A 56,653-nucleotide genomic window follows, 5' to 3' on the forward strand; every position below is an offset into this window, starting at 1 on the left:
ATCAATAATACCGGTAACTAAGGCGGAGTCATTAATACTGGCAGATTGCTCAACAGTATTGAGGACATCACTTGCATAGGGTTCGAGGGCGGTAATCGCCGATTCCGGCCAAATAACCAAGTCGTGATTAAATTTAGGGCGGGTTAAATCCAGATAGCGTAAAATATTTGGCCATTGTTGTTCCGCCTGCCATTTTAATGATTGCTGAATATTACCCTGAACCAGTAATACTGACATGGATTCGGTTTTTCTCTCTGTCGGTTGTATTTTAGGAAATACTACAGCGCAGGTGAGAAAAATGAGCGGTATTAACAGCGGCGCCGGTTTTTTGAACCGCAAAGCCATAACTATGCTGAGCGCTGCGAACCATAAAGCGACTGTGATACCTGTTTCACCAAGAACCGGGGCCAATCCGCCAAATACGCCGTCAGTTTGACTATACCCCAGGCTTAGCCATGGGAAACCTGTAAATAGCCAGCCCCGTAGCAATTCCGCAATGAGCCAGAAAAACGGCAAACTGAAACGCCAGGCAAACTTACGGTGAGAGAGTTTTTGCCAACACCAAAATGCCAGTGCAGGGAATAGTGACAGGTAAGCAAACAGCAGAACCAATAACAGCAGCGTGACCGGTACCGGCACACCGCCATATTGATCGATGCTGACATATATCCAGCTTAGGCCAGCGGCAAACCAACCCATTCCAAAGATAAAACCAGCTCTGAATGCCCGTTTAGGCGCTAAAGGCCAAATAACACCAACCACAATAGGCAAGACAATAAAAGGCAGCCAATGCCAGTGGAACGGTGAGTAAGCGAGCGTTAGAACTGCACCGCAAAGTAACAAGAGCACGGAGCGTGTGATGCCCCCCGAAAGCTTCATCATTACTGTTCGGACTCCGGTGAGCCATCGTCATCTGAGTTCAGACTAACTTGTAACTGCTGAATACGTCTTTTGTCGGCGTTTGTGACACGAAAGGTCATATTACCTAAAGTGACTTCTTCACCTGCCTGAGGCAGGTGCCCGAAACCATGAGCAACAAGTCCGCCAACAGTGTCGTGCTCTTCATCGCTGAAGTTGGTATTAAAGTACTGATTAAAGTCCTCGATGGTTGTAAGGGCTTTAATGGAATAGCGGCTTTGGCTAAGACGACGGATGTTGTTTTTGTCGTCATCACCCTGAGCGTCCGTTTCGTCTTCAATTTCTCCGACAATCTCTTCCAGAATATCTTCTATAGTGACCAAACCAGACACGCCACCGTATTCATCAACCACAATAGCCATATGATAACGGTTAGAGCGGAATTCTTTGAGGAGTACATCGACCCGTTTACTCTCAGGAACGATTACCGCAGGTCGCATCACTTTCTCAAGTGAAAACACTTCTTCTGTCATGTTAAAGCCGTAGCTCAACAAATCTTTTGCTAACAGGATACCTTCAACGTGGTCTTTGTTGTCGGTGACAACAGGGTAACGACTGTGTTGAGAATCGATAACGATGGGGAGGAATTCGTCCACGCCTTGATGAATATCAATGGTGACCATTTGTGAGCGTGGAATCATGATGTCGCGTACTTTGAGTTCTGCAACGTCAAGCACGCCTTCAATCATTTCTCTGGTATCGTTGTCTATCAGGTCGCGATCTTCAGCGTCCTGAATTAAATCGACGAGTTCTTCTCTGCTTTTCGGCTCACCAGCAAATACTTGCAGCAGTTTTGCTGCCCAGGATTTTCCCGACGAGCCGTTGGCTGAGTGGGGGTTGTCGTCGCTCATTGAGTGTTAAGCTCCATATTGTCTATCGGTTGATACGGGTCTGAGATGTTCAGACTCGCTAAGATGTTACGTTCAATTTGTTCCATTTCTTCTGCTTCGTTATCGTCAATATGATCGTAACCTAATAAATGCAGAGTACCGTGTATGACCATATGCGTCCAGTGAGCAATCGCTGACTTTTGTTGCTCCTGCGCTTCTTTTTCTACAACGCTTTGGCAGATCACTAAATCACCTAAAAGTGTGACAGGTAATTCTACCGGGCTATTGAAAGGGAAGGATAAAACATTGGTTGCATAGTCTTTACCACGAAACTCATTATTCAGTTCCTGGGCTTCCCGTTCAGCGACAATGCGTATTGTTAGTTCAACCGCTTTGCTGTCTTGTTGGAGGTAATCCAATGTTGTTGAAACCCAGGCACGTACGGCGTCTTCATCCGGAGCATGAGTAACGCCATCAGCGAGTTGGTAATCCAGTGTCAAATCAGCCATTAGTTTTTGTCAAAATCCTCGTAGGCTTGCACAATTCGTTGCACCACAGGATGTCGAACAACATCACCTGCCTGGAAGAAAGTAAAGCTAATGTCAGGGACTTTATTGAGAACTTCAATGGCGTGTCTCAAGCCTGAGCGCTGCCCACGGGGTAAATCAACCTGAGTAATGTCTCCGGTAATAACAGCTCGTGAATTAAAGCCGATACGAGTAAGAAACATCTTCATTTGTTCACAAGTCGTATTCTGGCTCTCATCTAAAATGATAAAAGCATCGTTAAGCGTACGCCCTCGCATATAAGCTAAAGGCGCAACCTCAATAACGTTACGCTCAATCAATTTTTCAACTTTTTCAAAGCCGAGCATTTCAAACAAGGCGTCGTACAAAGGGCGTAAGTATGGATCCACTTTTTGGGCTAAGTCACCGGGTAAGAACCCCAGCTTTTCGCCTGCTTCAACCGCTGGGCGAGTCAGAAGGATACGACGCACTTCCTGACGCTCTAAAGCATCCACCGCGCAAGCCACAGCCAGATAAGTTTTACCGGTACCGGCCGGACCAATACCAAAGTTAACGTCATGCGCTAAAATGGCACGAACGTAACCGGCCTGGTTATGGTTACGGGGCTTGATTAGACCCCGCTTTGTTTTAATGTGAGTCATTTTTTCTGCGGCAGGGTCACCTTGTTCATCGTTTTGCTCAAGCACTTTTGCTTGTTGAATAGCAAGGTGGACTTGCTCGGGCTCAATGCGACCTTCTTTTCCTTTTACGGTTGCGGTTTCAATGTACAAATCAAGCAGAAGCTTGTGCACAGCAGAAACGCTGGAGGCATTGCCGATTAATCGAAATTGATGGCCGCGATGCGTGATCTCGACACCCAGGCGGCGCTCAATGTGCTTCAGATTTTCATCTAAAGGGCCGCAGAGATCGGAAAGCCGACGTGAATCCGTCGGCTCTAGCTCAAAATCAAGTGTCTGTGTTTGTGGACTCAATCGTTTCCTCTTTACTTAACTGGCTTGTCGAGGCATTTGAACGACGCCCAGATTATCAGGCTCGCTCGACTTTCCTCGTTGTAAAATAGTTTCCGGCGCTGTATCAATACGCAGCCCCATATCCGCTTCTTCACGAATTAGCTCGCCCCGTAACGAATTAGGAAGCACTTCGGTGATGCGTACATCGACGAACTGTCCAATCATATGGGGTTGACCGACAAAGTTTACAACCCTGTTATTCTCGGTACGCCCGGTAAGTTCCATCGGGTTCTTTTTCGATGGGCCGGTCACCAGAATACGCTGCTCTGTTTCCAGCATACGGCGTGCATGCGCCATAGATTGCTGATTCAGGCGTTGCTGTAACAACTGCAAGCGCTCTTTCTTGGTTTCTTCACTAATATCATCAGGTAAGTCAGCCGCTGGTGTTCCCGGGCGTGCACTGTAAATAAAGCTGAAGCTCATATCGAAGTCAATAGTCTGGATAAGATCCATCGTTGCTTCAAAGTCTGCGTTGCTTTCGCCCGGAAAACCAATAATAAAGTCCGATGACATAGCAATGTCTGGTCGCGCTTTCTTTAAAGCACGAATTTTTGATTTGTATTCCAGTGCGGTGTGTCCACGCTTCATCATGGTTAAAATTCGGTCTGAACCACTTTGAACCGGTAAATGTAAATGACTGACCAGCTCAGGAATGGTTTTATAGGCTTCGATGATGTCATCGGTAAACTCGACCGGATGAGAGGTGGTGTAACGAATGCGATCAATACCATCGATTGCGGCAACGATATGCAGTAATTCAGCAAAGCGGCAAACAGCACCGTCGTAGTGTTCTCCACGGTATGCATTAACGTTTTGGCCTAAGAGATTTACTTCGCGAACGCCTTGTTCAGCCAACTGAGCTATTTCATAAATAACGTCATCAACGGGGCGACTGACTTCTTCGCCACGCGTATAAGGTACGACACAGAAAGAGCAGTACTTACTGCAACCTTCCATAATGGAAACAAAGGCACTGGCGCCATCGGCTTTGGGTTCAGCCAGCCGGTCAAACTTCTCAATTTCCGGAAAAGAGACATCGACCATGGGGGCGTGAGTTTCAGTGACCTGGTTTACCATTTCCGGTAAGCGGTGCAGAGTCTGAGGCCCGAAGATAATATCGACAAAAGGAGCGCGTGCGCGGATTTCATTGCCTTCCTGAGAAGCAACGCAGCCACCAACCCCGATTAATAAATTGGGGTTGTTCTTTTTCAGGTTTTTCCAACGCCCTAACTGATGAAACACCTTTTCCTGAGCCTTCTCGCGGATGGAACAGGTATTCAGCAGAATTAAATCTGCGTCTTCAGCTTCTTCGGCAACATCGTAGCCGTGGGTTGAGTGCAGCAATTCTGCCATTTTAGCAGAATCGTACTCGTTCATTTGGCAACCCCAGGTTTTGATATATAGCTTCTTACTCATGACCACTCGATGGTTGATTGATTTCGTTTAAGGCGCTTATTTTATCGCGTATTGGAGCAGATTGCCAAGTTTGAAATGATTAACTTTTGCGCCGCGTTCGAATAGCAAAATAGCCTGCAACAACAATGATTAACGCACCCCATAACATGTGCCAGGCAAGTTCTTCCCCGAACAGCCAGTAACCCAGCAATGCCGCAAATAGAACTGAGCTGTAGGTAAACACCCCAACTTTAGCCGGTGGGGCTATGGAAAACGCTTTGGTCATTGCTAACTGGCCGTAAACAGCAAGCAGGCCCATAGCAATAACCCCAACCCAGTGTTGTGTGGGTATAGGCTGCCATAGCCATAGTAAAGGAATGCCCGATGCGATTGTGGCCAGAGTAGAAAAATAGAACACGATTTTACTTGTCGACTCGGTGTCAGACATACGCCGAATGACAGTTTTCGTGAATGCAGCTAATGCAGCCGCCAAAAAGGCTAATCCAATAACCGGAGAGAGTTCGCTGTTCATGGGGTCAAGAAATATGAAAACACCAATGAAACCCAGTGCTATAGCCAGCCAGGTCTGTCGGGCTACATAGTCGCGTAGCCAGAGCCAGCCGATAACCGGAATTAAAAAGGGTGATAGCAACAGCACCAATGTGGCCTGCGCTAACGGGATAGTGGCAATGGCATAGAAGAACAAATACATTGCCGCTATGCCTGCGGCGCCACGAACAAGGTGCAGTCTTAAGCGCTGTGTTTTTAGGTTGCCGGCTCCCTTGCGCCATAGCCAGGGGAGCAGTACAAGAAAAGCGGTCAGGTTCCGAAAAAAGACCAGTTGCTCAAAAGGTTGGTCTTTACTGATGTATTTTACCAGGGCACTGACACCAGCGAAGCTGGCCTCAGCACTTAAAATAAGCAATGAGGCAATAATCACAGCTTTTTGTGTACTTTCCCTGGCCTGCATAAAAACTACTCTGAACATCGTCTAATTGGCTATGATAACGGAAATTAACCCTTAGATGTGTTATTTATAAGGGCTAGCGGCAAATACCCCAAGTGAGAGCATAGACATGGAACAGCTATCAGTATTAATTAACGGCGGCGGAATGGTCGGGGCGGCAGCAGCGTTAGCTTTTGCTCAGAAAGGCGCGCAGGTGACTTTGCTGGAGCCAAAACCGCCAAGTGTTGAGGAAAATACTGATCCCGAATGGGACTTACGCATATCTTCGGTGAATAACAGTAATTGGCAGTGGTTGCTGGGGCTGGGCATTGGGGAAGATGTCCGGCATTCACGGGTGTTTGATTATGACCGCTTAACGGTCACATCGATAAGCGGAACGAGCTTATCTTTTCATGCTGACGAAGCCGGTCTTTCAAAATTGGGCGTCATGGTTGAAAACAACGCTTTGCAACAGGCGCTGTGGGCTCAACTACGGGCTTTGAAAAATGTGAGTTTGAGAACCGATGACAAACTTGAAGGGTTTGATACATTATCCCGCACGGCCTTTTTAAACAAAGGCGAACGTCTGAATTATGATTTACTGCTCGGCTGTGACGGCGCTCACTCTAAAGTAGCGCAAGCTGCAGGTATTGATTACAGAGGGTGGGATTATGATCAACGATGCTTACTGGCAAATGTTCGTGTTGAAAAGCCGATAGCGGGTGAAACCTGGGAAGTGTTTCGTTCTCAGGGGCCTTATGCATTGTTACCGCTGACAGAGAATCAGGCTTGCTTAATTGATTACAGTAAACGTGATGACATCACTGCGTTAGAAAAAGATAAGCGAGCACTTGAGTCTCACTTAAAACAGACGTTTGCGCCACATATTGGTAACTTCCAATTATTAAAGAGTGCCAGCTTTGCTCTGCAGAGAAAGCATGCGTGTCATTATGTTAAAGACGGCTCTGTTGTTCTATTAGGTGATGCTGCTCACAGTATTCATCCAATGGCCGGGCAGGGGGTTAACCTGGGTTTTGCCGATGTCCGCTGTCTGATTGAAACCTTAGAGCAATACTCGCAAAGCACCGCACTCGTTGAATATGAGCGAACCCGTCGGCGTGAAAATGCAAAAATGATGCGAATGATGGATGCGATACAGTTTGGCTGGCGCAACAGTAGCCCTATAATGCAGCTGGCAACATCAGTATCATTGAAAGTAGCGGGTTTACCCTGGGTTAAGCGCTGGTTGTTGCAGCAGGCTGTCGGTAAGTAACAGGCACAAAAAAACCACCTTAAGGTGGCCTTTCTGTTTTTCCACTCTTACTTGAGCAGAATAACACTCGAGTAATGTGGTGCGGAGGGGGGGACTTGAACCCCCACGTCCTTGCGGACACTAGCACCTGAAGCTAGCGCGTCTACCAATTCCGCCACCACCGCAACAGTAGTTAGTATGGCTGGGGCACCAGGGATCGAACCTGGGAATCGCGGGATCAAAACCCGCTGCCTTACCGCTTGGCTATGCCCCATCCTACTAGGACTGCAATCACTTTTTGGAAACAACTAATGGCTGGGGCACCAGGGATCGAACCTGGGAATCGCGGGATCAAAACCCGCTGCCTTACCGCTTGGCTATGCCCCAATCTTAGCTGCTCTGAGAGTTGGTGCGGACGGAGAGACTTGAACTCTCACGCCGTGAGGCACTGGAACCTAAATCCAGCGTGTCTACCAATTCCACCACGTCCGCATCATAATCAGTTAAAGGTTGGTGGCTACGGCGAGATTCGAACTTGCGACCCCAGCATTATGAGTGCTGTGCTCTAACCAGCTGAGCTACGTAGCCATACCTTTTTACTTACCGCTCTCTGTGAGTGCGGCGCGTATTATGCAAATCGCTCCGCAGCCCGTCAACCTATTTTTGATAAAAAACGAGATTAACGGGCGCGTTTGAGCAAAAAAACAGTGATTTGTTTAAAAAGACATCAAATCACCAAGGAAGGCCTTCACCGTTGCTATGGAAAAACTGACCTGTGGTATCCAAACTTAGTTCATCAATACGTTGAATTAAGCGCTCTGCTGCGGTTTCAGCCGGAATATCGCCAGCATGATTCACCATATCGGTTTGTACGAAGCCTGGGTGCAGCAAAACAACAGAAATCCCTTGATCTTTTAAGTCCAGTGACAAGGATTTTCCCGCCGCATTCAATGCTGCTTTTGACATACGGTAACCATAGCGACTGCCGGAACCATTATCGGCAATAGACCCCATTCGGCTGGTAATCATTGCTACTTTGCTGCCTTCTTTTAAATTGGGCAGTAGAGCTTCAGTGACACGCAGAGGTGCCAGAGCGTTCACCTCAAATTGGGCGCGAATATTACCAGCGTCAAGTTCTCCTAGTACGTCTTTGTGCAGCAAGCCTGCGTTATTCACCAGTATATCGATCTTTTTATCGCCTAAAGTTTCAGAAAGGCGAAGAAGGTCCGATGCTTTAGTCACATCTATGCCTTCAACAATATCGACATCCAGTTCCGTTAGTTGTTTTGAATTGTTACGACAAACCGCAGCAACTTTATAGCCCTTTTGGGCATATTGGCGTGCAAACTCGTAACCTATACCGCGGTTTGCTCCGGTAATCAGAACTTCTTTTTGACTCATTTTGTACTCCACATATTAACTGCGTTACTCGTTAACGCCGCCTTCGGTTAGTTTTTTAGGGTCCAGTAACTGTTCAAGTTTATCCCGACCTAAGTCTGTCATTTCGTCCGCAACGTCAATAATCGCGCGCCCATCTTTATAAGCCGTTTTGGCTATTTCAGCGGCTTTATTGTAGCCAATAACCGGGTTAAGAGCGGTAACCAGAATGGGGTTTTTAGACAGTGCCTGCTCGAGACGCTTTTCATTAACTTCAAAATCAGCAATGGCTTTACTGGCCAGGGCGTTGCAACTGTTGCTCAGTAAATCAATGGACTGGAGTAAATTGTAACCAATAACCGGCAGCATTACGTTTAACTGAAAGTTTCCTTGCTGAGCCGCTGTTGTCACTGTTGTGTGATTGCCATTAACCTGAGCTGCAACCATTGCCACTGCTTCGGGTATTACCGGGTTCACTTTACCCGGCATAATACTGCTTCCGGGCTGTAATGCGGTGAGCTGAATTTCGCCTAATCCGGCCAGTGGTCCGCTGTTCATCCAGCGCAAGTCGTTACTGATTTTAAGTAGCGTTGTCGCCAGTGTATTCAGTTGGGCCGAAAGCTGTAAATTGACTTCCTGCCCCGCAATACCGGTAAAAGGGTTAGCCGAAGGCTTGAATTGACTGCCACTTACCTGGGTTAGTGCGTCGGCAAATTCGGCGGCAAATTCTTTAGGCGCATTGATACCTGTACCTATGGCTGTTCCACCTTGAGGAAGGATACGACTGCGTTGCAGTAATTGCGGAAGCTGCTCGGTTGTGACTTCCAGTTGGCCCGCCCAGGCTTCTAATTCTTGCGCCATGGTCATAGGCATGGCATCCATCAAATGCGTTCTGCCTGTCTTTACAACATCCCGTAATTCAATGGATTTGCTTCTGATGGTGTCAACTAACTGCTTTAATGCCGGCTCTAACTGTTTTTCGACCGCCAGAACACTAGCAATTTGAATGGCAGTAGGAATAACATCGTTACTCGACTGACTTTGATTGACGTGGTCGTTGGGGTGAATGTCCAGCCCTTGCTGCTTTGCTAAATTTGCAATGACTTCATTGGCATTCATGTTAGAGCTTGTGCCGGAGCCTGTTTGGAATACATCAACCGGAAAGTGTTCGAGATGTTTCCCATCAATGATTTCCTGAGCGGCTTTCTCAATAGCGTCGGCATGTTTTTGGTCTAACTGCCCGATTTTAGCGTTAGCCCTTGCCGCACTGGCTTTTACCATTGCTATGGCTTGTATCATCTTAGCCGGCAGAGTGAGCCCACTAATGGAAAAGTTATCAACTGCGCGCTGAGTTTGCGCGGCGTAAAGTGCATTTTGGGGGACTTTGATTTCGCCCATGCTGTCTTTCTCTGTGCGATAATCCTGGCTCATGAGTATCCCTCCTGTCATCGAGCTTACGAGTAAAAGCGTCTATGCCTAACCTACCAAAAATGAACCATAGTGGATCATTAGTACGTACTCCAATCATAGCGCAGTTTGTTTTTTTCGGTTACGTTACAGTTGAACGTATTAAGTTATTGTCGGGGGTTGGTGTGAAGCATGTAATTGCTGCTTTTTTATTGACGGTTTTAAGTGTCCAGTATGTGTCTGCCGAGACTTTAAAAGTGAAATTGGTTGATGCAAAGGGTCAGCCGTTAGTTAATGCCGCGCTATTAATTGATAGCCAAAAAGATAAGTTTAATGAAAATAATGAAGCGATTGTTGATCAGGTGGATAAACAGTTTACTCCCACCGTCAGTGCTGTAAAAAGGGGCACGGATGTTGTATTCCCTAACAGCGATAATATTCGACACCACGTGTATTCGTTTTCTGAAGCTAAGAATTTTGAGTTAAAACTGTATTCAGACAAAGAGCAGCCAAGCGTTAACTTTGATAAAGAAGGTATTGTGACTCTGGGTTGTAATATCCATGATCAGATGATTGCTTACGTTCTGGTAAGTAATGACTATGACGTCGTTGTGACCGATGAGCAAGGTCTGGCTGAGCTTAACCTCTCTGAAGGTGAGAGTCTGGAAGAGGTGAGGGTATGGCATTACTGGATGGGCGATGATTTATCTCAAGCTCAGAACATTGCATTAGCGGCTAATGGAGAGGAGCTCACCGGACAAGTTCGGGTATCTGCGCCTCAGCAGGAAGAAAAAGAGCCTTCTCGTTTAGAACAGCGATTTAACCGTAAAGGGAACCAATGATCACACGGTTTAGAACTCGCTTAATTATTATTCTTGCCGGTTTGGTAGCCGGCGCTTTATTGGTTGCCTTAGCAGCGGTGTGGGTTGCAACGGAGAACCAGCTGGAACGCTCAATTGAAAGAGAGCTGAGTGTCAGTGAAAAGGTATTCCGCGAACTGCTCGATAGCCGTAGCACTCAGCTACTTCAGGCAGCTGAAGTTCTTACCGATGATTTTGGATTCAAGCGGGCGGTATCCTCTAAAGACCGAGAGACCATTATTTCGGCGTTAGTGAACCACGGTGAACGGATAGAAGCCGAATTAATGGTACTGCAAACACCCGACGGGAAAGAAATTGCTTCTTCACATGCTTTTGATGAATTGCGTATTAATCCTCGTGCGGCCGGTTCAAACCGAGAGCTAGCCGTGGTGGAAGACGAGCTCTTTCAGTTAGTCACCGTACCGGTTAATGCGCCTAATTTAATTGCGTGGGCAACGCTTGGCTTTGAAGTCGATTCTGAATTGGCTGAGGAGTTAAAAAGTCTGGCTAATGCTGATATCAGTTTGTGGCTGGAGAGCTCTAACGATGTTCTCGCCTCAAGCTTATCGGATTCACACGTTTCCTCTTTATCGGAGACCTTGACTCAAAGTAACGGAATTTTGGATACCTGGTTACTAAACAATGATTTTGCCGGTAATGAAGTCATCCTTAATCTTGACTCGGGCGACGCTGTTCATGTTGTGCTGACGACATCTCTGACTGCCGCAACCGAGGAGTTTACACGGCTGCGTTGGCAGATTGTTTTAATTGCCATTGCCGCTTTGGTTGTCGCTATGTTGTTAGCTGTCATTATTGCGCGCGGCGTGTCACGCCCATTGCAGCAGTTGTCAGGAGCCGCGAAGAAACTGCAGCAAGGCAACTACAGTGAAACGAATTTGTCATTAAATGATGATGAGTTCGGTAAGTTGGCTGACACTTTTGGGAGCATGCGAAAGGCTATTTCTGAGCGTGAACAGCGTATTTCTTATCAGGCATCTCATGATCATCTAACCAACTTACCTAACCGACGGTTTTTCCGAAAAGAGTTGGAGAAGTTGCTACATGCGAATAACAGTGGTTGTCTATTATTATTAAATATTCGGCAGTTCCGTGTTTTGAATGACAGTGTTGGCCAGGAAATTGGCGATGATATTTTGCGGCAACTGTCAGACCGTTTACGGCAGTGCTGCGCAAATTCAACCTTGTTAGCGAGAGTCGGTGGTGATGAGTTTGCTATTTTGTACTCTTTCGAACAATTAGCATTTGAACTAAACCGCAGCGTAAATCAATTAGAGGCGTTTCTTAAATCGCCGTTTAAAGTAGGGGACAGTGACTATCGTCTGGCTTTTAATTTAGGCGTTGTTTGTTTCCCCGAACAAGGCGCAGAGGTTGATTTATTGATTCGGCGCGCGCAGGTCAGTGTGCAGCAGGCCAAACTTCAGCAGAGCTTCTACGTAGAGTATCAGCAAGGGCTGGATGAACAGCACATGAGGCGCCTGCAAATTATTGAGTCGTTAAAAGACGCCGTAAAAGATGAAGAGCTGCATCTGGTGTTACAGCCTAAAATTCAGTGTCAGACCGGTGCAGTCATGGGTGCTGAAGTGCTTTTAAGGTGGCAGAGTGCGAAGCTGGGCTTTGTTGGTCCTGATGAGTTTATTCCTTTGGCAGAGCAGTCGGGAGCTATTACCGATTTAACAGACTGGGTCTGCAGGCAGTCTGTTGAGCTGCTCCGTAACTGGGAACAGCAAGGAAAAACTCTCAAGCTGAGTATTAATTTATCGACGGTTGACCTGTTAAGTGACGCCTTACCCTTATTGTTTGAACAACTGATAAAAGGTTTCCCTCAGTTACCGCAGCGCCTGGTTCTGGAAGTGACGGAAAGTGCCGTTATGCAGGACCCTGAAAAAGCGATTGCCCGGCTGGAAACCCTCAAGCGCCTCGGCTTTTCTATTTCTATTGATGATTATGGCACCGGACATTCATCCCTGGCACAGTTACGTAGACTGCCTGTCGAAGAACTTAAAGTTGACAGGGCGTTTGTGCAGTATTTGAGTGAAGAGGCTATGGATGAATCCATTGTCCGTTCAACGATTCAGCTAGCCCATGAATTGGGTCTTCGAGTGGTTGCAGAAGGTGTTGAAGATGAAGCCAGTTGGAAGGTACTGCAATCGCTGCAGTGCGATGAATTGCAAGGCTACTATTTTAGCAAACCCTTAGCTATTTCAGATTTTAAGAATTACTTAACCGACCATGAGTTAAAAGAATGAAAATGAATATAAGAGATTCTTTAGTGTATGGAAGCCACTCTATTTTGGCTGGTGTTTTGCTTTTTAGCTCTGCCACGTTTGCAGATCAGGGAACAAGACTGTTAGCAACGGGCGGTGCCAGTACGTTAGAAGGAGCAGGGGGAGGCGGTATAGTCCCCTGGGCAACGTTAAGCAGTTACGCAGGGAAAGGTCAATTTGGTGCTACGGTCAATTTAAGTGAAGTTGCTGTAGATGATTTTCGCCTAAGCGTACAGGGCGCCAGTGTCAGTTGGAATAACCGAATAGAATTGTCGTACGCGGAACAAACATTTGATCTGTCCACTATTGGTGGTGAGCTTAGTCAAAGTATTCTTGGTGCTAAAGTACGTTTGGCCGGCGACCTCATTTACGGCGATTTACCTCAAATCAGTGTGGGCGCGCAGCACAAAAAGAACAATGACTATGCATTGCCTTCAGCCGTTGGTTCTCAGGATGACAGCAGTGTTGACTGGTATGTCAGTGCCGCAAAAGCCTGGTTGGATGGGCCTTTTCATCGTACCTGGGTCGCAAACTTAACCTTGCGCTCAAGCAAGGCGAATCAGCTGGGTCTGCTGGGCTTTGGCGGAGACAAAGAAAACAGCAGGGACTGGCTGACGGAAGCGTCGGTAGCGGCTTTTTTGAACCGTTATTGGGCTGTAGGTATTGAATACCGCCAGAAGCCCGATAACCTAAACTTCGCTGAAGAGCAGGACTGGAAAGATCTTTTTGTCGCTTACTTCCCAAATAAACATGTGTCCGTTGTTGGCGCTTACACTGACTTAGGTTCAATAGCGGGACTCGATGATCAAACCGGCTGGTATTTGTCTGTTCAGGCAGCCTTTTAAGGAGAAATTATGAGAATAGGTGTGTTACTGGCGGTGCTATTGTTTACTCCGCTATCAATTGCTCAGAACTTGTACCAGCAGCTGGGAGAGAAAGAGGGTATTGAAACCGTTGTCGAAGAAATGCTGTACAGAGTGGGTGGTGATGACCGTATAGCCCATCATTTTACTGATGTGGACATTATGCGGGTGCATAAACTGATTAGTGAACAAATATGTGATGTTAGTGGTGGTCCATGTGACTACAGCGGAGATGATATGAAAACTTCGCATCGCAACATGGGCGTTACTAACGCGGACTTCAATGCACTGGTGGAGCACCTAATAGCGGCGATGGAAAAGCATGATATACCGGTTTCGGCTCAGAATCAGTTATTAGGTTTGCTGGCGCCTATGCATGGCGATATTGTAGAAAACTAAAGGTACCGGGGAAAGGCTGTGGCCCGCTTTGTGCGAGCCACCAATTGCTTATTAAACGTTAAAACGGAAGTGAATAACATCGCCGTCTTTAACGATGTACTCTTTTCCTTCTAAACGCCATTTACCGGCATCTTTTGCACCTTGCTCACCATTGTTAGCAATGTAGTCGTCATACCCAACGATTTCGGCACGAATAAAGCCTTTTTCAAAATCGGTGTGAATGCGTCCGGCTGCCTGAGGTGCCGTTGAGCCTACTTTCACTGTCCAGGCGCGAACTTCTTTTACGCCGGCAGTGAAGTATGTGTGCAGGTTTAATAGCTCGTAGCCACCACGAATAACGCGGTTCAAACCTGGCTCGTCCTGACCCAGTTCACTCAAAAACTCTTCTTTGTCAGCTTCGTCCAGTTCGGCTATTTCTGATTCAATAGCAGCACACACGGGAACAACAACAGCGTTTTCGGTTGCCGCAATTTCACGTACTTTATCCAGGTGTGGGTTGTTTTCAAAACCATCTTCGTTGACGTTGGCAATGTACATTGTTGGCTTTAAAGTCAGCAGGTTGTACGAGCGAATGGTTGCACGCTCATCTTTGCTGAGCTCTACAGAGCGAGCCATTTTACCTTCATCAAGTGCCGGCTTGAGTTTCTCCAGTACCGCAATTTCTGCTTTGGCCTGTGCGTCACCACCTTTCGCTTTTTTACTCAGACGGTACAAAGACTTATCAACAGAGTCTAAGTCGGCGAGTGCCAACTCGGTGTTAATGGTGTCAATGTCATCGGCAGGGTCAATACCGCCACTGACATGCACAATATTGTCGTCTTCAAAGCAGCGCACGACATGACCAATAGCGTCGGTTTCGCGGATGTTTGCTAAAAACTGGTTACCTAAACCTTCACCTTTTGAAGCGCCTTTAACTAACCCGGCGATATCAACAAATTCCATGGTTGTTGGAATCACGCGCTCGGGATTGACGATAGCGGCTAATTTATCCAGGCGAGGATCAGGGACAGGAACGACACCCGTATTCGGTTCGATGGTACAGAATGGAAAGTTTGCAGCTTCAATGCCTGCTTTTGTCAGTGCGTTGAAAAGTGTGGATTTACCCACGTTTGGTAAACCAACGATACCACATCGAAATCCCATGAGAATTCAGCCTTTCTGTTCAGGGCGGTAGCTGTGCAGACGCTGCAGTGCAGGTCCCCAGCCGTCCACCATTAATGTGTCGATACTGCGGCTGGCTTCATCGATACAATCATCGATAAGCCGCTGTTCATTTGCTGAGGCTTTGCCTAAAACAAAGCCTGTTACTTTCGTTTTATCGCCCGGGTGGCCAATACCAATGCGCAGTCGCATAAAGTCCTGGCTACCTGTCTGGGCAATAATATCTTTAATTCCGTTGTGCCCGCCGGCACCTCCACCTTTCTTAAACTTTGCAACGCCAGGGGGTAAGTCGAGCTCATCGTATGCCACTAAAATTTGGCTAGCCGGTATTTTATAAAAGTTAGCCAGCGCCGCTACAGAGAAACCACTGCGGTTCATAAAGTTTTGTGGCAGTACAATGCGAAGATCATGAGCGCCTTGTTGCCAGCGTCCAATCAGGGCTTTGCTTTTTGTATCAGGGGAAAGTGTAATTGCGTGGCGTCTGCAGAAGTCTTCGACTAACCAGAAACCAGCGTTGTGGCGAGTTCGTTCATACTCGGGGCCCGGATTTCCCAGGCCCACAAGCAGTTTTACTTCAGTTCCCATAACAGGAGACTGACTTACTCTTCGTCAGCGTCGTCTTTGCTGTTTTCAGCAGGAACGTCGCCAGGTGCTACTGTATCTTCTTCGGTCTCTTCTTTCTCGACACGAGGAGCAGTAATAGATACAACCGCCTGGTCGTGATCATCACCTTTAGTCAGTTCAACTAACTCAACGCCTTTAGGCAGTTTTAAGTCAGTCAGGTGAATGGTGTCACCAATGCTGAGTTCAGCAATATCAACTTCCAGGTACTCTGGTAAGTCTTTCGGCAATACAGTGATTTCCACATCGTTGACGTGGTGAACAACAACACCGCCTTCTTCTTTAACACCCTTAGCAGTTGTTTCGTTTAAGAAATGCAGAGGTAAGTTAGTGTGAAGTTTGTGGCCTTTCTCAACGCGCTGGAAATCCAGGTGAGTCAATTTTGGCTTGTACGGGTGACGCTGCATGTCTTTAAGGATTGCCTGATGCTTCTTGCCATCAAACTCCAGCGTCAAAATGTGCGAATAAAAGGCTTCGAAGTCAGCCATGTTATTCACTTTGTTGTGGTCCAGTTCTAATGCTACTGGCTCACCTTTACCACCATATAAAATTGCTGGTACTTTGTCCGCGTGACGCAGGCGGCGGCTCGCACCTTTCCCCTTGTCCGTACGGACGGTAGCTTTGATATTAAAATCTAATTCAGCCATGATTTGGCCTCTCAATGTTTAAAGTTTTTTATTTGTCAGCACTCGCGACCAAGAGCTGACCCAGAAACTTAGAAACCGACAACGTGGCCGGTTTCTAAGGGCGCGCAATACTAGCACTGAGCGGGATTAATTACAACAATCAGTACTCGAACATTGCGGAAATTGATTCTTCGTTACTCACTCGGCGCAGTGCTTCCGAGAGCATACCGGATAAGGTTAACTGAGTGACTTTACCGGTGGCTTTCATTTCATCACTTAATGGAACGCTGTCGGTCACAATAACTTCATCAATATCAGAGTCTTTTATATTTTGCACTGCATTACCCGAGAATACCGGGTGAGTTGCATAAGCAAATACGCGTTTAGCGCCATGTGACTTCAGTGCTTCGGCGGCTTTACATAAGGTTCCGCCAGTGTCGATCATGTCATCAACAATGATGCAGTCACGGCCTTTAACATCACCAATAATATGCATAACCTGAGATACGTTAGCAGAAGGGCGGCGCTTATCGATGATGGCTAAGTCAGTGTCATCCATAAGTTTGGCAAAAGCACGAGCACGGACAACGCCACCGATATCGGGAGAAACAACAACTGGGTTGTCAAAGTTTTGCTGACGCATGTGCTCTAATAACACCGGTGTTCCGAAAACGTTATCGACAGGTACATCGAAAAAGCCCTGAATTTGTTCAGCGTGCAAATCTACAGTCAGCACGCGGTCAACACCAACGCTTGATAAGAAGTCTGCAACGACCTTTGCCGTAATTGGAACTCGAGCTGAACGGACCCGGCGATCCTGGCGAGCATAGCCAAAATAAGGCATAACGGCAGTGATACGGCCTGCTGATGCACGACGCAGTGCATCGACCATCACAATGAGTTCCATCAGGTTGTCATTGGTCGGAGCGCAAGTAGATTGAAGAATAAAGACGTCGGAACCGCGGACGTTTTCGTTAATAGCGACGCTAATTTCGCCGTCACTAAAGCGACCAACGGATGCTTCACCAAGTTTGATATAAAGGCGATCGGCAATTTTCTGGGCTAGCTCCGGAGTGGCGTTGCCGGCGAAAAGTTTCATGTCAGGCACAACATACCTCGACTTTTATTGGGTTAATGTCTGGATAAGTGGTGAACGGTTCTGGCCTTGAGCGATAAATGAGCGTAACCCTTTAGGGACATGCTGCTGCGCTTCCTTTGCGGCTTGCCTTGTTTCAAATGAAGAAAAAAGACATGCTCCACTGCCAGTGAGCCGAGTCGGAGCGTATTCTAGCAAGGCACGACGCAACATAGCAACTTCGGTGTGTAGATCGCAGACCACTGGCTCAAATACATTAGTGACGTTTTGAGTGTCCCAGTTTTGGGCACTAACAACCGCGCAGTCTCGTTTTAGCTGTGGGTGAGAAAACAGCTCAGCTGTGCTTATGGAAACTTCGGGTTTTACCACTAAATACCAAAGTTCCGGTGGTAATACGTCGGTAAAAATATCGCCGATACCTTCGGCAAAGCATGCCTGCCCATGAATGAATACGGGAACATCTGCACCGAGCTTTCCACCAATTTTCTGCAACTCAGAAGATGAAAAATGACTGCCCCATAGGCGGTTTAACCCAACTAAAGCAGTCGCAGCATTGGATGAACCTCCGCCCAGACCTGCACCTTGCGGCAGGTGTTTTATCAACTCAATAGTGCAGCCGGGTAGTTGCTCAAAGCCTTTTTCTTTGTATGCCTGCTTGAGTGCTGCCTGAGCCTTCCAAACCAAGTTTTCCTGTTCGGGTATTTGACTACTGTTATCAATTAAACGGAATTGCCCGTCAGTTTTGTCCGTGTGAAATTTAAGGGTGTCGCCATAGTCCAGAAACTGAAATACGGTTTGCAGATTGTGATACCCGTCCGGACGACGACCTGTAATGTGCAAAAACAGATTCAATTTTGCCGGTGCAGGGAGTGTTAATGTCGTTACTGCCATTGATTCACTTGCACCTTGATTAAGAGGTTTGAACTTTCTAAGTGTATTTGTTCGGGCAGGGTGAGCGTTTGGCTCTTACTTTGGTCGTAAAACCAGTTTATCTGCCAGTCTTGCCCCTGGTTAAACACCCGGGACTGAGACAGAGTGCCGTCGTTATGATAGCGGACGGCTTTCAGCGCTACAGTTTTTTTACCTATAACCCAGTTATGCAGCTGCTCAAAAGGAACGCTCGCACCGAGTATTTGGTAAAGCAGAGCATCGGCTGAAGGTGCCCATCGTTCTTCATTATCGGAACCAACTAACAGAGCGCCGCTGTCATCAATGGTTAATTTCGCTAACTGACCTTTTAACGGGTGGGAAAAACGAATGATTTGTTGGTGTGGCAAATAAGCCCAGTTGATATAAAAACTGTCACGCTCTTCTTTCTTTTTCTGGATAATAGCCATGCGGCCACTTAACGACCATTGTTGCAGCTGCTCTAATTGTTGCTGGTGAGCTTTGATAACTTGCTGGTTCACCTGGGTGCTGCTGCGTTGCTCTGGCGGGGTTGGTAGTGCGCACCCACTGAGCAAGGTAACGGTAACGAGATAAACCCAGAAAATTCGACGTTGAATCATATTTCTCTATTGGTGCAATCGGAATGCCAGTAGTTGACCAGAAAGCGCTGTGACTTTCAATGACTAAGGCTTTCACGTACAATCGGACAACTTAGATTTTGGCCGCGTTGGGATAACGAGTTTCACAGTCAGATGACCATTTCAGCTCTTGGAATTAATCACAAAACAGCATCGGTAGATTTGCGTGAGCAAGTCGCGTTTAGTGCCGAACAGCTCGACACTGCGTTGCAGGCCGTGCGTAACCTTCAAGGCGTTGAAGAAGCGGTTATTGTCTCTACTTGTAATCGTACAGAGCTGTATTGTCGCGGTGAAGTATCCGGTGACTTGCTATTGGGCTGGCTGACGGGTTTTCATAGCCTGTCTCCTGATGCTCTGGAAAATCACCACTATTTATTTCAGGGCGAACAAGCCATCACCCACCTTATGTCCGTTGCCAGCGGTTTAGACTCTCTGGTGCTGGGCGAGCCGCAAATTCTGGGGCAGGTAAAGCAAGCGTACCAGGCCGCTAAACGACAAGCTTCTGTCGGTGGCATTCTCGAGCGTTTGTTCCAGCAAACTTTCCGGGTAGCAAAAACCGTAAGAAATGAAACCGCAGTTGGTCAGAATGCGGTTTCGGTAGCCTATGCTGCTGTTTCTATGGCACGCCATATTTTTGCCAATTTACAGAACTCAAAAGTCTTGCTTATTGGTGCCGGCGATACATCCGAGCTCGTTGCTCAGCATTTAAAGCAACAAGGTGTCAGCGAAATTATTGTCGCTAACAGAACCTTACAGCGCGCACGTGAAATGGCTGAAAGAGTCGGGGCGACAGCGCACAGTTTATCGGAGCTTTCTGAGCTTCTGCCACAGGCCGATATTGTTGTCAGTTCAACTGCCAGTACTTTACCTATTGTGGGTAAGGGCAGCATTGAAAAAGCGCTGAAAAAACGCCGTCACAGGCCTATGTTATTGATAGATTTAGCGGTTCCCCGCGATATAGAAGAACAGGTTAACGAACTGGACGATGCCTACCTTTATACCGTGGATGACTTGCAAAGCATTATTAGCGAAAACATTCGTAACCGTGAACAGGCGGCGCGTGAAGCGCAAGTTATTATTCAGCAGCAGACTCAAGAGTTTAATGATTGGCTGAAATCTCTTAACAGCGTCGAGCTTGTGCGAGAGTATCGGACACATACACGAACTCTGGCCGACGAACAGTTAAAAAAGGCACTGGCTCAACTTGAGCAGGGTAAAGACCCGGCGGAGGTTCTGCAAAGGTTCAGTCACCGTCTGGTGCAGCAGTTAACGCACAAACCGACAAACTTATTGAAATCTGCCGGCGAAAATAACGATCAATATACGCTGGCCGTTTTGCAACAACTTTGGTCAGAGCCATCCTCTGACCCATCAGAAGGCAAATAAAAACATGTTGAATCCATCCATTGAACGCAAACTAGAAGGCTTAGTTGAGCGTTATCAGGAAGTGCAGGCTTTATTGGGTGAGCCCGATGTGATCAGCGATCAAAACCGTTTCCGTGCTTTATCTCGCGAATATTCTCAACTGGAAGAAGTAGTCGGGTGCTTTGAGGAGTATCGTCAGAACCAGGATGACCAAGCCGCAGCCAAAGATATGGCTGAGGATGATGACGCAGAGATGCGCGAAATGGCGGCAGAAGAGCTTAAGCAAGCCAAAGAAGCAGAAGAAGATCTGGAAAACCGCCTGCAGCTCTTGCTGTTGCCTAAAGACCCGAACGACGACCGTTCATGCTATTTGGAGATTCGGGCCGGTGCCGGTGGTGATGAAGCTTCAATATTTGCTGGTGACTTATTCCGTATGTACAGCCGTTACGCAGAAAAAAATGGTTGGAAAGTGAATATTGTCAGTGCCAGTGATGGCGAACACGGCGGTTATAAAGAAATTATTGCGCATATGAGTGGTGACGGTGTTTTCGGTCGAATGAAGTTTGAATCGGGCGGCCACCGCGTACAACGTGTTCCCGAAACAGAGTCGCAGGGTCGTATTCATACTTCAGCTTGTACCGTAGCGGTGCTGCCGGAAATTCCGGAAGCCGAAGCTGTTGAAATTAACCCGGCCGACTTACGTGTTGATACTTACCGCGCCTCAGGAGCGGGTGGTCAGCACGTTAACCGTACCGATTCAGCGATTCGCCTTACCCACTTACCGACAGGGGTGGTCGTTGAGTGTCAGGAAGAGCGTTCTCAACATAAAAACCGGGCGAAAGCCATGTCGGTTTTGCAGGCAAGAATACAGCGTCTGGAAGACGAAAAACGTCAGGCTGAAGAAGACAGCACGCGTCGTAACTTAGTGGGCAGTGGTGACCGTTCGGAGCGTATCCGTACATACAACTATCCGCAGAGCCGTGTTACAGACCACCGCATTAACCTTACCTTGTACCGATTAGATGAAGTGCTAACCGGCGATATCGACTTAATACTCGATGCAATCATTACTGAGCATCAAGCCGATCAACTGGCGGCGTTGTCTGAAGGACAGCAATGACACTACAGCAGGCGATAATCTGGGGCAGAGAGCAATTAAGTCAAAGCGAAGACGCGGCTGCTGATGTATCTGCCTTACTTTGTTATGTGTTGAATAAAGAAAAAGCCTATCTTCTGACCTGGCCTGAAAAGGAACTCACGGCTGAGCAGCTTGAGCATTATCGGAGCGTTATTGCAGCTCGCCAGAAGGGGCGTCCGGTGGCTCATATAACCGGTCGCCGCGAGTTTTGGTCACTGATGCTTGAAGTTAACGACAGTACTTTGATTCCCCGGCCCGACACCGAAACCCTGGTTGAAGCCGCCCTTAGCCTGGAGCTTCCTGAAAACGCCCGTGTGCTCGATTTAGGTACAGGAACCGGAGCGGTGGCACTGGCGCTAAAGTCGGAACGACCCGGGTGGCAGGTTATGGCGTGTGACAGCAATGAAGCAGCCGTTGAACTGGCTAAGCGTAATAGTAAAAAATTAGGCTTAGATGTTGATATTTTGTACAGCGACTGGTTTCAATCTGTGCCAAAGTCGCTTAACTTTGACTTGGTGCTATCCAACCCACCTTATATTGATGCTGGCGATCCACATTTAGGCGCAGGGGATGTTAGATTTGAACCCCATACGGCATTAGTTGCAGAAAATAATGGTTTAGCCGATATTGAGACTATTATAAAACAGGCTAATGAACGTTTAGTTGAACAGGGCTGGTTACTACTTGAGCAAGGATGGCAACAGGCAGATAGTGTCGTTGAGCTGTTGTTGAAAAATGGTTATAAAATGATTAACCGTTGGCAGGATTATGCTAGGGTAGAACGAGTTACCGGTGGGAAGAAAGCCAGGGCGGAGAGAGAATAATAATGAGCAATCAGTTTATGTTTGCTGACGAAGCCAGCCAGCAAACCACAAAATTACCGACAGAATACTGGAAAATTCTGATTGTCGACGACGAACCAGAGGTGCACGCCGTAACCAAACTGGCCTTAAACGACTTTAATTTTTTAGGTCGGGGGTTAAAGTTTTACAGTGCTTTTTCTGGTGAAGAAGCGCGGCAATTAATCGATGAACACCCTGATGCGGCAATACTGTTACTGGACGTCGTCATGGAAACAGACGACGCCGGACTGCAGGTGGCGCGCTATATTCGCGAACAGGCAGACAACCACTTTACCCGCATTATTCTGCGAACCGGGCAGCCGGGGCAAGCGCCAGAGCGTACGGTTATCGTTAATTACGATATTAACGACTATAAGTCTAAGACAGAACTTACGGCGCAAAAACTCTTTACCGCAGTCATGTCATCGTTGCGTTCATACCGCGATATTATGTCGATTGACCAAAGCCGTCACGGGCTTGAAAAAATCATCTCAGCTTCTGCGAACCTTTACGCTTTACAGCCAATGAATAGCTTTGTTGATGGTTTAGTGCAACAACTCAGTTGGGTTATTGGCGGGGCAAAGCAGACGCTTTATGCAACGTCTAACGAAGACGGCTCCACCTATAAAGTTCTGGCCGCTCATGGTGAAGACTCGAAAGTTTGTGTCGGGCAAACCTTACGCTCTGTTATCCCGTCAAAAGCTTTGTCAGAACTTGAGCATGTTATTGCGAACCATGGTTCCTATTATGGCGACGACTTCGTACTTTTATATTGCCGCAGTCACTGTCGTGCACATGGATCCGTTTTGTTTATCGGAGGCTTGTCTCGCCCTCTGACCGCAGACGATCATCACGTTCTTCAATTGTTTTCAGAGAACGTCCAACTGGCACAGGATAACGTTGTGTGCCTGGAAGACTCCGATAAATTCCTGGCGCGCTTAGCGGATCAGCTGATGCTTCACCATGCAAGCCAGTTTAATCGTGTTCTCGAGCAAGACAATGAAGTTCGTTTGACTTACGAAATAGCACAACGGGTTGTTGCAGATGACGCGGAAACGACCGCATTAGCCTGGTCATTGTTCGCACAAGCTCGGCCATTACTCGATTGCGCAACTGATGCCGCAGCTGCCGTAGAAACAACCTGTCAGCAGCGTGTTGCACGTTCACTGAGAGCATTAGCGCATGGTGAGCATGAAGCAACACAGAGTGCCCACAGAGCATTAATAGAAAGACTTGAGCGGTGGGACGGACTGGGTTTACCGGAAGGTAAGCAAGGTTCTGATATCGCAATAAGTACTCAAGTTTTGTTATTAACTGAGCAGCTCCTTGAATGGTGGGAGAGTGGCATCAGCGATGACGATATTACAGTACGGTTGAACGATGAAAAAGGTCGCTACTATTCACCCAAGTTTCTTGATGTAGTGATTAAAGCCCTGCCTGAACTTAGAAAAATTTAATTAAATAATAAGAGGTTACTTGTGTACACTGCTTTTAAACACTTACATGTATTGTTTGTGCTGATTTCGATCAGCCTTTTTTTATTCCGTTTCGTACTGCAATTAATTGACTCGCCACTAGTTAAAAAGAAGTGGTTAAAAATAGTCCCTCACGTTAACGACACCTTATTGCTGCTTAGCGCCGTTGGTATCATGGTGAGCTTAAGTATGTACCCAATTCAGGTTCCCTGGCTAACGGACAAAGTGATAGGTGTTATTGCTTACATTGGCTTTGGCGTATTAGCCATGAAAGGAAAGACAGCTGGCGCTCGCTGGCTTGGGTTTATTGGCGCCTGTGGCTGGATAGCATTTCTGCTGCACGTTGCAATGTCAAAACAAGCACTTATTGCCGGTTAATTTAAGGGAATATTTATGTTGGCGCCTGAATCAGTTGTTTCTCAAACCAATGCGTTAATTACCAACGACGGAGTTGTTGCCGGGTTATTATTTGCAATTCTCGGTTTCGTTTTTTATACCAACACCAGTGAACACCCTGCTTTCAAAAAGTTTTACCGTTTTGTTCCTGCGTTGTTGCTTTGTTATTTTCTGCCGTCTTTATTGAATACCTTTGGTATTGTTGACGGAAACCAGACAGCAGTAACCGATATTGCTATGGATTACCTGTTACCTGCCTGTATGGTTTTACTGACTTTAAGTCTGGATGTTAAAGCCGTTTTAGGTCTTGGTTCTAAGGCTCTTATTCTGTTCTTAACCGGTACCTTCGGTATTGTCATTGGTGGTCCAATTGCTTTGCTACTGGTTTCTGCTGTGTTTCCGGAAATGATAGGCGGAGCAGGGCCTGACGCTGTTTGGCGAGGAATGACAACAATTGCCGGAAGCTGGATTGGCGGTGGTGCTAACCAGGCCGCAATGAAAGAAGTGTATGAAGTGGGTGGCGATATTTTTTCCGCCATGGTCACTGTTGATATTATTGTCGCCAACCTCTGGATGGCAGTATTGCTGTATATGGCTGCAAACTCTAAGAAGATAGACGCTCGCACAGGAGCAGATACATCAGCTATCGACAATATTCGCCACAGAGTTGAAAAGTATGAAGCGGAGCATGTCAGAAACCCCAGCTTACGCGACTTGATGCTCATTTTAGCTATTGGCTTTGGTGTTGCTGGCTTGGCGCATTTATTAGCTGACTGGATTGCACCGGCAATAGCGACGAATTACCCGGCATTGAGTAAATTCAGTTTAGACAGCTTATTCTTCTGGGTGATTGTGCTTGCAACTGCTGGCGGTATTGCGCTGTCCTTTACCCGGGCCCGGTCAATGGAAGCTGCCGGTGCCTCGAAAATTGGCTCAGTTTTTGTTTATGTTCTGGTTGCCAGCATTGGCCTGCATATGGATGTCACAAAAATTGTGGAAACACCGAAGTACTTCTTAATTGGTGCTATCTGGATGATCATTCACGCCAGCTTGATGCTATTGGTGGCAAAACTGCTGCGCGCTCCGGTGTTTTATATGGCGGTTGGCAGTCAGGCGAACGTTGGTGGTGCGGCGTCAGCCCCCGTTGTTGCCTCAGCTTTTCATCCTTCATTAGCACCGGTTGGTGTATTATTAGCGGTAATGGGGTATGCGCTGGGAACTTACATGGCGTACTTCGCAGGCCAGATCTTACGTGTTGTTGGTAGCTAATCGCAGGAGTTTAGGATGATCAAAGAATTACAGCTGGGCGACATTCAGATAGCAAATGACAAGCCGTTTGTTTTATTTGGCGGAATGAATGTGCTGGAGTCTCGTGACTTAGCCCTGCGAATTGCCGAACATTATGTGGAAGTAACCAGCAAACTGGGTATTCCATACGTGTTTAAGGCATCATTTGATAAAGCTAACCGGTCGTCCATTCATTCATTTCGCGGACCCGGCCTGGAAGAGGGCTTACGCATTTTTGAAGAGGTAAAGCAGCAGTTTAACGTGCCTCTTATTACCGACGTCCACGAGCCCCATCAGGCGGCCCCGGTAGCGGAAGTGGTTGATGTGTTGCAGCTTCCTGCGTTTCTTGCGCGACAGACTGACCTGGTGGTTGCCATGGCGGAAACTGGCGCTATGGTTAACATTAAAAAGCCACAGTTTCTCGCGCCGCATGAAATGAAGCACATCATCAAAAAGTTTGCAGAAGCGGGCAACGAAAAAATCATGTTATGTGAGCGTGGCTCAAGCTTTGGTTACAACAACCTGGTTGTTGATATGCTTGGCATGGATGATATGAAGCCCATGGCGCCGGTTATCTTTGACGCTACTCATGCCTTGCAACGTCCGGGAGGACGAGCTGACTCAGCCGATGGTCGACGGGCACAGGCTGCACAACTGGCCCGCTCTGGTATGTCACTGGGTATTGCCGGGTTGTTCATTGAAGCTCATCCTAACCCCGATGAAGCCAAGTGCGATGGACCCTGTGCGTTACCTTTACATGCGTTAGAGCCTTATTTGCAGCAAATGAAAGCCATTGACGACTTAGTGAAGTCATTTGCACCTTTAGATACGTCTAACTGACACTATGTCATTGCAAAGCAATCAATCTTTACGGCAAACGCCGCTTGATAGTCGACAGGCCATTAAGCTACTGCTAAAAGCGGTGGGCGGATTGATTGCGCTGCTTTCTATTGCGTTGCTTGCCCCTTTCGTTATGGCGGTTGTTAGCGGCGAGAAAGAGCAATGGACCTATTTAACGCTCTCTATTATTGGCTTGGTTGTTGGCTTGGTTTTATTTCTGCAACCTGCTGGTGACGCTAAGCTCAGAGCGCGACAAGTCTTCTTGCTGACTTCGTTGTGTTGGGTGTCAGCCAGTTTATTTGCAACCTTGCCTTTTATTTTTGCAAAGCCTTATCTGGACTTTCCTAGCGCCTGGTTTGAAGCTATGTCGGCTATTACCACAACCGGTGCAACAGTTATTTCAGGGTTGGATGATTTACCCGCCAGTGTGCTGTTATGGCGCGCTATGCTTCAGTGGTTAGGCGGTATTGGAATCATCGTAATGGCAATGGCAATTTTACCCTTCCTGCAGGTGGGTGGTATGCGTCTGTTCCAGGCGGAATCATCCGATATGTCAGGCAAGTTCATGCCGCGCTCAAGCCATATGGTTATGGCAATAGGGCGAGTGTATCTCATATTAACGGCGGCGGTTATTGGTCTGTATTTAATGGGCGGAATGAGCAGCTTTGACGCTTTTGCGCATGGTATGACAACTATTAGTACAGCGGGTTTCTCAAACTACGATGCCTCTTTTGGCCACTTTTCTGATACTCCATTCCTGGTTATAACGGGCACCATTTTTATGGTGGCAGGGGCACTGCCTTTTGTGCTTTATATACGGTTACTGAAAAGAGACTTTGAACCGCTGTGGAAAGACACTCAGGTGCGCGCCTTTGTAACTTTTCTGCTTATTGCTATTGCGTTGATTACTTTGGTGCAAATAGCCAAAGGCCGGGAGTTCGGCGATGCGTTAATGCACACAGCGTTTAACGTAGTGTCGGTAGTAACAACAACGGGGTACGCAACAGAAGACTACGGCAGTTGGGGAAGCTGGTCGTTAATGGTCTTCTTCTATTTGATGTTTATTGGTGGTTGTACCGGCTCAACTTCCGGTGGTATGAAAATTTTCCGTTTTCAGTTGTCACAACTTTTATTGAGAAAGCAGTTCAGCCAGTTAATTCATCCTAACCTGGTGAGCGTTCAAACCTATCAGGAGCGTCGGGTTAACGACTCGTTGCTGGGCTCTATGGTCGCTTTCTGTTTTATGTACTTTCTTCTTATTGCCGTTATAGCGCTGGGTTTGTCGTTATTTGACCTCGACTTTTTGACAGCAATATCCGCTGCTGCCTCGGCGGTTGGTAACGTTGGGCCCGGTTTAGGCGAAATTATAGGCCCGGCAGGTAACTTCTCAAGCCTGGACGGCGGCGCTAAATTGCTGCTTATTTTTGCAATGTTGGCCGGTCGTCTTGAAATTATGACCGTACTTATTCTGTTCCACCGTCATTACTGGCGGCATTAAGTCCTATACAATTAAGTTTACGCGGCAGATCAAAATAAATTCAGCGAACACTTGCACGCTGAAACGACATGAATTAGATTAAACGCATGTTTAAATCATGCGTTTATTTATTTCATGGCAGCACGCATTTCGACTCAAAAGAAAATACTCAACGCCGCAGAAATGCTTTTTTCCAGAGATGGATTTGAGCAAACCTCTTTACGGCAAATCACGCAGGAGGCGGGGGTTAACCTTGCCTCTGTCAATTATCACTTTGGTTCAAAAAAAGCGCTTATTCAAGCGGTAATGGCACGCTATTTAGTTATTTTTATGCCCGTTTTGGAAGAACAGCTGCAACAAGCTGAACAGCAAAGCGAGTTAAAAACAGAAGAGCTGTTTAAGCGTTTCAAAATACCGCTGGCAAAGTTAACTGAGGTTAATAAACAAGGGCCGGATATCTTTTTAAGATTACTCGGCTTTGCTTATTCTGAAATTCAGGGGCATTTGCGCAAATATACTCAGCAAGAGTTTGGCGGTGTATTGCAGCATTTATTAGCTCTGTTAAAGCGCGCAAATCCACATTTAGATGAGCAACAAATGTTTTGGCGTCTACACTTTATATTAGGCGCCGCCGTTTTTGCTCAAGTATCGGGGCAGGCTTTGATTGAAATTGCTCAGTCGGAATTTAATGAAAAGGTTGAGGCGCAGGACGTCATTGATCAACTCATACCTTTTGTTTCCGGCGGGCTTGAAGAAGCGTAAAGATACCGTTGTAAGTTCGAGATTTGACGACACTTTTATTGTGATGGTGCACTGGAGATAACCATGGAAATTTTTATTCTGTTAGTGGTTTTAGTGGTACTGGTGTTTGCAGTCGGAGATATCCGTCGCAGCCTGGTAACTAAACCGGTTTTTGCTATTTTTAAGCGCATTTTGCCGCCTATGTCGGATACCGAACGCGAAGCTATGGAAGCGGGTGACGTTTGGTGGGACGGCGAGTTGTTCAGCGGCCGCCCAGACTGGCAGAAGTTACTTGATGTACCCGAGCCAAAACTGACCGCTGATGAGCAGGCGTTTGTCGATAACCAGTTGGCAAAACTGATGGACATGCTGGACGATTTTAAAATTGTTCAACAAGACCGTGACTTACCCAAACAAGTTTGGGACTACCTGCGTAAAGAACGTTTCTTTGCCATGATTATTGGCAAAGATCACGGCGGCCTGGATTTTTCTCCCGCGGCAAACTCTTACATTGTTTCGAAAATTGCCAGCCGCTCTATCAGTGCGGCGGTATCGGTCATGGTGCCTAACTCATTAGGTCCGGGTGAGTTACTGACGCACTATGGTACAAAAGAGCAAAAAGACTATTGGTTACCACGCCTTGCGGACGGAACAGACATTCCTTGTTTTGCACTGACAGGACCTGAGGCTGGCTCCGACGCGGGTGCTATTCCCGATGAAGGCATCATTTGCAAAGGCGAGCATGAAGGCAAAGAAGTTGTCGGCATTCGTCTTAATTGGTCTAAGCGCTACATTACACTGGCTCCGTCAGCAACCGTTTTGGGTTTGGCCTTTAAACTCTATGACCCCGAAGCGCTTTTAGGCAGTAAAAAAGAAATAGGTATTACCTGTGCGTTAATTCCTACTTCGCATAAAGGCGTTGAAATTGGCGACCGCCATTTCCCGCTAAACCAGGCTTTCCTTAACGGTACAACCTTTGGTAAAGACGTTTTCATTCCGCTGGACTGGATTATTGGTGGTGCTGATTACGCTGGTAAAGGCTGGCGTATGTTGGTCGAATGCTTGTCAGCTGGCCGTGGTATTTCTTTACCCGCTCTGGCCACGGCGTCGGGCCATGTTACTCAGCGTATGACCGGTGCTTATGCTTACGTTCGTCAGCAGTTTGGTATGCCTATTGGTATGTTTGAAGGCGTTCAGTCATCAATGGGTAAAATTGGTGGCACCAACTACATTCTGGAATCAACACGCCGACTGACTATTTCTGCTTTGTGTCAGGGGCAGAGCCCGTCTGTTGTTACAGCCATGACCAAGTACCATATGACCGAAATGGGGCGCGAAGTACTTGAACACGCCATGGATATTCATGCCGGTAAAGGCATTCAGTTAGGTCCGCATAACTATTTGGGTCATGCGTACATGGCAACACCGGTATCCATTACCGTTGAAGGCGCGAATATTCTGACTCGTAATTTGATGATATTTGGTCAGGGGGCAACGCGTTGTCACCCTTACGTGTTAAAAGAAATGAAGGCTGCAGCTAACCCGAATGAAGACGAAGGTATGCGCGAGTTTGACAGCCTGCTACTGAAACATATTGGCTTTGCTGCTAGCAACGTCTTTGGCAGCTTGTGGCTGGGTCTTACTGGTGCTCGTTTTGGTGAATCACCGGTTAGTGGTGAAACTGCACACTATTACCGCAAGCTGGGCCGTATGAGCCGCGGTCTTGCATTAGCGTCGGACATTTCCATGCTGATGATGGGAGGCGACTTAAAGCGTAAAGAGATGATCTCAGCCCGTTTAGGCGATGTTTTAAGCCACTTGTATATGGCTTCGGCAGTACTTAAGCGCTTTGAAGATGAAGGTCGCCAGGTGGCTGATTTGCCTTACGTTCATTACGCGCTTAAGCACCATTTATTCAGCATTGCTGATGCCTTCTATGGCTTCTTTGACAACTTCCCGAACCGCTTTATGGCGTGGGTAATGCGTATACTGATTTTCCCTCTGGGAAATCACTTCAAAAAGCCATCAGATGAGATCTTACAGAATATCAGCACCAGCATGATGGAGCCGGGGGTTACCCGTGACCGTCACACCTTCTTGTGCTACTGGAAAGACAGCATCGGTGACGCTACCGGACACATGGAAAAAGCGTTCTTGTCTATGCTGGAAATGAAGCCGGTTTATAAAACACTGCGTAAGGCGCAAAAACGTGGTGAATTATCGTCCAACCTTAATGGTCAGGAACTGGCCGATGCGGCACTGCAAAAAGGCTTAGTCGACAAAGAAACGGCTGATAAGTTGGCTGAAACCGAAGAACTGCGTTTAACCGCTATTGGTGTCGACAGCTTTGCGCCGGGTATTATTGAGAATAATCAGTTCTATACGGCAAAAGGTGACATAAGAAAAGCAGCGGTTAAAGACTAACCGCTGCTAATACGAGTTCTTACTGAATAGACTCGCGCTTATCTTTCATATTGTAGATAGGTGTTACAAAAGAGCGCTTCTGAGCGCTCTTTTTCGTTTCTGCGCTAGCTGAAGCGGCAGGGCAGCTGCCACTGCTGATGTAAGTATTTGCAGCCGCTGTGAGTGGATCCTCAGCGCTGCCCCAGTCTCCAACAATTTCATCTTCAACTGAACAGTTCGGAGCAATACCGTCGTAATATTTACCTTCACCTTCTGAGTTTACGGTCTCGAAGTTAATCGCAAAGGTGACTTTATCGCACAGCTCTTCGGGCTGTTGGCCTACCGGTTTACCACAGGTGGGTTCACCAACAGTAACAACCTCAATGTGAGGACTCAGGGAGTTAATAATGATTTCTGAAGACGAACAACTGCTGCCGGTAGTCAGTACAAATACACGGTCTAAATCTAACTGTTCAACGCCATCGACCAGACTAAAGTCAATGCTCTGATTATTGCTGCTGTTTTGTTCGTTAAAACGGTACTCCAAAAAGGTTTCACCCTGGACATTTATGCCTGCCGCCTGAGTTGCGACCTGGTTAGCGTAGCGGATCAAACCACCACCGTTGTAGCGAACATCAATGACTAAATGGTTAATACCTTCAGCTGCAAATAAATCAAAGGCATTGTTTAAGTCGTCGCCTGTGCGGTTAATGAAAGAATCTAATGTAAAGTAGCCAACGGTTTCGCCGTCCAGCTGGTAAGTTTGAGCGCCCATAACGGTATTGGTTTCTACTTCAACTTTACTTAGCACTTCAGTTTGTTCTGTGCCGTCAGGCTTTTGCCAGGTAATTTCGCGGCTCAGGCCTTCTTCATTAGGGCCCAGCGCGTCATTAAATTCACCATTAGCAAGCAGTTCAGAAACCGCTACACCCTCAATAGCAATAAGTTCATCGGCGCGGTCAATGCCTGCGGTATCGGCAGGGGAGTCGTCATAGACAAAGCGAAACTTAACGCGGCTTTCATTAATTTGTTCCATAGAGAAGCCAAAGCCGAAGTAGGTAGCACTGACAAACAGCTGATCGTACTCTTCCTCAGTTAATATGTAACTGTAGCGGTCCTCCGGTGCACGCAGTTCTTCAAGTACCGCATACACATCGTCAAAAGCTTCAGGATCTAAACTGTCCTGCAGTTGGTCAGCCCAAAAATAGTCGTCCTTCATGTATTCGAAAAAGCGCTGATTTTGGTCCTCGACCGAGCAAAAGGCGTAACCATCGTCGTTATTGGTTCCGCCAGAATTGTCCGTACCACCGCTATCTGAACCACCGCAGGCAGAAAGGGTTAGAGTAATACCTATGCATAAAAGTGATTTGTCGAGTCTCATACTGCATCTCTTGTTGTGTTGTAAAAATGTTAATTTAGCATAAGGAACGAAAAGATAAACAGGGAACATGGCGTCTTTACTTAACTCATGGCAAACTGCTGACTATTGAAAACCAAACGAGAAAGCCGCTGTTATGGCACAAGTAATGATAGATATTGCGGGCACTGAGCTGACCGCCGAAGACAAAAAGCTTCTTGCGGCACCCGCCGTTAACGGCCTTATTTTATTTACACGCAACTTTGCGTCCTTAGAGCAGTTACAGACACTGACACGCGAGGCACGAGCTGCCGCCGACAAACCTTTGCTCATTGCGGTAGACCACGAAGGTGGGCGTGTGCAGCGTTTTCGTCAAGGCTTTAGCGCCATTCCTGCTATGGGGTCGCTGCAACAAATAGAAAATGAAGACGAACGACAGCGCGCCGCCCGCGACTTAGGCTGGCTAATGGCAGCAGAGGTTCAGGCTGTAGGTATTGATATTAGCTTTGCACCGGTGCTGGACGTAGACGACTGCAGTGACGTTATTGGTGATCGTGCTTTCTCGGCTGTGCCATCTGAAATTTCTAAACTGGCGTCGTCTTTTATTGAAGGCATGCACGAGGCGGGCATGGCGTGTACCGGCAAGCACTTTCCCGGGCATGGCTCCGTTCAGGCGGATTCCCACATTGCCATTCCTGAAGATGACCGAACTCTGGCGCAAATTAGGGCCCATGACTTAAAGCCGTTTTTGTCATTAAGCCAGAAACTGGACGGCATTATGCCGGCCCATGTTATTTACCCGCAAATTGACCCTCAGCCCGCCGGTTTTAGCGAGTTTTGGTTGCAACAAATACTGCGCAGCGAGCTGCAGTTTAATGGCACCATATTTAGTGACGATTTGTCTATGCAGGGCGCTACCGTTGCCGGTGACATGCAGCAACGCGCCGTAGCCGCTCTTAACGCCGGCTGCGACATGATACTGGTGTGTAACGACAGAGCAGGCGCAGTGCAAGTGCTGGACGCTAACTTACCCGCTACCGAGCCAGAAAGCGCACAACGTGTGAATAGAATGCTGATGTCATCGCCAGCGGTTTCGCTGGAAGAGTTAAAACGCACCGAACGCTGGGAACAAGCCCAACGCTGGTTGTAGGTTATTCATAGCTCTTTATTCATAAAGAAGGGGGTCTTCAATGCCGTTGGCGGCGAAGGCCTCTAAGCGCTCCTGACACGCACCGCATTTACCACAGGCTTTGTCGCGGCCGTTATAGCAAGTCCAGGTTTGGCTGTAATCCAGCCCCATTTTCAGGCCGTCGGCTAAAATTGCATTTTTATCTACATCTAAGTAGGGGGCGTGAACGGCTACCGGGTCGTAGTTGGCCATTTTACTCACTACGTCCATTTGTCGTACAAACTCGGGGCGGCAGTCGGGGTAAATAGCGTGATCACCCGAGTGCGCGCCATAGTAAACCGCCGAGGCGTTTTCAGACACCGCGTAACCAATGGCCAGTGACAGCAAAATCATGTTGCGGTTGGGTACTACGGTAGATTTCATTGACTCTTCTTCGTAGTGCCCTTCGGGAATGTCTATGTCGTCGGTGAGTGAACTGCCGGAAAGCAGAGAATTAATAGCGGTAATATCGACAACTTTATGGGGTATTCCATGCTGTTTACAGACGTTAGCCGCAACTTCAAGCTCTTTTACATGGCGTTGCCCATAGTTAAACGACAGTGCCAGAACCTCGTTTCCCTCTTGTAGCGCTTTGTGCAAAACGGTAAACGAGTCCATTCCGCCTGAATAAATAACAACGACCTTTTGCGACATGCTGTAACTCCCCGTATAATCCGCATTCATACATTCTAGCCAAAGCCATTTTAACGGAAGCTATGCCTTACCGCATCAACGAAATTTTTGAAACCTTGCAAGGCGAGGGCACCTTTACCGGCGTGCCATCTATTTTTCTGCGTTTGCAGGGTTGTCCTGTGGGTTGCCCATGGTGCGATACCCAGCACACATGGGAGACCAACCCAAGTGACCAGGTAAGCGTTGAGCGCCTAATGGCAAAAACCGAAGCCAACGCTGAGTGGGCTGAAATGACGGCAGAAGACATTATCAGCCGCTTTGAACAAGAAGGTTACACCGCCAAACACGTAGTTATAACCGGCGGCGAACCCGCTATGTTTGATCTGCTGCCGCTTGGCAGCGCCTTAGAAGCCAAAGGCTACCAGCTGCAAATAGAAACCAGCGGTACCTTTGAGCTAAAAGTAACAGACAGCACCTGGGTAACGGTGTCGCCCAAGCTTGATATGCCAGGCGGCTACCTGGTACGCCCAGACTGTATGGCACGCGCTAACGAAGTAAAGCACCCCGTAGCCATGCAAAAGCACATAGACGCGTTAGACTCCCTTCTAAAACGCTGCCCGCCCAAAGCAGACGCCGTAATTTGCCTGCAACCCATAAGCCAGCGGCCACGCGCCACAGAGCTTGCCATGAAAACCTGTATAGCGCGTAACTGGCGCCTTTCTGTGCAGATGCATAAATATCTCAATATTGAGTAAGACATTTGCTACTTCTGATCTGACCTTCTAAAACCCGATCTATACTTCCTGAGCTCAACGCCAATTGTGGTGTTTGACTGTATGCCAGGAGGGAATTATGAATACGGGTTTTGCTCGACGTTCTCGCGGTCAGGGAATGACGGAATATATTATTATTGTAGCTTTGATTGCCGTTGCGGCAATCGGTGTTTACTCACTTTTCGGTAAGTCCATACGTAACCAGGTCGCTGGCCTTGCTCAGGAAATGACAGGGCAGTCGTCTTCCCAGCAAATCAATAGAGCTCGCCAATCTTCGCGCCGTGCCGGTACAGTTGCTAATAAGGAAGTAAACCTCGGTAACTATAATGAAGCTACGGAGCAAGGCGAACAATAATGAGCGTCTTGACGGCTTCTAATCCACGTGCAAAAGGGCAAACCCTGATTTTAATGATCGGGGTGTTGCTATTGGTGTCATTATTATTATTTGCCGTAACGGATATGGGTAAACACGCCAGGCGTCAGTGGTACTTGCAAAGTGTTGCTGATAACGCATCTTATAGCGCAGCTGTTGCAATGTCTCGTCAGATGAACTTTCTAGCATTAACAAATCGCGCGCTTATTGGTAATCAGGTGGCAATTGCCCAATGGGTGGGGTTGGCGAGCTATTTAGCTATGCTCGATAGAACGGCTGATAATCTCGAAGCCGTTACATCATTCATTCCATATCTAGGACAAATCACCCGAGCACTATCAACAATAATTGCGCGTATTGAAGAAGGCTTTGAGCAGGTTGTGAAAACCCTGATTCGTTTCCAGTCTGCGGTAATACAGGGAATATCTGCAGCGCAAAGACTGTTAGATGCAAGCTTTGCTATAGAACTGCCTTTGCTTATTCAGGATATCGTTTCCAAACATTCAGAAGAGCTTAGCTGGGAAGCATATCAAGGCGGCGGAATAGCACCGTTTCCAAGCCTATGGTGGCGCAAGACTGAAGTGCGCAACACCAAGAATAAAAACGAATCTAAGGAGTTAGAAGAACTTACTCTTAAAAGTCTTGACCCGTTTAGCAAAAGTAGAGGATACGATTGGGTCAATGTTTTTACCCATAAAATAGTGAAACGAGGTGGTACAGAATTATCGAGAAACAGAAACGGGGGCTGGGATTGGCATGCATTAGATTCTGTTTCACTCCACGGTCGGCGTTGGTTTATAGGAAGCTTCAAAGAACAGCTTCCGTTAGGTTGGGGAGCAAAGGCTCAGGATCAACGACGTTATCATCGTTCAAATTATGGTGGTGCCTTTCGCAGCAACTCGATGTCTTCTCGGATGGCTCTGGCGCAGATGGGATCGTTAAATGATGAGCCTCGTCGTTTTAGTTTCATGCGTCTTAGTAGTTTTCTAAACATGAGTATGGATACGGTCATAGTTAAGGTAAGTGGTATTAAGCAAGCTGCGTATGCAAAATCGAGAACAAGTTTTAACCGACCAAGCAGTGTTTTTCCGCGGGCTGATGAGTATATAGAAACTGATAACCTCTTCAATGCGTTGTGGGAAGCTGAATTAGTAGCCATTTCAGACATCGATAAGATAGGGATATTAGGCCGTGAAGCCCTTTAAGCAAACTGGACAGGCTGTTATTGAGTTCATTTTATCGGTTGGAGGGCTTGCCGCTATTTTTATTTCGGTACAGGAAGTGCTCGCTCCAGCTATAGAAATTAATACAGCTGACTTAATCGCAGCCCGCGAGGCTATATGGGAAAGAGTTAGGAGCGATGATAAAACCAGCCTATCCGGTGATTATCGTTTAAACAAACATACTGAGATATTTTTTGACCCAATAAATAGGTTACTACCTATAGGTCTTGAAGGGGATAATTTACGGGTTCTTAAGCCGTCTAACAATGAAGCTTTTTATCCAATGGCGCGGCTCAATAATAGCTGGCAAGCACAAACCCCAGATGAATTATCAAGTCGACCTGCATCGTTAGTTGTTAATAACGCGCTGTCGGGGGATGCAGTGCGGTTAATACAGGAAGGAATAGGGTGGATTTTTTTAGCTGAAGAACTTAGTTCGGATTCACTAATATTTGGAACGATTTCTCCAGATGTTGTTCCGCCGGAAGCATATAAGAAAAAGGATTAATTATGGATTTGCCTGTCGTGCTAGATGATTGGAGTTGGGTAGAACAGCCTATTAGCTCTTCTATTAGTGTTAATGCACTTTTTTTGGATGATCCTAAAGTTCCAGACTGGGAAGCGCTGGAACAGTTCTATCCATACTGTCCGGGGGGAAAGACGATTTTCTGGCTTTGTCCTATCGACGGGACGGACTGGACGCTATTTGAAGTTGAGAATGAACAGTGGGTGCTAATGCCAATGACTAGTTTCCCACCTAAAGAGAAACTTTTAAAAGGTCCGTTTACTCCAATTTCAAAACATGAAAATAACGGTAAAGAAGTGTGGGTATACTTGGCTAGATACCCTCTTAAACAGCTACAAACATCGATGATGTTTTATTACAGCCAAAAAGTTGATGCTTTCCAATCTATTGAAAAAGAGAACGATGTCTGGATTTTCAAAGAAGATATGGGCCGCCTCATGTTCTCTGAGCAAGGCGAGTATGTGATTTTGGTTCATATCTTATGATTCGAAAGGAAAGTGGTCAGGCATCAACTGAGTGGTTGCTCATTTCGCTACTGATAATGACCGTTTTGTTAATTGTTGAAGAGCAGTTTTCTCTCATTGATTACTTAATAGAGACAGGTCGAAAGGCGAAAGAGTTCTATCACTTTATTTGGCGCTATTTAGTTTTAATTCCAGGAGGGTCTTCATGACAAAAAAGGCGAAATGGATTTTTGCCGTTAGCTTTAGCTTTGTAATTTCGATAGTCACAGTCTGGCTAATTAACCAGTACTTACAACAAGAAACGTCACGGAGATTAGAAGAAGCCTCGAGAAGCACGGGGAGTGTCGTTGTATTTGCTAAGGATTTGACTGCCGGTCACGTACTTTCGGCGAAGGACTTATTGGCTCGCAAGTATCCGGAAGAATTAATTAATGAAAACTGGTACGTCGAGCGTGAGGCTGGTCTAGTTCTTGGTCGACAGCTTCGAGATTCCGTTGAGCCAGGAGAGCCCGTTTCCGAACGTGTGTTAGTGAACAATAGAAATAGTGGTCTCTCCGAAAAGTTGCCTAATGGTTATTACGCTATCACGGTTAATACGGATAATTTAGGGCACCATAACGCCTTGCTAAAAGAAGGGGATGTGGTTGATATCGTTTTTGTTGGAGATTCATTTGATAAAGGTAGGGAATATAACGCCTTTAGTGCGATAGAAATATTTGAAACTCACGGCTTAGAGGAAGGGTACGGCTCGTATTCTTTGACTTTATTAATAGCGCCTAATGAAGTTAAGAGTTTTACCAGAGCCTTGGGGAGTCCCATGTTGGTATGGGCTCGTGGCCGTCAGTTATCTAAAACAAAAGTTTGGTCCAAAGATTTAAAACAAAGCAAGGTGGAACCATGGAAGGTCCAATAAAGTTAATGTGCTCAGCATTACTCTGTTTATTTATCTATATTGCAGGGGCGTATGCTAGTGATCTCTCCTATGTCCTTAAGAAAGGTGAAACTCAAATAGTCAGTATTGATCCTGGCACAGACATTGTAGTTAGCGACGAGAGCATAGTGGATGTTCATGTTTTAAGTAATTCTCAAGTCGTTCTAAGGGCTTTAGGAGAAGGAGAGACTGATATTTGGCTCAGTCATCGAGATGAAGTGAGAAAGTTGGACATCAGTGTTTCCGATACTCTTTCCCTATCAACCAGTGCGCGTATCAATGCGATTGTGGAAGAAGAAAATGATCTAAGGAAAGTAGATAAGCAAGGAGTGACTGTACTGTCGGGTCAGGTATCGAAAAGGCACTATGATGAATTAAATAGGCTATCTCAAAGTAACGAGAGAGTGCTGAACTTAACTGAGCCTTTTTCAAAACAAGCCCCCATGCTTACCCTCCGAGTTAATATTCTGGAGACTAAGCGGCAGTATCTTGAAGACATTGGAATTCGCTGGCAAGGGACAACCAGTGGACCTACTTTTTCAAGCGCTTTATCCGGGCTATTTGAATGGGATGCAGAAATAAACTCACAACTAATGCTTATGCAGCGTCGCGGTTTGGCTAAGTTATTAGCGAACCCTACTTTATCTACTCAGAGCGGTGAAAAAGCAACTTTTCTTGCAGGTGGCGAGTTGCCAATTCCTCAAGTCGTGGCTCAAGGAATGCAGGATGTGACGTTTCGTGAATACGGGATAAAGCTAATTATTGAGCCGGTTGTATTGGCGGAGAACAAGATAAAGACCCGGTTACATGCAGAACTAAGCAATATTGATCCAGCAGTTTCCGTGTCTGGTGTTCCGGGAATATTGAGTAGACGAACAGAATCAGTATTTCTATCAAATGACGGAGATACGATGGTTTTATCAGGGCTATTAAGTACGGATGAGTCAGCTCAGGAAGATAACGTTCCAGGGATAGGGGAGCTACCTGTGATAGAGAATGCTTTCAATAGCCAACAAAGCAGAAGTCAAGCTACGGAACTCGTGATCATGGTTACGGCTGAACGTATGGATACTGCCCAGAAACAAGCTCGTGACAGGCGCGATAAACTAGCACAGAAAAATGGCTGGTACAGGGATGATTCAATTTTGCAGTTGAAGGAGACATTCTGATGGCATCTGTCACCTTAATTAATTGTCTTAGAGCTCGTTTAGATACACGAGATCCTAGTATTGATGAGATGAATGAGTCCGAATTAAGAGTCTACGCTGAGTCATTCTTAAAAGAGAACACCAGTGCAGATGATCGAGATATCAAAGATGCAGTCGCTGAAGTTATTGGCTTGGGACCAATTGAAAGGCTTCTTGCTGATGACACTGTGAGTGAAATCATGGTGAATAGTTTCGAACATATTTATGTCGAGCGTGCAGGTAAGCTAGAGAGAGCCTTTGAACAATTTAGTAATGAAGCAGCGTTACGCAGAGCTATTGATAAAATAGTTCTTCCTCTCGGAAGACATATCGATGAAGCATCCCCAATGGTTGATGCTCGCTTACCTGATGGATCCCGCGTTAATGCTGTATTGGCGCCTCTTGCAACTAAAGGCTCTTGTCTCACTATACGGAAATTTACGAATAAGTCCTTAACAATAGAAGACTTGGTATCCGGTAACTCTCTGACTCAACAGGCTGCAGATTTTTTGAAATTCGCCGTTCGTTGTCGTCAGAATATCATTGTATCTGGAGGTACCGGGACAGGGAAAACGACCTTGTTAAATGTCTTATCTCAGGAGATATCAGAAGAAGAGCGAATATTAACTATTGAAGATGCCGCAGAACTAAGACTGCATCACGATAACTTAATTAGCCTGGAAGCCAGACCCAAAAACCAAGAGGGCGTAGGTGCAATTAGCATCAGAGAGCTTGTCATTAACGCATTACGAATGAGGCCAGATAGACTTGTTGTAGGTGAATGCAGGGGACCGGAAGCTTTAGATATGTTGCAGGCAATGAATACCGGTCATGCAGGCTCGCTTAGTACGGTACACGCAAATAGTGCCAGAGACGCATTGAGACGTTTGGAAATTATGGTTCTCATGGGAGGGATTGAGCTGCCTGTTTCAGCTTTGCGGCAACAGATAGCAAGTGCTGTTGACCTTGTTGTACAAATAGCTCGTCTGCCTGATGGCAGAAGAGCCGTAATTAGTATTAATGAGGTCACAGGAGTCGATGATGATGTTCTTCAAATGTCAGCACTATTTGAATATTCAAGTAGTCAAAAGTCGCTAGTGAGTAATCAGGTTCTTTGTAAATTCGCGGACGATCAGAGGGAAGATATTCGTGAAGATATATGGAGATCAATTATGGAGGCTGGCTCATGTTCACCCTCACTCTAGTACTATTGATTATTATTAGTGGACTTTGTTGGATATGGGTTTTGTCACACCTGACGCCTAAGCGCTATCAAAAAATTGAAGAAGAACTGGCTGGCTCTGCTGTTCGATCATTAGAAGAGTTTTTCTTGAGGTTACCTGTGAAAACTCTGCTCAGGTTTTACTTGATAGTTGCTTTGTTATTTCCTTTATTAGCTTGGGCATATGTTGATATTAAGTGGGCCGCTATTACTTTTATTTTTACTTTACTGGCCCCGCCTTTTTCTTATCGATACTTCAAAAAGCGGCGTCTGCTAAAAATTGAAAAACAACTTCCAGGAATGTTGATTGCTTTAAGTAACCAAATTAGAAGTGGAACAAGCGTTGGTTCAGCTCTAAAGAGCTTTAAAGGGAATATGACTGCTCCTCTTGGTCAGGAGATAGATGAGTTATTGAGACAGGAGAAAATGGGAAAACCGCTCATAGACTGCTTAGAGCATTGGCAATTCAGGCTGCCAATCTTCTCAATAAAGCTCGTGGTTCAATCTTTGGTTTTAGGTTTGAGAAGCGGAGGTCAGCAGTCGGAGTTATTTCTGAGGTTAGCGGATAATTTACAGCAACAGCAGCACCTTCGAGAGCGTCAACTGACTCTTACTTCGCAAGCTAGAATGCAAGCGAAAATTCTAGTTCTGATGCCGGTTGGATTGTATTTCCTTTTGAGCTGGATTAAGCCAGAGCATACCGCACTTTTTACGGAGTCTCTCGTCGGTATTTTTATGTTGATGACTGCTTTTTTCTTAATGTCAATTGGCGGGTGGATGGTTAAACGTATTATGCATCCAGAAGATGAAAGATGATTCTAATAGCCTTATTAATATTTGCCGCATCATTAAGTTGCGTATTGCTCGCTGTGACAGTTTGGCAGTTTCTAGCTCTTGGAGACAAGCTTGATAATTTAATATCGACGATCTGGCTTTACCTACCTGAAAGATCAAGGAAATGGATTGCCAGTCATTTAAAAATCGAAACTTTAAATAGCGAAGCCCGTTCTTTTTTCTTCTGGATCGTAATGGCTAGTGTATCAGTAGGAGTGTATTGGGCGTCCGGGGTTTGGCTGGCGTTAGCGATTTATATATTGCTGATACTGCAAGTAATTAACAAGAGAAGAGTTGCAGCTAGGAAAAGTAATCGCGCTGTAGTTCGCCAGTTACCTGACTTCTGCGATTTAATCGCAATGATGATCGCCTCTGGTGTCCCTCTTATTTCAGCGTTGGAAAAAGTGTCCGAATCATGTAGTGAGCTACTGCTTGCGACTGAAATAAGAGCGATGCTGAGCCGACTACGGAGGGGAGCTAGTTTTTCAAAGTCTATGGAGGAGCTTTCGGAACGGTATGAGGCTAATGAACTTAAAGAGTGGAGCTTAATGCTGATTAAAGGGTATCAACAGGGGGCAAGTCTCACAAAGTCATTACGGTTTTATGCGAATCAACTGAGACAGGAGTTACTTAACTCGGCTGAGAAAAGAGCTCAGGAAGCTCCTGTTAAGTTGTTGTTTCCACTGGTAACTTGTTTTTTTCCAGTAAATTTTTTGGTTATTTTGGGGCCTGTTATTGTGCAGTTAAGCCAAGGAGGGTTTGGATGAGTGAAAGTCGGGAAGTGACTTTATGGCCTAAAGTAAAAGAAATGAAAAAGTTTCATCAGCGATTAATAGGGATGATGAATGAACCGCAACCAACACCAGATAGAGCTTTTTGGTTCCCATTCTGTAAATCAATTCACACGTGGGGAATGAAGGAACCTATCGATGTTGTTGCTCTGGATAAAGATAGAATTATTATCGAGGTTCGCCGTTTGATATGTCCAAATGAAGTTGCGCGCTTTAAGGGAGCATATGGATTAATTGAAATGGCTTCAGGAAGTTTTTGGCCCTTAGAAAAATGGATTGGAAAGAAACTAAAATTTGTTAAAGCGCATGGAGAGCGAAATGAAAAGAAACCTTACGATTGTAGTATTTCTATTGAGCTTAGTTAGTTCTGGGTGTAGTACAACGGTTCAGGAGAAGCTTGCACGAGAACAAAGTTTTGAATCTGCAATTAATTGGTATCAAACCGGTGATCTTCTGTCAGCGGAGCAGCATTTGCATTGGTTGCATAAAAAGGGACTTGGAACAGATAAAAGCTGGAAATTGCTAGGTAATATTTACTTCAGACAGTATAGGTTTGAGGCGAGTCAGTCAGCTTACAGAAACTCACTGAAAATGAATGCAGCAGACGAGGAAGTCTGGTTTAACTTGGCTTTATTAAGCCTTCGGCAAACAACGAACATTTTAATGGATGCGCGAGTAGAGTTGGATACTTTTGATGGAGAGCTCGAAATGTTATTACGTGAGCTACTAGAGCTTCAGAAAGCTAGATTGCATGAGACACCAAGAGATGAGTCGGCATAGTTGAAAATGATGCTTAAAGAGTTTTGATAAAGTGTAAGTATGACTTTTGTTCCTTGTTTTCAAATCGAAGACTTGCTCACAACCGTACACTCTAAATAGTAAAAACCAGGAGCAACAAATAATGAAACTCTTCTTCTCTGTGGTGTTGTGGCTTAGTGTGTGTACTGCGGTAATGGCGGCTGATTACTCTATTGAAAAGGTTAAGGGTAATGTCTATCGGTTTTCAGCAGGCCATTACCATTCTGTGTTTATGGTTACGCAGCAGGGTCTTTTTGTTACTGATCCCATTAATAAAAAAGCTGCCCAGCATCTTAAGCAGCAGCTAGCAAAGCGTTTTGATCAGCCCATACGTTATTTAGCGTACAGCCATAATCACGTAGACCATACGTTGGGTGGCGATGTTATAGCGCAGCAGGGTGTAGAGGTTATCGCCCATAAATACGCAGACCAAGACTTGCGCTGGACAAAAGCACCCACAGCCTTACCTACTATGACCTTTAGCGACGAGTTGACGGTAAAGTTGGGTGAGCACTCGGTTCAAATGAAGTACTACGGTCCTAATAACGGCAGAGGCTCAGTCAGTATGCGTTTTATGCCGGAGAATGTCCTGTTCGTGGCCGACTGGATAGTGCTTGGTCGTATGCCTTATGAGACCCTGCCAGGGTATGACATTCATGGAATGATCAACTCAACACAGCAAGTGTTAAAGGAGCAGCCTTTTGATGTATTTGTGGGCGCTCATGCCGATATGGGATCACGAAAGGACGTTGTGCGCTATTTAAGCTACCTTGAAGCCTTATATGCCGAAGTGCGTGACGGCATGCTGGCAGGTAAAAGTCTGGAAACGCTGCAACAGGACATAAAGCTTGATGAGTTTTCCGATTTAAAAATGTATGACCAGTGGCTACCGCAGAATATAGAGGGTGTTTACAAAACATTTATTGAGCAATCATATTTTGATCGCCGATAATAGCTGCAGTTTTTTACTCATGGAACTCAATGACATGACCATAAAACCAGGCATTTACGAGCATTACAAAGGCGGACGTTACCGCGTTATTGATACCGCCCGCCACAGTGAAACTGAAGAGTGGGTGGTGCTTTATCAGCCCCTTTACGGTGAACAAAAGCTTTGGGTACGCCCCTTTGATATGTTCGTGGAAACAGTAAATGTGAACGGTACCCAGGTACCGCGGTTTCAATTTGTTGGTAACGAGTAGGGTAAAACAATGAGCGAAACCGATAACAAGCTGTTTCTGGTTTATGTGGGTGGCACAGCCCCCGGTGCCAATATTGAGCTGCACGACGTTCGCTTTGTGGTGGGTAAGTGCATGGAAGATACCTATCCTGCCATTCGCAAAGGCTGGTTTGGTACACAGAAAGGACTGCACCTGGACAGCTTTGTTCACTTGCACCACGTAGATGGCTACCGTATTCATCTTACCCAAACCAAGCCGGCTGAAACTTCGGGTAAGCAGCTATACTTTGTGAACTTTGGCGGCTATTTCTCCAATAAACTTGCTGAGTATCACGACTTTACCGTGGTGGTTGCTGACTCATCGAGTTCGGCAAAGCAACTGGCGCGTGCGCAAGTATCTAAAGCAGGCTTAGCTGGCGCAGAGCAAATTCATAAAGACGACTTATTGGCTGTGGATGACTGCCTGTGCGTAGACCTGGTGGATGAGCATTTCATAACGCTTGAATACGACGGTGAACAGCAGGAATTAGTGCCGGACTGGAAAGGTTATCAGCCATTGCCATAAATTTTTTGCATCCAAAAGTATTCGTTGTTGTGTCTAATACTGTGTAAGTCAAACAATTGAACAACAATAGGGGGCGTTATGTCCGATCTTTGGGTACCAATTACAGCTATGCTGAGTATTTCAATCGTTATTATTGTGGGCTTGGCTTTATCGGCTCATCATAAAAAGCATTTACAGTTAACTTTGCAAAAGCATCTGGAAAACGGAGGCACACTAACTTCGGAGCTTTTAGGGCAGTTGGGCACTTCGCCCAGTAGTCGTCATGGCGACCGTCGTAAAGGTCTGGTTTTGGTGTCAGCAGGGCTGGCCTGTTTAGTGGCCGGGTGGTCAGTGGGTGACTTGGATGTTGGCGTTATGTTCGGGGTTTTCCCGGTATTTATTGGCGTCGCCTTCTTAATTTCGGCTTACTTAACTAACGATGAATGATAAAGCGCTGATTGCACGGGTTATTGCCCGTGGCGATCAGCACGCCTTCGCGACTCTGGTTCGCCAGCATCAAAATGGCGTCCGGAACTTTCTGCGTCGATTAACCGCGGGCGATCACGCACAAGCGGATGACTTGGCGCAGGAGGTGTTTTTGCGCGCCTACAAGAGCCTGAAAAGTTTCCGTGCCGAGGCAAGTTTCAGTAGTTGGCTGCACAGCATTGCGTATCGTAGCTTTTTAAATGAGCGGCGTAAGTCGCATCACCATAATGAGGTAGCTGGCGACGCCTTGCCTTTCATGCCGGGGCCATCCAGTACGGTTGATAGCGACATTATGGTTGAGCGGCTAATGCGGCATCTTTCGGTGCCGGAACGCACCTGTTTAACCTTGTCTTTAAGTGCCGGAATGAGCCATCAGGAAATTGTCGCGATTACTGACTTACCGCTTGGCACGGTTAAATCTCATATTGCCCGGGGAAAACAAAAGCTGATTGATATTGTCAGCGCCCCACAAAACAAGCAGGAGGTTGCCTCATGAGTGCACCCGAACATGACGCTTTGAATGATCTTCTCAGCTATAAAACTCGCTTAGTTGATGAAAGCTTTACTGAGCAAACGTTTAGCTCAATTCGAAAGTCTGAGAAGAGACGTCGCATTCTTGTTTTGCTGGCATTTATGAGTGCGCTGTTGGTAGCGGCTGCTTTATGGGTGGTGTCGGGGAATCAAATTCTGGCTCCGGTACGGAGTTTCATGGCTCAGTCACCGTACTTGCTCACACTGGCTATTGTAGCTTTTTGCTCAATAACGTTCTGGTCAACGCAGCAACGGAGTTAGCGCGGTAATGCACTTTACGCGTAAATTGAAATACCGGTCGTACAGGTCATTGTATGACCGGCACATAGAGCCGGTTGGTGATAACGCTGTCGCCGCTTATCACCACCTGAAATAAGTCGCCGAAGTCTTCTTCTCCAAGTTTATCAGCGCTTCCACCAGCTGCTTTGACCAGTTCAGGCACGGTATTGCTGTGGCCAATAATCAGTGCGTTCTTTTTGAGCTCCTTTAAGCTGGTTACTATTCCTTTAAAGTCTTTAGCTGGGTAGGTTTCTACTGATAGCCCCAATTGTTTTGCCAGTGCTTCTGCGGTTTGCTGAGTACGCTTAAAGTCGGTAGAAAATATGGCTTCAATGTCGCTGTTTTTCAAAACCTGCGCGAGAACTTGCGCACGCTGTTTGCCAACCAAACTGAGGTCGGGGTCGGTCTTGTCGGTTGTTTTCTCCATATGACGGGAGAAGTAAAGAGTATAAGTGTCGGCTGATGCCTCGCCAGAGAAAAAGCTCATAACAATAAAAATAAAAAGTAAACGGCGCATAAGTTGTTAAAGGTTGTCATATAAGGTTAGTTTATAGCAATAAAACATACCTTTCAGCAGGCCCATAAACAAGCGTTATCCCCTGGAAAAGGTGGAAAAGTAGTCAGGAGGTAAAATGAAAGCACAGCCAGTTTTAGACTTTTGGTTTAAAGAGTTAACACCAAAGCAGTGGTTTGCTAAAAGTGACGAGCTGGACAATACCATAGCCAAACGCTTTTCCGATACGTTAAAGGCTGCAGCTGAAGGGGAGCTCTGGCATTGGCGCGAAACGCCTCATGGCCGTTTGGCAGAAGTAATTGTGTTAGATCAGTTTTCGAGAAACATATACCGTGGTAGTCCGAGGGCTTTTGGGCAGGACGTGATAGCGTTAGTGCTGGCGCAGGAAGCCGTAGAGAAGGGCGCAGACAAGTTGTTGGATGCCAGCGAAAAGGCGTTTCTCTATATGCCTTATATGCATAGTGAGTCGGCGTTAATTCATGAGAAGGCTATGCGGCTTTTCAGTCAACCCGGGCTTGAGAACAACTACAAATTTGAAGTAAGACACAAAGAAATTATTGACCGGTTTGGACGGTATCCGCACCGTAACCGGGTACTGGGGCGCGAGTCGACCCCGGAAGAAGAGGACTTTCTTAAACAGCCGGGGTCCAGTTTCTAATACTACTTTATGTTTTCAATCAGTTGCGAAAGTGAGCTGACGGTAATAGTGGGATTAATGCCCCAGGGGTCAAACTGAGCTTCTCTGGAACGTTTAACCCAGGCGGTTTTCCAGCCTGCTACGCTGGCGCCAATAATATCGAAACTGTTGCTGGATATAAGCCAGGTATTTTGCTCCTTACTGCCGCTTTTATCGAGAAAGTGCTGGTAAACCTGTGGGTTAGGTTTAAAGCTTTTAATGTCTTTGCAACTGACTATGTCTTTAAAGTAGCGGCTGAGCTCAGCACCCTCCAGCAGTTCAGTTACTGCATCGGCACTGCCGTTAGAAAAAGCAAAACACTCTATACCCGCCGAGTTCAACTTGCTCAGTGCGGTTTTCGCGTCATCGAACGCCGGTAAGCTCCGGTATTTTTCCAACAACTCTTCCTGTTGCGGTGCAGTTAACCCGGCTCCCAGTTCATTGTTGGTGAACAGAAGGGCGTCTTTGGTACAGACCGCAAAGTCTTCATACTGCTGCATAAGCCCACGACGAAATGAATACTCTAGTTGCTTATCACGCCAGCGGCTCGAAAACTCTTGAGCTTTGTCATCGCCAAGGTATGAACTCAGCAGGGAGACTAAGCCCTGAGCGTCAATAAGTGTGCCGTAAACGTCAAAAGCTAAGGTCGTCAAAATTACGCTCCAATTGCTTAATAAATTCTGTACATAGGTGTACGGCGTTATTCCGAATTTAGTTTGCCTTTAATTAAGTAATGCGAATTATTGTCATTTGTATTTACATTTAGAAAAAGCATCGGTAGCATACTGAGCCGCTTAGCCAACTTAATTAAGGACAATGAGAAATGGATAAATTCGTACCCAGCGCAATTGCTACCGTAATAGCTTCAACTCTGGCAGGTAACGCCCTGGCAAATGATTTCGAACTGCCCGACGGTATGGAGCGTATTGTTGTTACTGCTACTGGTTTTGAGCAAAAGCTGACGGAGGCGCCGGCAAGTATCTCAATTATTACCAATGAGGAAATACGGTCGCGCTCGTTTACGTCACTATTAGATGCTGTTAAATACCAGGAAGGCATTGATATAGGCACATCGCGGGATAAAACCGGGCAGGGCAGTATCAGCATGCGTGGGTTAACAGGTGACTACACTTTAATTCTGGTTGATGGCATACGTCAGAATAACCACGGTGATATTTACCCGAACAACTTTGGGGGCAACGCGTTTAACCACATTCCTCCGCTTGAGACAATTGACAGAATTGAGGTAATTCGCGGCCCGGCATCGACGTTATACGGAGCCGACGCACTTGGCGGTGTTATTAATGTTATTACCAAAAAGCACACTGACGACTGGTCTGGTGCTATCACCTTTGGTCGCAGTTTGCAGACAGATGATAACTTTGGTGACGACTTTACGACAGATTTCAGCGCAACGGGGCCTTTGATAAAAGATGTATTAAGCCTGGGAGTGCGCGCTAGTTTGTATGACCAGCAAGCATCTTCCCCTCAGTTTGAGCCAGCGGTTGATCCAAACGGTACCGTGCACATACGGGAATTAGGGTTTGGCAGCGGTGGTCGAACCGTTGACAACAAAGACGAACATTACGGTTTTTCAGTGTCCTATACTCCGGCAAAGGGACACAACGTTAAGTTTGATTACGACAACTCACATCAGTCTTATGACAATACGCCGTCTTACGACGTAGAAACAGACACCATTACTTATCCGCTAGGCACCAAAGACAGCATTGAGTCTATTTGGCAGGCTCGTGGCGGACAAGTTAACCCGCGGGCGGGTTATGCTGCGGATCAAAGCTTTGACCGCACCTGGTGGTCAATAGCGCACGATGCGGACTGGTCCTTTGGTTCAAGTATGGTGTCGCTGGCTTACGTGGATACACAAAACAACGGACGAACCTTACCCTTAAGTGTGGATGAGCGTTTGTTGCTGCAGCAAATGTACGATGGAACAGGAGACTACTCTGGTTTACCTGAAGACGAGCGGCGTTCTATTGCTGAAGAAACCTTCCTGCCAAGACCTGATCGCCCATTAGACAGCAGTCAATATACCCTGGATGCAAAGCTGGATATTCCTTTCTCAGGTTTTGCCGGGCACCACAATTTGGTGATAGGCGGCCAACTTATTGACGGTGAGCTAAAGGACGGTGTTTTTGGTCTGGAAGAAGGCAATGCCGGTGCTGTTCAAGAGCAGAAAATGTATTCGCTGTTTGTTGAAGATAACTGGATGCCAATAGCGGACTTTACTCTGACTGGCGGCGTTCGCTACGACGAACACGATGTTTTTGGCAGTCAGGTGTCGCCTCGTCTTTATGCGGTTTATAACTTAAGCCCGGCCTGGACGGTTAAAGGCGGTGTAAGTACGGGCTATAAAACACCGAAAACAACCGATTTATACGACGGTATTGTCGGCTTTGGCGGGCAGGGAACCATGCCTTTTGCCGGTAACCCGGAGCTACAGCCTGAAACCAGTGTTAACTCTGAAATTGCGCTTTACTGGAACTCAGACAACGGTGATAACAACTTTAATATCACCTACTTTAATACGAGCTTCGAGGACAAAATTGCCCGCGGTGATACCGTTCAAAGTTGTGATCAAACCGGCGGTGTGCGTCCATGCGTTAACTTAGGTGAATATGAACAACTGGGTTATGACACATGGAGTCAGAGTATTAATATCGATAAAGTCGATGTACAGGGTGTTGAAGTTGCTGCTCGTTACGTTATGAGCGAGGCGTGGTCAATACGTGGTAATTACACCTGGACTGACAGCGAGCAAAAAAGCGGTAGCCAGGCTGGGTTGCCACTAACCAATACTGCAGAGCATATGGCCAACCTTTGGCTGAACTGGCAGGCGTCGGATGTTCTGACGGTATATTTGCAAGGTGAGCTTCGTTCTGACCGTTATCGTGGCTATGACAGCAATATTGATAAGCAGCTTTATTTTGAAAACTACAGCCTGCTTAACTTAGGTGCGAATTATAAATTAACGGAATCGGTCGATTTAAACCTGCGTATTAACAATTTACTGGACCGTGACTTCACGACGTATTCAACAACCTATACTGATTTAAATGGTGACGGCGAGTTTGAATACGTAACAGGTCGCGGCGCGGTAAGCGAAGTTGTTTTCACCGACGATTACAATGTTAAAGATAAAACTCGTAACTTATGGATGGGAGTGACGGTAAGCTTCTGATCATATCGCTGATAAACTTCCTTCTCAAAGCTGCTGCTTACGCGCACTACTATGCGAAAAAGTAATGTACAAAGCGGCTTAGTGAAGGAAGTCTCCTGCTCAAAAGTTCATAGCAGCAGTCACTATAAGTTTCCCTTACTTGATGGTATAAATTTAAAACGAGTAGATACTCGTGTTAAATAAAAAATAGTAAGGGACTGACATTTCGCTGGTTGGTGGAAGCCGGTTCGTTAAACTTAAAGGAAAACAGTGGCTCACTATTGTGGATAGACGACAGGAAGAACGTAGGCTTCAGCGCCGCGAAAAACTGACAACAGCTCTGCTTGTAAAAATTAGTGTATGGGCTGTTTCTATCGTTATTCTCGCTTCAGCTATTACGTTTATAACAACCTATAGTAATGCCAGAGATAGAGTTATAAGGGTATTGCAACAAGATTTATCACCAACATTAGAACGAAACCAGGCGTTATTTAATCGTATTGAAAAAAATGCGGTGATTCTAAGTGATGAATTTCTCTCTCAATATAGTTTATTGAAAGGTTCTAACTCTGCTGTAGAAAACTTTAAAACCTGGTATCAGGAAACATCTCCCGGAGTTTTCCGTTTGAAACCTGATTTTAATGGCGGAGTTTCGGTAAATCAAAGGTACTTCCAACACCTTAGTGTTTTTTTAGGACCCCGGCCGAGTCCTATTAGTAACGAGTTGAGAAAACGGGTAGTCGCCGCCCAATACACTTTAAATGAATTAGCGCCGGCATGGCAAAACGATGTTGCTAATACGCACTTTTCCATGCCGGAAAATATTCTTTTAATGTATTCGAAGGACTCGCCCTGGGGACTGCTGGCCGACAAAGGTTTGGTTATTACTGATTTTTCGGTGGTTAAGTCGACTTTGCAAAGTCAAAACCCTGAAAGAAAACCGAACTGGACGGGTCTTTATTATGATATTTCCGCTGATGTATGGACTATTACCTATCAAAAGCCTGTCGACTTAGACGGTCGACATTTAGCTAACGCTAGTTTTGATGTCGGTTTAGGTAGTTTATTAAGTGATCTAACCGAGAGAAAACGTGCGAACTCTGAGCACATGGTGCTAAATACAAAAGGTGACCTAATTGCAGCTTCAAATATGTCGCAAGAAGCAATAGCTAAACGCTCAACATTGAACTCAAAAACATATAGTGAGCCTTTGTATCAAGCCGTAAGTCAGTTAGTTGCCGATAATGTTTTTAATGAAAAGTCGGTTATTTTGGAAGATGGGGTAGAGGGACAATTACTCATTGTCGATAAAATGGATGGCCCTGGTTGGTGGCATGTGACTTTATACCCACTTCGGGAAATTCGCCAGCAGGCTATTGCGTTGCCACTTCAATTGGTAGCGGGCGGTGTTGGCTTGGTGATACTTATTTTGTTGATGGCCTACTGGCTTATTCAACGAGAGGTGAGTAAGCCTTTGCATGAAGTTGCCGTTGTTGCTTCTCTTATGGGGCAGAAAAACTATCAAGAAGCTTTGTCCCATAGAGCCGCTTCGATAAAAGCCCGTGGTGAAGTTAAACAGGCATTAGATGCCTTTAAAACCATGGCAGCCCGATTTATTTCAGCCCAAAATGAGCTTGAGCAACAAGTTGAAGCACGAACTGCAGAGCTAGCAGAAGCTAACAAGCAACTGGACGCACTGGCGCATATGGATGGTTTAACTGGGTTGTTTAATCGAAGAGCTTTTGACAGGGATTTGAATGCCGCTATCGAGTCAGGGAAGTCTTACTATTTAATGATGGCCGACATTGACGAATTTAAGCCATACAATGACAACTACGGGCATGACGCGGGTGACAGTGCGCTGAAAAAGATAGCGCACTGCATACGGGACAAAACTCCGATGAAAGTTTACCGGTACGGCGGTGAAGAATTTGCGATGATCATCCCGGCGACTGAATCAATAGAGAAAAAGCTTAACGAGTTGCGCGAAGCTGTAATGACTTTAGCTATTCCACATGACTACAAACAAGCGGAATTGCCGATTTTAACTCTAAGTATGGGAGCTGCACGGATTCAGGAGAATGAAGCCGCAGCTGATGCAATTCGAAGAGCCGACCGGCAACTTTATCAAGCCAAAAGAGCCGGTCGAAACTGCGTTTTTGTTGAGCCTCAGTAAGAGGCTTTTTATTTTAATTTAGGCACATAGTAGGCGCGCCTTTGATAAAGCACTGAAGGTAACATCGCATAAGAAGTGACTTTACGTATGTGTTCACCGCTTACTGATTCTTTTAACGGCAAGAGTATCTTTTGCTCGGGCTCGAAATGGAACAGTTGCGGTGGCTGCTCTACTTGAAGTACTGTCAGTATTTGTCCGTCCTTACTGCCCTCCAACCAACCGTAGTTATCACCAAATTGCATCATAGCCCTGTTTGCTGGCGTAAACTCAGGTCGGCTTAAGTCTTGCCCAATGGTTGGTGTATAAGTCGACACTCCGGCTAATGACATTAAGGTCGGAGCCAAATCAATTTGACTGGCTATTTCTGATACGGTTTTAGGTTGAATGTCGGCGCCCAAAATTAAGCCGGGAATGTGAAACTTGTCGACAGGTACGAGCTCCTCGCCATAAACTCGAGTATCGTGGTCAGCAACCACTAGAAATAATGTGTTTTGCCAGTAGTCACTCTTCTGTGCTTTTGCAAAGAACTCGCCTAACGCGTGGTCTGCGTATTTAACGGCATTGTTGACCGTCTGCTTAGGTTGTTCTGCTAATGTAATCTCACTATCAGGGAATTCAAATGGCTCGTGGTTTGACGAGGTAAACGCAAGAGTAAACTGGGGGACTGAGTTATCGGCTTGTGACAAGCGTTGATGTAACTTATTCAGTAAGTCTTGGTCACTAACTCCCCAACTACCTACAAATTTGGGAAACTCATAGTCGTCCTGGTCGATGACAGACTGAAACCCATTACCAACAAAGAAACTCGCCATATTGTCGAAATGGGCTTGTCCTCCGTAGATAAACTCAGTGTGGTAGCCTTCTCTGGAAAGCGCGTCTGCGAGCGTAAAAAACTGACGCTGTGACCCCGATAGCTTGACGGCTGATCGAGCCCGGGTTGGCAGAAAACCGGAAATTACGGCTTCGATACCTCTGACTGAGCGAGTACCGGTTGCGTAGAGGTTTTCAAACCACCACCCCTGTTTTTTTAAACGTTCGAGGTTCGGCGTTAACGGTTTACCACCCAGCGACTCAACAAAGTTCGCACCAAGGCTTTCCTCCAGAATGACCACAATATTTAAAGGTACTTTGCGCTTGGCTGAGGCAGGTTGGTAATGCACGGTAGGATACTCGGCAAATGGAAACTCTAAATTGGCTAAATAAGGGACTTTTCGTACTTCATTAATGATCTCCTCGTCAGTGAGTTTCCCGTAAACACGATTTGCCTGTGCTTCGTGCTTAAGGTTATACAGTGCGTACTCAAGGGTGTAAGTGGAGTTTAAAATTAATGAATTAACCATTGCATCGGAGGTGACCGCAAAAAATGCCGGATTGGCAGGCCGATGTGCCAGAGTCGATCGAATGCCGAACAATGTTGTAACGATTAATACAGGAATGACTGCTATTAGGTAACGCCGTTTTATGGCTCTTGCTTGAAAGTTATGTTCGGATTTCTTATACCAACGATATGAAAGGTAAACGAATACCAGTGTTGAGGCAATTCCGGTGAAAAGCCAACCAGCAAAGCCATGTATTAGGGTAGAGAAAACCTCTTTTGGGTACGCAAGGTACTCAAAGAACAATCGGTTTGGGCGAGTATCATACTGTGCTAAGAATGCGGGTGTTGAGATTTCCATGAACCACAACACTAATGCACAAATCAAAAACCAGGCTGTCCATAATCGCCGCCACCACCGCTGAGCTATCGATTTGTGTAAAACCACACTTAATGGCGACAATACTAATAATGGAATCAGTGTAAAGTATCCTACTTGAATTAAGTCTGCACGTACGCCAAGTACAATAAAGTCGAGCCAGTTAATGGCGCTGTCAACGCGCTCTGCATAGAGTCCAGCAAGTAATAAACGACAGCAGGTTAACAGCGCCAAAGTGGCTCCTGCGAAATAGGCTACTGGTTTAAACAGTGCCAGAGTTTGCCATAAGGTATTGTTAGACGTTGCTGCCCGCATAGATGTTAGCTCTTCTTTTTACTGACTACGTGAAGAAACTAACAGGCATTTCTTAAGTAAAGCTTAAGACTGCTTTAATAAACTGTGCCGAGTATTTTAAATCAGGGACCAGGAGAGGATAAACAATGAAGCCAGCCTATACCGGTATGACTCGAATTTGGAAAGCGACGTTTAACTCACTACGAGGGATAAAAACTGCCTGGCGTTATGAAGCCGCGTTTCGACAGGAAGCTCTTATGTGTGCTGCTCTAATACCGGTTGCATTGCTCGTTGAAGCGTCGGTTGCAGAGCGCCTGCTACTCATTATGAGCTTATTTGTTTTAGTCATTACCGAGCTACTTAATTCGGCTGTAGAAGCGGTTGTTGATCGTATTGGTGCTGAGTTTCACGAGTTGAGTGGTCGTGCAAAAGACATAGCGTCAGCTGCGGTATTCTTTGCGTTGCTGCTGTTAATAGTCACCTGGATCAGTATTTTGTTTTTCTAATTTTCTAAAAAAATTGGAACTTTTAACCAAACGCTTAAGCCATGATTTCTGACTGCAACTTAAGCTTTCCTTAAGTCTTTATTTATAAAGTGACAGCATCGAAGCTGTTTCAGCCGTAGGGGCTGACTTAAGGAGTAAACATATGCGTCACTGCTGGATATTACCGGATCATCCGTTACGTGAGCAGGTTGAATCATTTATTTGTGAACGTTACTGGCTTAACTTCAATGCCTGTCTACGCTCTTTGCCGCGTTTACTTATCGCTGTATTCGATGACGCTAAGCTGATTGCTGCCTGCGGAGTTCAGTTGGCTGACGAACAACCGCTATTTTCGCAAACGTATTTAACCAAACCTATTACTGGTTACCAGGTGAACTCCAGACCTCTGCCGCCCCCGGAACGCTTGGCCGAAGTTGGGTCAATGGCGGCATTAGATCCAAGTTACTTACCCTTATTATTTCGTGCGGTAGTTAGGCTTCTGAACTCGCATAACCGAACGGCTGTGATATTTACCGCCACTCGAGCGCTGCAAAAGTACTTTAGTCGTTTGGGTATTGCATTAACAGCATTAGAAACCGCGCAACAAAGCGCGTTACCTGAGTCAACACGTGACCTCTGGGGGAATTACTATCAGCATCAGCCGGTGGTGTTGGCCGGGTGGTTAGAGCAAGGCTGCGTTTTTGAGCAACTTATTACGACACAAGATTCAAATCATGTCTCTGTTCGCGAGGTTGCCTTATGAATGCTTTGTTCGAACGAATTCAGCAGCACGCATTAACTGCTCCTGATGCAATTGCACTGTCCTCTGAACAGCAAAAGCTGAGTTACCAAGCGCTTGTAGAGGCTGTTTATAAACGAGTTGAGCAACTTAAGCAGCAATCTCAGAGAATCTTTCTTTTACACAGCCCAGACCCTGTTGCGTGGGTGATTGAAGACTTAGCGCTCATGCTGGCTAATAAGGTTTGCATACCGGTACCGCCATTTTTCAGTCAGCAACAGCAGGCCTACTTACAGAAAAAGGTAAGTGATAACAAACCGCTTCCGTCTGGAACATCAAAAGTTACTTTTACCTCAGGTAGTACCGGCGAACCCAAAGGTGTCTGCTTATCTGTCGAAAACCAACTGAACACGGTTGCTGCTTTGGCTGAGCGTGTTGCTGAGGTTAGTGTCTATCGCCACATGGTTATTATGCCGTTATCTATTCTTCTGGAGAATATTGCCGGTGTTTATCTGGCATTGTGGCTAGGAGCAG

At 46.3% G+C, this 56,653-nt stretch carries 60 protein-coding genes and 5 tRNA genes (2 of these 65 only partly in view); 41 read left to right on the plus strand and 24 right to left on the minus strand.

Annotated features, from left to right (window positions below):
- From lnt to BM359_RS01100, 6 genes are all read right to left on the minus strand, one after another.
- Positions 1-882 carry the 5' portion of an apolipoprotein N-acyltransferase gene (lnt, locus tag BM359_RS01075; RefSeq protein ID WP_054487115.1) on the minus strand. The gene continues 630 nt to the left of window position 1, outside the view, so the window shows 882 of its 1,512 coding nt (coding positions 1-882); its start codon is at positions 880-882; the stop codon falls past the left edge of the window.
- Entirely contained in the window at positions 882-1,769 is an 888-nt protein-coding gene (corC, locus tag BM359_RS01080; RefSeq protein ID WP_054487117.1) for a CNNM family magnesium/cobalt transport protein CorC, read from the minus strand. The genes lnt and corC overlap by 1 nt, the downstream gene beginning before the upstream one ends.
- Positions 1,766-2,257: an rRNA maturation RNase YbeY gene (gene ybeY, locus BM359_RS01085; RefSeq protein WP_054487118.1), complete on the minus strand. Its 492-nt coding sequence runs from the start codon at positions 2,255-2,257 to the stop codon at positions 1,766-1,768. The genes corC and ybeY overlap by 4 nt, the downstream gene beginning before the upstream one ends.
- Positions 2,257-3,246, minus strand: coding sequence for a PhoH family protein (locus BM359_RS01090; protein ID WP_054487120.1), 990 nt, complete (start codon positions 3,244-3,246; stop codon positions 2,257-2,259). The genes ybeY and BM359_RS01090 overlap by 1 nt, the downstream gene beginning before the upstream one ends.
- 15 nt (positions 3,247-3,261) lie before the next feature.
- The gene (gene miaB / locus BM359_RS01095; RefSeq protein WP_054487121.1) at positions 3,262-4,701 is read right to left on the minus strand and encodes a tRNA (N6-isopentenyl adenosine(37)-C2)-methylthiotransferase MiaB; all 1,440 of its coding nucleotides are present in this window, start codon (positions 4,699-4,701) and stop codon (positions 3,262-3,264) included.
- A gap of 79 nt (positions 4,702-4,780) precedes the next feature.
- On the minus strand, positions 4,781-5,668 hold the full coding sequence (locus tag BM359_RS01100; protein WP_224798035.1) for a DMT family transporter: 888 nt from the start codon (positions 5,666-5,668) through the stop codon (positions 4,781-4,783).
- Positions 5,669-5,756: 88 nt separating this feature from the next.
- Here BM359_RS01100 and BM359_RS01105 point away from each other — a divergent pair, with 88 nt between their 5' ends.
- The gene (locus tag BM359_RS01105) at positions 5,757-6,899 is read left to right on the plus strand and encodes an FAD-dependent monooxygenase (RefSeq protein ID WP_054487125.1); all 1,143 of its coding nucleotides are present in this window, start codon (positions 5,757-5,759) and stop codon (positions 6,897-6,899) included.
- 77 nt (positions 6,900-6,976) lie between these two features.
- On the opposite strand, the gene BM359_RS01110 is transcribed toward BM359_RS01105, so the two are convergent.
- From BM359_RS01110 to BM359_RS01140, 7 genes are all read right to left on the minus strand, one after another.
- Positions 6,977-7,063: transfer RNA gene (locus BM359_RS01110), tRNA-Leu, on the minus strand.
- Between the two features lie 14 nt (positions 7,064-7,077).
- Positions 7,078-7,152, minus strand: a tRNA-Gln gene (locus BM359_RS01115).
- A 38-nt stretch (positions 7,153-7,190) separates the two neighbouring features.
- Positions 7,191-7,265, minus strand: a tRNA-Gln gene (locus BM359_RS01120).
- Positions 7,266-7,285: 20 nt separating this feature from the next.
- A tRNA-Leu gene (locus BM359_RS01125) sits at positions 7,286-7,370 on the minus strand.
- A gap of 19 nt (positions 7,371-7,389) precedes the next feature.
- A tRNA-Met gene (locus BM359_RS01130) sits at positions 7,390-7,466 on the minus strand.
- 144 nt (positions 7,467-7,610) lie between these two features.
- The gene (locus BM359_RS01135; RefSeq protein WP_054487127.1) at positions 7,611-8,279 is read right to left on the minus strand and encodes an SDR family oxidoreductase; all 669 of its coding nucleotides are present in this window, start codon (positions 8,277-8,279) and stop codon (positions 7,611-7,613) included.
- Between the two features lie 24 nt (positions 8,280-8,303).
- Positions 8,304-9,686 carry a class II fumarate hydratase gene (locus tag BM359_RS01140; RefSeq protein ID WP_054487130.1) on the minus strand — a complete coding sequence of 461 codons (1,383 nt, stop codon included), beginning with the start codon at positions 9,684-9,686 and terminating at the stop codon, positions 8,304-8,306.
- A gap of 161 nt (positions 9,687-9,847) precedes the next feature.
- Between BM359_RS01140 and BM359_RS01145 the strand changes: the two genes are divergently transcribed.
- Genes BM359_RS01145 through BM359_RS01160 form a run of 4 tightly spaced genes read left to right on the plus strand, consistent with a single transcriptional unit; the run spans position 9,848 to position 14,069 of the window.
- Entirely contained in the window at positions 9,848-10,504 is a 657-nt protein-coding gene (locus tag BM359_RS01145; RefSeq protein WP_054488481.1) for a methylamine utilization protein, read from the plus strand.
- Entirely contained in the window at positions 10,501-12,789 is a 2,289-nt protein-coding gene (locus tag BM359_RS01150) for a putative bifunctional diguanylate cyclase/phosphodiesterase (protein WP_054487132.1), read from the plus strand. Before BM359_RS01145 ends, BM359_RS01150 begins: the two co-directional genes overlap by 4 nt.
- 2 nt (positions 12,790-12,791) lie before the next feature.
- Positions 12,792-13,652 carry a DUF3034 family protein gene (locus BM359_RS01155; protein ID WP_143441124.1) on the plus strand — a complete coding sequence of 287 codons (861 nt, stop codon included), beginning with the start codon at positions 12,792-12,794 and terminating at the stop codon, positions 13,650-13,652.
- Positions 13,653-13,661: 9 nt separating this feature from the next.
- Positions 13,662-14,069 carry a group I truncated hemoglobin gene (locus tag BM359_RS01160; protein ID WP_054487134.1) on the plus strand — a complete coding sequence of 136 codons (408 nt, stop codon included), beginning with the start codon at positions 13,662-13,664 and terminating at the stop codon, positions 14,067-14,069.
- A gap of 51 nt (positions 14,070-14,120) precedes the next feature.
- On the opposite strand, the gene ychF is transcribed toward BM359_RS01160, so the two are convergent.
- The 6 genes from ychF to lolB all read right to left on the minus strand — a co-directional run bounded on the left by ychF (position 14,121) and on the right by lolB (position 19,081).
- The gene (gene ychF / locus BM359_RS01165) at positions 14,121-15,212 is read right to left on the minus strand and encodes a redox-regulated ATPase YchF (protein ID WP_054487137.1); all 1,092 of its coding nucleotides are present in this window, start codon (positions 15,210-15,212) and stop codon (positions 14,121-14,123) included.
- Positions 15,213-15,218: 6 nt separating this feature from the next.
- Complete coding sequence (gene pth / locus BM359_RS01170) at positions 15,219-15,815, minus strand: aminoacyl-tRNA hydrolase (RefSeq protein ID WP_054487139.1); 597 nt, start codon at positions 15,813-15,815, stop codon at positions 15,219-15,221.
- 14 nt (positions 15,816-15,829) lie between these two features.
- On the minus strand, positions 15,830-16,498 hold the full coding sequence (locus BM359_RS01175; protein WP_054487141.1) for a 50S ribosomal protein L25/general stress protein Ctc: 669 nt from the start codon (positions 16,496-16,498) through the stop codon (positions 15,830-15,832).
- Positions 16,499-16,637: 139 nt separating this feature from the next.
- Complete coding sequence (locus tag BM359_RS13015) at positions 16,638-17,585, minus strand: ribose-phosphate pyrophosphokinase (RefSeq protein ID WP_143441125.1); 948 nt, start codon at positions 17,583-17,585, stop codon at positions 16,638-16,640.
- Positions 17,586-17,600: 15 nt separating this feature from the next.
- Positions 17,601-18,464, minus strand: coding sequence for a 4-(cytidine 5'-diphospho)-2-C-methyl-D-erythritol kinase (gene ispE, locus BM359_RS13020; protein ID WP_054487146.1), 864 nt, complete (start codon positions 18,462-18,464; stop codon positions 17,601-17,603).
- Positions 18,455-19,081 carry a lipoprotein insertase outer membrane protein LolB gene (gene lolB / locus BM359_RS01185; protein WP_054487148.1) on the minus strand — a complete coding sequence of 209 codons (627 nt, stop codon included), beginning with the start codon at positions 19,079-19,081 and terminating at the stop codon, positions 18,455-18,457. Before lolB ends, ispE begins: the two co-directional genes overlap by 10 nt.
- 132 nt (positions 19,082-19,213) lie before the next feature.
- Here lolB and hemA point away from each other — a divergent pair, with 132 nt between their 5' ends.
- The 10 genes from hemA to BM359_RS01235 all read left to right on the plus strand — a co-directional run bounded on the left by hemA (position 19,214) and on the right by BM359_RS01235 (position 31,084).
- Positions 19,214-20,485, plus strand: coding sequence for a glutamyl-tRNA reductase (gene hemA / locus BM359_RS01190; protein ID WP_054487150.1), 1,272 nt, complete (start codon positions 19,214-19,216; stop codon positions 20,483-20,485).
- Between the two features lie 7 nt (positions 20,486-20,492).
- Positions 20,493-21,584, plus strand: a complete 1,092-nt coding sequence (gene prfA / locus BM359_RS01195; protein ID WP_143441133.1) for a peptide chain release factor 1 — start codon at positions 20,493-20,495, stop codon at positions 21,582-21,584.
- Positions 21,581-22,426: a peptide chain release factor N(5)-glutamine methyltransferase gene (prmC, locus tag BM359_RS01200; protein WP_054487155.1), complete on the plus strand. Its 846-nt coding sequence runs from the start codon at positions 21,581-21,583 to the stop codon at positions 22,424-22,426. The genes prfA and prmC overlap by 4 nt, the downstream gene beginning before the upstream one ends.
- Positions 22,427-22,428: 2 nt before the next feature.
- On the plus strand, positions 22,429-23,901 hold the full coding sequence (locus BM359_RS01205) for a DUF3369 domain-containing protein (RefSeq protein WP_054487157.1): 1,473 nt from the start codon (positions 22,429-22,431) through the stop codon (positions 23,899-23,901).
- Positions 23,902-23,922: 21 nt separating this feature from the next.
- Entirely contained in the window at positions 23,923-24,297 is a 375-nt protein-coding gene (locus BM359_RS01210; RefSeq protein WP_054487160.1) for a SirB2 family protein, read from the plus strand.
- Positions 24,298-24,312: 15 nt separating this feature from the next.
- Positions 24,313-25,584, plus strand: coding sequence for a DUF819 family protein (locus tag BM359_RS01215; RefSeq protein ID WP_054487163.1), 1,272 nt, complete (start codon positions 24,313-24,315; stop codon positions 25,582-25,584).
- Between the two features lie 15 nt (positions 25,585-25,599).
- Complete coding sequence (gene kdsA / locus BM359_RS01220; RefSeq protein WP_054487165.1) at positions 25,600-26,442, plus strand: 3-deoxy-8-phosphooctulonate synthase; 843 nt, start codon at positions 25,600-25,602, stop codon at positions 26,440-26,442.
- A 10-nt stretch (positions 26,443-26,452) separates the two neighbouring features.
- Positions 26,453-27,940, plus strand: a complete 1,488-nt coding sequence (locus tag BM359_RS01225) for a TrkH family potassium uptake protein (RefSeq protein ID WP_054488485.1) — start codon at positions 26,453-26,455, stop codon at positions 27,938-27,940.
- Between the two features lie 114 nt (positions 27,941-28,054).
- Positions 28,055-28,681, plus strand: coding sequence for a TetR/AcrR family transcriptional regulator (locus BM359_RS01230; protein ID WP_054487168.1), 627 nt, complete (start codon positions 28,055-28,057; stop codon positions 28,679-28,681).
- Between the two features lie 63 nt (positions 28,682-28,744).
- Complete coding sequence (locus BM359_RS01235; protein ID WP_054487170.1) at positions 28,745-31,084, plus strand: acyl-CoA dehydrogenase; 2,340 nt, start codon at positions 28,745-28,747, stop codon at positions 31,082-31,084.
- Positions 31,085-31,103: 19 nt separating this feature from the next.
- Here BM359_RS01235 and BM359_RS01240 read toward each other — a convergent pair whose 3' ends face one another.
- A complete protein-coding gene (locus tag BM359_RS01240; RefSeq protein WP_054487172.1) occupies positions 31,104-32,444 on the minus strand; it encodes a S41 family peptidase in 1,341 nt (446 codons plus the stop codon).
- A 133-nt stretch (positions 32,445-32,577) separates the two neighbouring features.
- Between BM359_RS01240 and nagZ the strand changes: the two genes are divergently transcribed.
- Positions 32,578-33,570 (plus strand): beta-N-acetylhexosaminidase, encoded by a 993-nt coding sequence (gene nagZ / locus BM359_RS01245; RefSeq protein ID WP_054487174.1) that lies wholly within the window; start codon positions 32,578-32,580, stop codon positions 33,568-33,570.
- A gap of 15 nt (positions 33,571-33,585) precedes the next feature.
- On the opposite strand, the gene queC is transcribed toward nagZ, so the two are convergent.
- Positions 33,586-34,242 carry a 7-cyano-7-deazaguanine synthase QueC gene (queC, locus tag BM359_RS01250; RefSeq protein WP_054487177.1) on the minus strand — a complete coding sequence of 219 codons (657 nt, stop codon included), beginning with the start codon at positions 34,240-34,242 and terminating at the stop codon, positions 33,586-33,588.
- Positions 34,243-34,304: 62 nt separating this feature from the next.
- Here queC and queE point away from each other — a divergent pair, with 62 nt between their 5' ends.
- The 19 genes from queE to BM359_RS01345 all read left to right on the plus strand — a co-directional run bounded on the left by queE (position 34,305) and on the right by BM359_RS01345 (position 46,345).
- A complete protein-coding gene (gene queE, locus BM359_RS01255; protein ID WP_054487180.1) occupies positions 34,305-34,976 on the plus strand; it encodes a 7-carboxy-7-deazaguanine synthase QueE in 672 nt (223 codons plus the stop codon).
- 97 nt (positions 34,977-35,073) lie between these two features.
- Positions 35,074-35,349, plus strand: a complete 276-nt coding sequence (locus tag BM359_RS01260; RefSeq protein ID WP_054487182.1) for a Flp family type IVb pilin — start codon at positions 35,074-35,076, stop codon at positions 35,347-35,349.
- Complete coding sequence (locus BM359_RS01265) at positions 35,349-36,572, plus strand: pilus assembly protein TadG-related protein (RefSeq protein WP_054487185.1); 1,224 nt, start codon at positions 35,349-35,351, stop codon at positions 36,570-36,572. Before BM359_RS01260 ends, BM359_RS01265 begins: the two co-directional genes overlap by 1 nt.
- Positions 36,559-37,098, plus strand: coding sequence for a hypothetical protein (locus BM359_RS01270; protein WP_234972448.1), 540 nt, complete (start codon positions 36,559-36,561; stop codon positions 37,096-37,098). Before BM359_RS01265 ends, BM359_RS01270 begins: the two co-directional genes overlap by 14 nt.
- Positions 37,099-37,100: 2 nt before the next feature.
- Entirely contained in the window at positions 37,101-37,601 is a 501-nt protein-coding gene (locus tag BM359_RS01275) for a hypothetical protein (protein ID WP_054487187.1), read from the plus strand.
- Entirely contained in the window at positions 37,598-37,789 is a 192-nt protein-coding gene (locus tag BM359_RS01280; RefSeq protein WP_054487189.1) for a hypothetical protein, read from the plus strand. Before BM359_RS01275 ends, BM359_RS01280 begins: the two co-directional genes overlap by 4 nt.
- Positions 37,786-38,493, plus strand: coding sequence for a Flp pilus assembly protein CpaB (gene cpaB / locus BM359_RS01285; protein WP_054487191.1), 708 nt, complete (start codon positions 37,786-37,788; stop codon positions 38,491-38,493). The genes BM359_RS01280 and cpaB overlap by 4 nt, the downstream gene beginning before the upstream one ends.
- A complete protein-coding gene (locus BM359_RS01290; protein WP_054487193.1) occupies positions 38,478-39,680 on the plus strand; it encodes a type II and III secretion system protein family protein in 1,203 nt (400 codons plus the stop codon). Before cpaB ends, BM359_RS01290 begins: the two co-directional genes overlap by 16 nt.
- Positions 39,680-40,903 carry a TadA family conjugal transfer-associated ATPase gene (locus BM359_RS01295; RefSeq protein WP_054487195.1) on the plus strand — a complete coding sequence of 408 codons (1,224 nt, stop codon included), beginning with the start codon at positions 39,680-39,682 and terminating at the stop codon, positions 40,901-40,903. Before BM359_RS01290 ends, BM359_RS01295 begins: the two co-directional genes overlap by 1 nt.
- Entirely contained in the window at positions 40,885-41,736 is an 852-nt protein-coding gene (locus BM359_RS01300; RefSeq protein WP_054487197.1) for a type II secretion system F family protein, read from the plus strand. Before BM359_RS01295 ends, BM359_RS01300 begins: the two co-directional genes overlap by 19 nt.
- Complete coding sequence (locus tag BM359_RS01305) at positions 41,733-42,521, plus strand: type II secretion system F family protein (RefSeq protein WP_054487199.1); 789 nt, start codon at positions 41,733-41,735, stop codon at positions 42,519-42,521. Before BM359_RS01300 ends, BM359_RS01305 begins: the two co-directional genes overlap by 4 nt.
- Complete coding sequence (locus tag BM359_RS01310) at positions 42,518-42,910, plus strand: DUF192 domain-containing protein (protein WP_054487201.1); 393 nt, start codon at positions 42,518-42,520, stop codon at positions 42,908-42,910. Before BM359_RS01305 ends, BM359_RS01310 begins: the two co-directional genes overlap by 4 nt.
- Positions 42,864-43,325, plus strand: coding sequence for a hypothetical protein (locus BM359_RS01315; RefSeq protein WP_143441126.1), 462 nt, complete (start codon positions 42,864-42,866; stop codon positions 43,323-43,325). Before BM359_RS01310 ends, BM359_RS01315 begins: the two co-directional genes overlap by 47 nt.
- A gap of 121 nt (positions 43,326-43,446) precedes the next feature.
- Positions 43,447-44,295 carry an MBL fold metallo-hydrolase gene (locus tag BM359_RS01320; RefSeq protein WP_054487207.1) on the plus strand — a complete coding sequence of 283 codons (849 nt, stop codon included), beginning with the start codon at positions 43,447-43,449 and terminating at the stop codon, positions 44,293-44,295.
- Between the two features lie 34 nt (positions 44,296-44,329).
- Complete coding sequence (locus tag BM359_RS01325) at positions 44,330-44,545, plus strand: DUF1653 domain-containing protein (RefSeq protein ID WP_054487210.1); 216 nt, start codon at positions 44,330-44,332, stop codon at positions 44,543-44,545.
- 9 nt (positions 44,546-44,554) lie between these two features.
- Positions 44,555-45,088, plus strand: coding sequence for a DUF1543 domain-containing protein (locus BM359_RS01330; protein WP_054487211.1), 534 nt, complete (start codon positions 44,555-44,557; stop codon positions 45,086-45,088).
- Positions 45,089-45,166: 78 nt separating this feature from the next.
- Entirely contained in the window at positions 45,167-45,514 is a 348-nt protein-coding gene (locus BM359_RS01335) for a DUF6249 domain-containing protein (protein WP_054487214.1), read from the plus strand.
- Entirely contained in the window at positions 45,507-46,049 is a 543-nt protein-coding gene (locus BM359_RS01340; protein WP_054487217.1) for an RNA polymerase sigma factor, read from the plus strand. Before BM359_RS01335 ends, BM359_RS01340 begins: the two co-directional genes overlap by 8 nt.
- Complete coding sequence (locus BM359_RS01345) at positions 46,046-46,345, plus strand: hypothetical protein (protein ID WP_054487219.1); 300 nt, start codon at positions 46,046-46,048, stop codon at positions 46,343-46,345. The genes BM359_RS01340 and BM359_RS01345 overlap by 4 nt, the downstream gene beginning before the upstream one ends.
- 46 nt (positions 46,346-46,391) lie before the next feature.
- Here BM359_RS01345 and BM359_RS01350 read toward each other — a convergent pair whose 3' ends face one another.
- A complete protein-coding gene (locus tag BM359_RS01350; protein ID WP_234972449.1) occupies positions 46,392-46,880 on the minus strand; it encodes a phosphoglycerate mutase family protein in 489 nt (162 codons plus the stop codon).
- Positions 46,881-46,995: 115 nt separating this feature from the next.
- Here BM359_RS01350 and BM359_RS01355 point away from each other — a divergent pair, with 115 nt between their 5' ends.
- A complete protein-coding gene (locus tag BM359_RS01355) occupies positions 46,996-47,535 on the plus strand; it encodes a DUF924 family protein (RefSeq protein ID WP_054487221.1) in 540 nt (179 codons plus the stop codon).
- A 2-nt stretch (positions 47,536-47,537) separates the two neighbouring features.
- Here BM359_RS01355 and BM359_RS01360 read toward each other — a convergent pair whose 3' ends face one another.
- Positions 47,538-48,209 (minus strand): haloacid dehalogenase type II, encoded by a 672-nt coding sequence (locus BM359_RS01360; RefSeq protein ID WP_174507657.1) that lies wholly within the window; start codon positions 48,207-48,209, stop codon positions 47,538-47,540.
- 167 nt (positions 48,210-48,376) lie between these two features.
- Here BM359_RS01360 and BM359_RS01365 point away from each other — a divergent pair, with 167 nt between their 5' ends.
- Together BM359_RS01365 and BM359_RS01370 are read left to right on the plus strand one after the other, a co-directional pair.
- Positions 48,377-50,752 carry a TonB-dependent receptor domain-containing protein gene (locus tag BM359_RS01365; protein ID WP_054487225.1) on the plus strand — a complete coding sequence of 792 codons (2,376 nt, stop codon included), beginning with the start codon at positions 48,377-48,379 and terminating at the stop codon, positions 50,750-50,752.
- Positions 50,753-51,014: 262 nt separating this feature from the next.
- Positions 51,015-52,907: a GGDEF domain-containing protein gene (locus BM359_RS01370; RefSeq protein ID WP_054487227.1), complete on the plus strand. Its 1,893-nt coding sequence runs from the start codon at positions 51,015-51,017 to the stop codon at positions 52,905-52,907.
- An 8-nt stretch (positions 52,908-52,915) separates the two neighbouring features.
- Here BM359_RS01370 and BM359_RS01375 read toward each other — a convergent pair whose 3' ends face one another.
- Positions 52,916-54,916, minus strand: a complete 2,001-nt coding sequence (locus BM359_RS01375) for an LTA synthase family protein (protein WP_054487230.1) — start codon at positions 54,914-54,916, stop codon at positions 52,916-52,918.
- Between the two features lie 125 nt (positions 54,917-55,041).
- Between BM359_RS01375 and BM359_RS01380 the strand changes: the two genes are divergently transcribed.
- From BM359_RS01380 to BM359_RS01390, 3 genes are all read left to right on the plus strand, one after another.
- The gene (locus BM359_RS01380) at positions 55,042-55,401 is read left to right on the plus strand and encodes a diacylglycerol kinase (RefSeq protein ID WP_054487232.1); all 360 of its coding nucleotides are present in this window, start codon (positions 55,042-55,044) and stop codon (positions 55,399-55,401) included.
- 142 nt (positions 55,402-55,543) lie between these two features.
- Entirely contained in the window at positions 55,544-56,143 is a 600-nt protein-coding gene (locus tag BM359_RS01385) for a thermostable hemolysin (protein ID WP_054487234.1), read from the plus strand.
- Positions 56,140-56,653, plus strand: partial view of an AMP-binding protein gene (locus BM359_RS01390; protein WP_074930739.1) — the beginning only. 878 nt of this gene lie beyond the right edge of the window; the window shows 514 of its 1,392 coding nt (coding positions 1-514); the start codon lies at positions 56,140-56,142; the stop codon falls past the right edge of the window. Before BM359_RS01385 ends, BM359_RS01390 begins: the two co-directional genes overlap by 4 nt.

Source organism: Idiomarina abyssalis (genome assembly GCF_900116625.1).
Taxonomy (GTDB): Bacteria; Pseudomonadota; Gammaproteobacteria; order Enterobacterales; family Alteromonadaceae; genus Idiomarina; species Idiomarina abyssalis.

Excerpts from the sequence above, each read along its gene's own strand:
- pth (WP_054487139.1), bottom strand. The coding sequence starts at position 15,815 with ATGGGAACTGAAGTAAAACTGCTTGTGGGCCTGGGAAATCCGGGCCCC.
- BM359_RS01375 (WP_054487230.1), bottom strand. The coding sequence starts at position 54,916 with ATGCGGGCAGCAACGTCTAACAATACCTTATGGCAAACTCTGGCACTG.
- BM359_RS01300 (WP_054487197.1), top strand. The coding sequence starts at position 40,885 with ATGTTCACCCTCACTCTAGTACTATTGATTATTATTAGTGGACTTTGT.
- BM359_RS01280 (WP_054487189.1), top strand. The coding sequence starts at position 37,598 with ATGATTCGAAAGGAAAGTGGTCAGGCATCAACTGAGTGGTTGCTCATT.
- BM359_RS01100 (WP_224798035.1), bottom strand. The coding sequence starts at position 5,668 with ATGTTCAGAGTAGTTTTTATGCAGGCCAGGGAAAGTACACAAAAAGCT.
- BM359_RS01155 (WP_143441124.1), top strand. The coding sequence starts at position 12,792 with ATGAATATAAGAGATTCTTTAGTGTATGGAAGCCACTCTATTTTGGCT.
- BM359_RS01295 (WP_054487195.1), top strand. The coding sequence starts at position 39,680 with ATGGCATCTGTCACCTTAATTAATTGTCTTAGAGCTCGTTTAGATACA.
- BM359_RS01150 (WP_054487132.1), top strand. The coding sequence starts at position 10,501 with ATGATCACACGGTTTAGAACTCGCTTAATTATTATTCTTGCCGGTTTG.
- BM359_RS01350 (WP_234972449.1), bottom strand. The coding sequence starts at position 46,880 with ATGCGCCGTTTACTTTTTATTTTTATTGTTATGAGCTTTTTCTCTGGC.
- BM359_RS01380 (WP_054487232.1), top strand. The coding sequence starts at position 55,042 with ATGAAGCCAGCCTATACCGGTATGACTCGAATTTGGAAAGCGACGTTT.
- BM359_RS01340 (WP_054487217.1), top strand. The coding sequence starts at position 45,507 with ATGAATGATAAAGCGCTGATTGCACGGGTTATTGCCCGTGGCGATCAG.
- BM359_RS01325 (WP_054487210.1), top strand. The coding sequence starts at position 44,330 with ATGACCATAAAACCAGGCATTTACGAGCATTACAAAGGCGGACGTTAC.
- BM359_RS01290 (WP_054487193.1), top strand. The coding sequence starts at position 38,478 with ATGGAAGGTCCAATAAAGTTAATGTGCTCAGCATTACTCTGTTTATTT.
- BM359_RS01140 (WP_054487130.1), bottom strand. The coding sequence starts at position 9,686 with ATGAGCCAGGATTATCGCACAGAGAAAGACAGCATGGGCGAAATCAAA.
- BM359_RS01260 (WP_054487182.1), top strand. The coding sequence starts at position 35,074 with ATGAATACGGGTTTTGCTCGACGTTCTCGCGGTCAGGGAATGACGGAA.
- queC (WP_054487177.1), bottom strand. The coding sequence starts at position 34,242 with ATGTCGCAAAAGGTCGTTGTTATTTATTCAGGCGGAATGGACTCGTTT.
- BM359_RS01345 (WP_054487219.1), top strand. The coding sequence starts at position 46,046 with ATGAGTGCACCCGAACATGACGCTTTGAATGATCTTCTCAGCTATAAA.
- BM359_RS01205 (WP_054487157.1), top strand. The coding sequence starts at position 22,429 with ATGAGCAATCAGTTTATGTTTGCTGACGAAGCCAGCCAGCAAACCACA.
- BM359_RS01230 (WP_054487168.1), top strand. The coding sequence starts at position 28,055 with ATGGCAGCACGCATTTCGACTCAAAAGAAAATACTCAACGCCGCAGAA.
- prmC (WP_054487155.1), top strand. The coding sequence starts at position 21,581 with ATGACACTACAGCAGGCGATAATCTGGGGCAGAGAGCAATTAAGTCAA.
- lolB (WP_054487148.1), bottom strand. The coding sequence starts at position 19,081 with ATGATTCAACGTCGAATTTTCTGGGTTTATCTCGTTACCGTTACCTTG.
- BM359_RS01365 (WP_054487225.1), top strand. The coding sequence starts at position 48,377 with ATGGATAAATTCGTACCCAGCGCAATTGCTACCGTAATAGCTTCAACT.
- BM359_RS01335 (WP_054487214.1), top strand. The coding sequence starts at position 45,167 with ATGTCCGATCTTTGGGTACCAATTACAGCTATGCTGAGTATTTCAATC.
- hemA (WP_054487150.1), top strand. The coding sequence starts at position 19,214 with ATGACCATTTCAGCTCTTGGAATTAATCACAAAACAGCATCGGTAGAT.
- BM359_RS01135 (WP_054487127.1), bottom strand. The coding sequence starts at position 8,279 with ATGAGTCAAAAAGAAGTTCTGATTACCGGAGCAAACCGCGGTATAGGT.
- corC (WP_054487117.1), bottom strand. The coding sequence starts at position 1,769 with ATGAGCGACGACAACCCCCACTCAGCCAACGGCTCGTCGGGAAAATCC.
- queE (WP_054487180.1), top strand. The coding sequence starts at position 34,305 with ATGCCTTACCGCATCAACGAAATTTTTGAAACCTTGCAAGGCGAGGGC.
- BM359_RS01265 (WP_054487185.1), top strand. The coding sequence starts at position 35,349 with ATGAGCGTCTTGACGGCTTCTAATCCACGTGCAAAAGGGCAAACCCTG.
- BM359_RS01105 (WP_054487125.1), top strand. The coding sequence starts at position 5,757 with ATGGAACAGCTATCAGTATTAATTAACGGCGGCGGAATGGTCGGGGCG.
- BM359_RS01320 (WP_054487207.1), top strand. The coding sequence starts at position 43,447 with ATGAAACTCTTCTTCTCTGTGGTGTTGTGGCTTAGTGTGTGTACTGCG.
- miaB (WP_054487121.1), bottom strand. The coding sequence starts at position 4,701 with ATGAGTAAGAAGCTATATATCAAAACCTGGGGTTGCCAAATGAACGAG.
- BM359_RS01385 (WP_054487234.1), top strand. The coding sequence starts at position 55,544 with ATGCGTCACTGCTGGATATTACCGGATCATCCGTTACGTGAGCAGGTT.
- nagZ (WP_054487174.1), top strand. The coding sequence starts at position 32,578 with ATGGCACAAGTAATGATAGATATTGCGGGCACTGAGCTGACCGCCGAA.
- BM359_RS01235 (WP_054487170.1), top strand. The coding sequence starts at position 28,745 with ATGGAAATTTTTATTCTGTTAGTGGTTTTAGTGGTACTGGTGTTTGCA.
- BM359_RS01175 (WP_054487141.1), bottom strand. The coding sequence starts at position 16,498 with ATGGCTGAATTAGATTTTAATATCAAAGCTACCGTCCGTACGGACAAG.
- BM359_RS01310 (WP_054487201.1), top strand. The coding sequence starts at position 42,518 with ATGAGTGAAAGTCGGGAAGTGACTTTATGGCCTAAAGTAAAAGAAATG.
- ychF (WP_054487137.1), bottom strand. The coding sequence starts at position 15,212 with ATGGGATTTCGATGTGGTATCGTTGGTTTACCAAACGTGGGTAAATCC.
- BM359_RS01355 (WP_054487221.1), top strand. The coding sequence starts at position 46,996 with ATGAAAGCACAGCCAGTTTTAGACTTTTGGTTTAAAGAGTTAACACCA.
- BM359_RS01330 (WP_054487211.1), top strand. The coding sequence starts at position 44,555 with ATGAGCGAAACCGATAACAAGCTGTTTCTGGTTTATGTGGGTGGCACA.
- BM359_RS01315 (WP_143441126.1), top strand. The coding sequence starts at position 42,864 with ATGAAAAGAAACCTTACGATTGTAGTATTTCTATTGAGCTTAGTTAGT.
- BM359_RS01240 (WP_054487172.1), bottom strand. The coding sequence starts at position 32,444 with ATGAGACTCGACAAATCACTTTTATGCATAGGTATTACTCTAACCCTT.
- BM359_RS01215 (WP_054487163.1), top strand. The coding sequence starts at position 24,313 with ATGTTGGCGCCTGAATCAGTTGTTTCTCAAACCAATGCGTTAATTACC.
- BM359_RS01160 (WP_054487134.1), top strand. The coding sequence starts at position 13,662 with ATGAGAATAGGTGTGTTACTGGCGGTGCTATTGTTTACTCCGCTATCA.
- kdsA (WP_054487165.1), top strand. The coding sequence starts at position 25,600 with ATGATCAAAGAATTACAGCTGGGCGACATTCAGATAGCAAATGACAAG.
- ybeY (WP_054487118.1), bottom strand. The coding sequence starts at position 2,257 with ATGGCTGATTTGACACTGGATTACCAACTCGCTGATGGCGTTACTCAT.
- BM359_RS01305 (WP_054487199.1), top strand. The coding sequence starts at position 41,733 with ATGATTCTAATAGCCTTATTAATATTTGCCGCATCATTAAGTTGCGTA.
- BM359_RS01275 (WP_054487187.1), top strand. The coding sequence starts at position 37,101 with ATGGATTTGCCTGTCGTGCTAGATGATTGGAGTTGGGTAGAACAGCCT.
- cpaB (WP_054487191.1), top strand. The coding sequence starts at position 37,786 with ATGACAAAAAAGGCGAAATGGATTTTTGCCGTTAGCTTTAGCTTTGTA.
- ispE (WP_054487146.1), bottom strand. The coding sequence starts at position 18,464 with ATGGCAGTAACGACATTAACACTCCCTGCACCGGCAAAATTGAATCTG.